Source organism: Staphylococcus sp. HMSC65H10 (assembly GCF_001839185.1).
GTDB lineage: Bacteria > Bacillota > Bacilli > Staphylococcales > Staphylococcaceae > Staphylococcus > Staphylococcus simulans.
In genome coordinates this window covers 1-57,671 of record NZ_KV840351.1, presented here as the reverse complement: position 1 = coordinate 57,671, position 57,671 = coordinate 1, and the positions used below count along the sequence as shown (strand labels likewise).

Below are 57,671 nucleotides of genomic sequence, written 5' to 3'. Positions count from 1 at the left end.
TGTGGTAAATAACCAAAATGAACGTTCACAAATTAAGAACCGTGAAGCGGCTATGAAAATGTTGAAATCTAAATTGTATCAATTGAAATTAGAAGAACAAGAAAAAGAAATGGCTGAAATCCGAGGCGAACAAAAAGACATCGGCTGGGGCAGTCAGATTCGTTCTTATGTTTTCCATCCATATTCAATGGTGAAAGATCACCGTACGAATGAAGAAACAGGTAACGTTAACGCAGTAATGGATGGAGAAATAGGACCATTCATTGAAGCGTACTTACGTACACAAATGGATAACCGTGACGCGTAATGTCACAGATCAAGACCAGAGTATAATATACTTTGGTCTTTTATTTTTTTATCAAACAAAAAACATTATTGATAAAAGTAAATTTAGATGTTAAATGCATGAGTTAATATTACTGTTATGTTACAAAGAATCCTATTAAAAAGGTTAATAAGCGTACTAGTGCCAATGATTTAGTTTAATTGACAGAAAGTTTCTTTGATTTAGAGATTAAACGATAGTATAACGTTTATATTACAACTCTATAACATTCCACCTAGAGCGGAAGGGTTGTGCTATATTGGATTTATCAATTAATGATTAAAAAATGACAGCAAAGGATGAAATAATAAATGAAGAAAGCTTTATTACTATCAGCATCATCATTAACTCTATTAACAGCATTGAATGGTGTTGCATCTGCAGAACAAACGCATGTAGTTAAAGAAGATGCTAAGTTAAGCGAAGTTGCAGCTTTGTTTGCCACTACTACTGATGAAATTAAATCACTTAATAAATTAAGCCAAGACGAAGTTAAAAAGGACACTGCTTTAGTATTACCTGACACAGACGTTGTAGAAGTTAAAGCAGGAGACACTTTAAAATCAATCGCAGCAGCACATAAAATCTCTTTAGATCAATTATACAAATTAAACCCAGGCGTGACACACATCATTTTACCTGGCGATATTTTAGCAGTTTCTGACAAAGGTGCAGCGCATTTAGAAGCGTTACATACTGGTAAAGCTGTACCACAAACAGAACAAAAATCTGGTCAAGCAACAGCAAACTATGATGCACCAGCACACACAACATCAGCTCCTGTAAACTACACTGCTGATGCAGCTTATAACACAAGCTACACTAGTTATGAAGCACCATCTTATAACTATTCACAATCATATAGTGCACCAACAACTTCTTATAGTGCACCTTCATATCAAACAAGTGCACCATCTTACTATTCAGGTGCAAACCTTTACACAGCAGGTCAATGTACTTCATACGCATTCGATCGTGCAGGCGGTAAAGTAGGTTCAACTTGGGGTAACGCAAATAACTGGGCAAACGCAGCGGCAGCAGCGGGACACACAGTAAACAATATTCCAGCAGCAGGTTCAATCATGCAATCTTCTGCAGGTGCTTACGGTCACGTAGCATATGTTGAAGGTGTTAACAGCGACGGTTCAGTTCGTGTATCTGAAATGAACTACGGCTATGGTCCAGGTGTCGTAACTTCACGTACGATTTCAGCTGGTCAAGCAAGCGGTTATAACTTCATTCACTAATTAAAAAATGATTCGCACTGTTCTCTATTAAGAGGATGGTGCTTTTTTTATTGGTTCAAGTGAAATGTAAAGGTTAAGTAAATCGGAAATAAATGCTTTAAATTACAGAAAGAAAAATGGTAAAGTTAAAGCAACTTCAGACATTGTGTGAAGGAAAACCACATACATTATTATAAAGTTCATAAATATAAACTCTTTATTCGTTATATTTCCGCTAGTAAAAGAAAAATGTTTTAATAAAATTGAAAGTAATCGCGATAAAGTGCTTGATATATATTCGTGTATGCGGGTATAATATTTGATTAAATAGATAAGGGGTGAGCTCAACGTGGGTGTACATCAATATTTTAAAAGATTATCTGATTTAGAAAAGCTGATACGCTTGCCTGGTAAATTCAAGTATTTTGAGCATAATGTAGCAGCACATTCATTTAAAGTAACGAAAATAGCGCAATACTTAGCCACAGTAGAAGAACATCATGGCAATGAAATTGATTGGAAAAGTTTATATGAAAAAGCTTTGAATCATGACTTTGCGGAAGTATTTACAGGGGATATTAAAACGCCTGTGAAATATGCCAGCCGTGATTTGAAGAAATTGTTCTCGCAAGTGGAAGAAGAGATGGTAGATAATTTTATTAGAGAAGAATTTCCGGAAGAATATCAAGATGTTTACAGAGAACGTCTGCAAGAAGGTAAAGATGATTCTTTAGAAGGTCAAATTTTGGCAGTAGCTGATAAAATCGACTTGTTATATGAAACATTTGGTGAAATTCAAAAGCGTAATCCAGACTCACTTTTCTTTGAAATTTATGAAATGTCTTTAGAAACTATTATGCAGTTTGATCACTTAGTGTCCGTTCAAGATTTTATCGAGAACGTCATCCCTGAAATGTTAACGGAAAACTTCATTCCACGTTCAGAGTTACGAGAATTAACAATGTCGATTTTAAATAAAAGAGACGGGTGACCGCTTATGCTTCTCATTTGGTATCTTTGTGCCTCGTTTTTCCCATGTATACTTGTCGTACTATTTAGTGTAGTAACGAAAAATAAATGGGTCGGCGCAATTGTGACATTAATGCTGATCGGCGGTTCTATATATAAAGGATTCTTTCATAGTGAATGGATTATTTTTATAGATGTTGTATCTCTGCTGGCTGGTTTTGTGATTGTAGATCAATTGCGTCTTCATAAACAGCATGAAGATGATCGTTGAATAGAAATGAAACAGGTGCTTGTCTAAAAAAGACAAGTGCTTTTTGTTTGGGGAAAAAGAGTAGTTTTACGAACAGATGTTTGTATCTTTTTGACAGAATCTGTTACAATATATAGTGATGTAAAAAGTTTGAAATAGAGTAATTGAGAGTATAGAAAGACTAAATAGAACGATGAAATGAGATTTTGAGAAGTTGCGAATTAACCAGCTTAATTGCAATCTCAACATGAAGTATATGGTTGGGACAGACGACAAGTGTCTCAACCTATTTATATTTTAAAACTCATATTTCTATAGAAGTGTCAATAAAGGAGGATACCGAATTTTATGGAACATCATCCATTTAAAATTGTTTCTGAGTTTACCCCGCAAGGTGACCAACCAGCCGCTATCGAAAAAATTTCAAAGGGTATTAAAGAAGGTAAACGTCACCAAACGTTACTCGGAGCAACAGGTACAGGTAAGACCTTTACGATGAGTAATGTCATTCAACAAGCGGGCAAACCGACATTAGTATTAGCCCATAACAAGACCTTAGCTGGTCAATTATATAATGAGTTCAAAGAATTTTTCCCAGAAAATAGAGTAGAGTACTTTGTCAGCTTCTATGATTATTATCAACCAGAAGCTTATGTGCCATCTACTGACACATTTATCGAAAAAGATGCGACAATCAATGATGAAATTGACCAATTACGTCACTCAGCAACAAGTTCACTCTTTGAGCGTGACGATGTCATTGTTGTTGCCAGTGTCAGCAGTATCTTCGGTTTAGGGGATCCTTCTGAATATAGCAGTTTAGTAGTTAACGTCCGTCAAGGAATGGAAATGGATCGCAGTCAATTTCTACGTGCATTAGTAGATATTCAATATTCAAGAAACGACATCGACTTTAAACGCGGGACATTCAGAGTTCGCGGTGATGTAGTAGAAGTCTTCCCGGCGTCTCGAGATGAAATGTGTATCCGTGTAGAATTCTTCGGTGATGAAATTGATCGTATCAGCGAAGTAAACTATTTAACAGGTGAAGTATTACGTGAAAGAGAACACTTCTCTATCTTCCCGGCATCCCACTTCGTAACTAGAGATGAAAAATTGGAATTAGCGATTCAACGTATCGAAAAAGAATTAGCAGATCGCTTAAAGTATTTAAGAGAGAATAATAAATTATTAGAAGCGCAGCGCTTAGAACAACGTACGAACTATGACCTTGAAATGATGAGAGAGATGGGCTTTTGTTCAGGAATTGAGAACTATTCAGTCCACTTGAGTTTAAGAGATTATGGTTCAACACCGTATACGTTATTAGATTATTTCGGTGATGACTGGTTAATTATGATTGATGAATCTCACGTTACATTACCACAAGTCAGAGGGATGTATAACGGAGATAAAGCACGTAAACAAGTTTTAGTTGACCATGGTTTCAGACTTCCGAGTGCTTTGGATAACCGTCCACTAACATTCGAAGAGTTTGAGAAAAAAGCACATCAATTAGTTTATGTGACTGCGACACCAGGGCCTTATGAGCTAGAACATTCAGATGAAGTTGTTGAGCAAATTATTCGACCAACGGGCTTATTAGACCCTAAAATAGATGTCCGTCCGACGAAGAATCAAATTGATGATTTATTAAGTGAAATTCAAGATAGAATTGATAAAAATGAACGTGTACTCATTACAACGTTAACGAAAAAGATGAGTGAAGATTTAACGACTTATATGAAAGAAGCGGGAATTAAAGTCAATTACCTGCATTCAGAAATAAAAACATTAGAACGAATTGAAATCATTCGTGACTTACGTATGGGTACGTATGATGCGGTTGTCGGTATTAACTTACTAAGAGAAGGTATTGATATCCCAGAAGTTTCTTTAGTTGTAATTTTAGATGCGGATAAAGAAGGTTTCTTACGTTCTAACCGTTCATTAATTCAAACCATCGGCCGTGCTGCGCGTAATGAGCATGGTGAAGTAATCATGTATGCGGATAAGATTACAGATTCTATGCAGTATGCGATTGATGAAACAGAACGTCGTCGTAAAATTCAACAAGCATACAACGAAGAACATGGTATTACACCGAAAACAATTCGTAAGAAAATCCATGACGTTATTAGTGCGACAGTGGAAACAGATGAAGAAAATGAAAAAGAACAAAAAGTCGTACCTAAGAAATTAACGAAAAAAGAACGTGAAAAAACAATTGAAAATATAGAAAAAGAAATGAAACAAGCAGCGAAAGACTTAGACTTTGAGCGAGCAACAGAGCTAAGAGACATGTTGTTTGAACTGAAAGCAGAAGGGTGAGGTGACATGTGTGAGTAAGAAAGATCCATCTATTGTGGTCAAAGGTGCACGTGAAAATAATTTAAAAAGTGTCAATGTGGAATTACCTAAAAATAAATTGATTGTGATGACTGGACTATCAGGTTCAGGTAAGTCATCTTTGGCTTTCGACACAATTTATGCAGAAGGTCAACGCCGTTATGTAGAATCATTAAGTGCTTACGCACGTCAATTCTTAGGACAAATGGATAAGCCGGATGTTGATACGATTGAAGGGTTATCTCCGGCAATTTCGATTGACCAAAAAACGACAAGTAAAAACCCGAGATCTACGGTTGCGACGGTAACCGAAATTTATGATTATATTCGTTTATTATATGCACGTGTCGGAAAAGCATTTTGTCCACATCATGGTATTGAAATTGAATCACAAACAGTACAACAAATGGCTGACCGTATTTTAGAGTTAGAAGAACGTACTAAAATTCAGTTAATGGCACCGATTGTGAATCACCGTAAAGGTTCACATGAAAAACTGCTTCAAGATATCAGTAAAAAAGGGTATGTACGTGTCAGAGTAGATGGTGACATTCATGATATCAATGATGTGCCAGAACTAGATAAGAATAAAAATCATACGATTGAAGTTGTTGTTGACCGTCTTGTGGTGAAAGAAGGTATTGAATCACGTCTGGCTGACTCTATTGAAACAGCGTTAGAACTGGCAGAAGGGAACTTAACAGTCGATGTGATTGGCGGAGAACCTTTAAAATTCTCTGAAAATCATGCTTGTCCGATTTGCGGATTCAGCATTGGTGAATTAGAACCGCGTATGTTCAGTTTCAACAGCCCATTCGGTGCATGTCCAACTTGTGATGGTTTAGGACAAAAATTAAAAGTAGACGTAGATTTGGTTATTCCAGATCCGAATGTATCGTTACGTGAAGGTGCGATTGTACCTTGGGAACCAAAAAGTTCTGACTTCTATCCGACATTATTAAAACGTGTCGCAGAAGTGTATAAAATTGATATGGACAGACCGTTTAAAAAATTAACCGACCGTCAAAAAGACATCATTTTATACGGTTCAAAAGGTAAAGAGATTACTTTTACTTTCGAACAACGTAATGGTGCATCACGCACAAGAACGATGGAGTTTGAAGGCGTTGTGCCGAACATTGAACGTCGTTATCATGAATCTCCATCAGAATATGTTCGTGAAATGATGCAGAAATATATGACGGAATTACCTTGTGAAACATGTCATGGTAAACGTTTAAGCCAAGAAGCATTATCTGTGTATGTTTCAAGTTTGAATATCGGAGAAGTTGTAGAGTATTCCATTAAAGAAGCGTTGCATTTCTTCGAAAATATCGATTTATCTGAACAAGACCGAAAGATTGCAGATTTAATCTTGAAAGAAATTATCTCAAGATTGTATTTCTTAAATAACGTTGGTTTAGATTATTTAACGTTAAATCGTTCATCAGGTACATTATCTGGTGGTGAAGCGCAACGTATTCGTTTAGCTACACAAATCGGTTCACGTTTAACGGGTGTATTATATGTGTTAGATGAGCCTTCTATTGGTTTACACCAAAGAGATAATGACCGTTTAATCAACACATTGAAAGAAATGCGTGATCTAGGTAATACGCTGATTGTGGTTGAACATGATGATGATACGATGAGAGAAGCGGATTATCTTGTAGACGTAGGTCCTGGTGCAGGCGATTACGGTGGTGAAATTGTCGCAGCAGGTACACCTAAACAAGTCATGCGTAATTCTAAATCATTAACAGGTCAGTATCTGAGCGGTAAGAAACGTATTGAAGTCCCAGAACATCGCAGACCTGTGACAGACCGTAAACTAAAAGTACGCGGTGCCAGCAGTAACAACTTGAAAGACGTAGATGTAGACTTCCCGCTTTCTACAATGACTGTTGTTACAGGTGTTTCTGGGTCAGGTAAAAGTTCATTAGTGAACGAAGTACTGTATAAAACATTGGCACAAAAATTAAACCGTTCGAAAATCAGACCAGGTAAAGTGGATAAAATTGAAGGTATTGATCAACTTGATAAAGTGATTGATATTGACCAATCCCCAATTGGACGTACACCACGTTCAAACCCAGCAACTTACACAGGCGTTTTTGATGATATTCGTGATGTTTTCGCATCAACAAACGAAGCGAAAATCAGAGGGTATCAAAAAGGACGTTTCAGCTTTAACGTTAAAGGTGGACGTTGTGAAGCATGTAAAGGTGACGGGATTATCAAAATTGAAATGCATTTCTTACCAGATGTGTATGTACCTTGTGAAGTATGTGGCGGTAAACGCTATAACCGTGAAACGTTAGAAGTGACTTATAAAGGTAAAAATATCTCTGAAGTATTAGAAATGACCGCTGAAGATGCGACACATTTCTTTGAAAATATCCCTAAAATCAAACGTAAGCTACAAACATTAGTCGATGTTGGTTTAGGTTACGTGAAGCTCGGCCAACCTGCGACGACATTGTCAGGCGGGGAAGCTCAGCGTGTGAAACTCGCATCAGAACTGCATAAACGTTCAACAGGCCGTTCTATCTATATCTTAGATGAACCGACAACAGGTCTGCATGTGGATGACATTCGTCGTTTATTAAAAGTATTGAACCGTATTGTAGATAACGGAGATACTGTTGTGATTATTGAACATAACTTGGATGTCATAAAAACAGCAGATTACTTGATTGATTTGGGTCCTGAAGGCGGCGATGGCGGAGGAACAATCGTTGCGACAGGTACACCTGAAGAAATCGCCGCATCTCCAGATTCTTATACAGGCAAATATTTGAAAACAGTATTAGAACGTGATGCAGCACAAACAAGTCAATAACCAGATTAAGACATTTCACTTAAAGCAGTGGAATGTCTTTTTTTATGACTTCAAAGAAAAAAGTTTGATTTTTGAACACATATAAGAAATGATAAGATGAATAGAGATAAAACCAATAACGTTTCTGCATTCTTTTTTGATATGATAGAGATGAGCATATAACGAAGAATGTTGATTGAGGTGAAAATATGTTAAGTGCTAGAGCTATAGTAAACAGATTCAAGTTAAATTTAGTAGCCGGAGAAGAAGGATTGGATCGCCCGATTCATAATACAGATATTTCACGTCCAGGTTTGGAAATGGCGGGGTACTTTTCGCATTATGCGTCTGACCGTATTCAATTATTAGGGACAACTGAATTATCATTTTATAATTTATTACCAGATAAAGAACGACAAGGCAGATTACGTAAGTTATGCCGTCCTGATACACCGGCAATTATCGTTACACGTGATATTGAGCCGCCAGAAGAATTAGTCAATGCGGCACAAGAGCTCAGTGTACCATTACTCACATCTAAAGATGCGACAACAAGTTTAATGAGCCGATTAACTACATATCTTGAACATGAACTTGCGAAAACAACATCTTTACATGGTGTATTAGTAGACGTATATGGTGTAGGTGTTTTAATTACTGGTGATTCTGGTATCGGTAAAAGTGAAACAGCGTTAGAGTTAGTAAAACGTGGACACCGTCTTGTTGCGGATGATAATGTGGAGATTCGTGAAATCACGAAAGATGAATTGATTGGTAAACCGCCGAAATTAATCGAACATTTATTAGAAATCAGAGGACTTGGGATTATTAACGTAATGACGTTATTTGGTGCAGGTTCGATTTTGACAGAGAAGAAAATCGGTTTGAATATCAATTTGGAAAACTGGGATAAAGATAAGCTATACGACCGTGTAGGTTTGAATGAAGAAACCTTACGTATTTTAGATACTGAAATCACAAAGAAAACAATTCCGGTAAGACCGGGTAGAAATGTGGCAGTTATTATTGAAGTTGCGGCGATGAATTATCGCTTGAACATTATGGGCATCAATACAGCTGAAGAATTTAACGAACGTTTAAATGCCGAAATACTTAGAAAAAATGAACATAAAGAGGAGTAAGCTAGATGTTGTTTAACTTAGGTTATATTGATCCGGTGGCCTTCAGCTTAGGCCCGATTGATGTGCGATGGTATGGGATTATTATTGCCTTCGGGATCTTATTAGGTTATTTTATTGCGCAGGCGACCGCAAAGAAAGTAGGCTATCATCAAGATGCATTGATTGATATTATCTTTTGGAGTGCTATTTTCGGCTTTGTGGCAGCACGGATTTATTTCGTGATTTTCCAATGGCCATACTACGCCGCAAATCCTTCAGAGATACCGATGATATGGCATGGCGGTATCGCCATTCATGGTGGTTTGATTGGTGGATTTATCACAGGCATTATTGTGTGTAAAATGAACAATCATAACCCTTGGCAAATTGGAGATATTGTCGCACCAAGTATTATCTTAGCGCAAGGTATTGGACGTTGGGGGAACTTTATGAACCATGAAGCACATGGGGGACCTGTGTCTCAAAGTTTCCTAGAGAACCTTCATATTCCAAGATTTATTATTGATAATATGTATATTGATGGCCAGTACTATCAACCGACTTTCTTATATGAATCAGTTTGGGATGTGCTTGGCTTTGCGTTATTACTATTTTTACGTAAGCACTTAAGAATTGGTGAAACATTCTTCTTATACTTGATTTGGTATTCAATCGGCAGATTCTTTGTCGAAGGTATGCGTACAGATAGTTTAATGTTGACAAGCAATATCAGAGTGGCACAGGTGATGTCTGTTATCTTGATTATTATCAGTGTCGTTATGATTATCTATCGTCGAATGAAGAAACAACCACCTAAATTTAAAGATGCCAGAAACTTGGCATGGCCGAAATAAGAGGAGATTAAATGAGACGTTATAAAAAAGTAGCGGGCAGTCAATCGCAGATTAATCCGCTTTGGAGAATGTATCATTTTATCACAGTGAAAAAAGCATTTAGACAAACGATTATGATTGAGATTGCACGGTATATTCCATCGTTGAAATTAAAACGATGGATTTACCGTGCTTGTTTAGGTATGCAGGTTGGAAAGCACACAGCTTTTGCCTATAAAGTGATGCCGGATATCTTATATCCGCATCTAATTCAAGTTGGAGATAATTGTGTGATAGGGTATAATACAACAATATTGACCCATGAATTTTTAGTTTCAGAGTTGAGAGTGGGAAAAGTTGAAATCGGTCATCATACATTAATCGGTGCCAATGTGACAATTTTACCTGGGGTTAAAATTGGTAGTCATGTCAAAATCGGTGCAGGTACGGTAGTTAATAAAGATGTACCAGATGGCGCTTTAGCTTTCGGCAATCCCATGCAGATCAGATTATAAGTGAGAGGAGGGGCAATACAATGACATCAGAACCATCTAAAAAAGTGATTCCAATGACGCAAGATGCATCATTTTTTAAACGACTGGCAGCGTCAAAACTAAAACATAGAGATTATCAAAAAGCCGCAGAGTACTATCATAAAGTCCTTGAATTGTCGCCTTCTGACTTTGAAGCGCTTCAAGATTATACAACCGCACTGACTGAAGTGGGCCAAGCTAAGCAAGTTGTTGGACGTTATTATGATTTCATTGCGAAAGGTGAACATGTAGAATCATCCTATTATCAACTCAGTCAAATATATACGAATTTACAAGATCCGAATAAAGCATTTTGTTTCGGGATGAATTATGTGCTGCTGTCAGAGGATGAAGACTATAGAAAAGAACTAGAAGAAACCTTTGAAGTTGTCTATAAGGATGTAGATGTACTTGAAAAAGAGAGCCAAGTATTCGCAGTTCAGATTATTTTTCAATATCTTTTCTCTCAAGGAAAGTTAGAAGAAGCGAAAAAGTTTATTCAACGCCAAGAAATGACAGTACGTACGCATGAAAGTGTACGCAATTTATTAGCAATGATACATCTGTATTTAGGAAACTATGATATCGCACGTAATATGTTGAAACAGCTTTTAAAAGAAAATCAGACGGATGTTTATGCATTATGTCATTATACGTTATTACTTTATAATACAAATGACAAAGCTTATCCGAACTATCTGCAATCATTGTCTAAAGTTGTACCAATGAATGATGAAGAAAGTTTCAAACTTGGTATTGTCCTCAGCTATCTACAAAAGTTCAGTGCTTCGCAAAAATTATTGTATCCTTTGTTTAAAAAAGGTAAATTCATTTCCATGCAAATGTTTCATGCGTTAAGCGTCAACTTTTATCACCTGGGAAATAAAGAACAAAGTAAGGTGTTTTGGGAAAAGCTTGAAGCAATGACAGATACACCTCCAGGACCGCCACCTTGGTTGATTTCTGAGAAAAATCTCTATTTCCATTCGCATATTGCGCCGCTATTGATTAGTGAAGACAGCCATGAACGTATTTATGGGATTTTCTTATTAGAACAGATGAATGGCAGAGAACTATTAATTACAGAAGAAATTTGGAATGTATTAGAAACGATGAATGAATACGAAAAACTATATCTGACATATTTGATAAAAGGATTGAAATTAGTCAAATTAGATTTCATTCATCGAGGCATGTTAACCTTGTATGAGAAAGAGGCTTTAAGAGAATATCAATCTTTATTTGTACATTGGATTGATCGAGCTGAAGGAATCATTGCGCAAGAATATGATTTGGAAAAAGTAGAAGGGTATGTGGCAGCGTGTGTATATCTCTTCTTTAAAACACGACCCGATGCTTATACGAAAAAAGCTATTACAGAATGGTTCGGTATATCTATGTACCGTTTGAATAAATCAATTGAAATTCTACTAGAAGTTTAAAAGTTGTGTATGTAAAATAGTACAATTCACAATTTGAGCATAAAAGTATATTTCAAGAAAGCTCTATCTTATAATGAGTGTGATTAAATACTAGGAGGCAAGAAGAATGACTAAACAACAACCTGATTATGATGTTGTAATTATCGGCGCAGGCCCAGCAGGTATGACTGCAGCCGTATATGCTTCTCGCGCGGACTTAAAAACTGTAATGATCGAACGTGGTGTGCCAGGCGGACAAATGGCAAACACTGAAGATGTTGAAAACTTCCCAGGATTCGAATCAATTTCTGGTCCTGACTTATCAACAAAAATGTTTGATCATGCGCAAAAATTCGGCGCTGTTTATCAGTACGGCGATATTAAAGCGATTGAAGATAAAGGCGATATTAAAGAAGTCTTTTATGGAGATAAATCTGTTACTGCATATGCGGTGATTATCGCAACAGGTGCAGAATACAAAAAAATCGGTGTGCCAGGTGAAGAAGAACTTGGCGGCCGCGGTGTAAGTTACTGTGCAGTATGTGACGGTGCATTCTTCAAAGGCAAAAACTTATACGTTATCGGCGGTGGAGACTCTGCAGTAGAAGAAGGTAACTTCTTAACTAAATTTGCGGACAGTGTTACTGTCGTTCACCGTAGAGATAAATTACGTGCACAAAAAATCTTACAAGATCGTGCATTCAAAAACGAAAAAATGCACTTTATCTGGAATCACACATTAGCATCTATTAATGAAAAAGACGGTAAAGTCGGCTCAGTTACTTTACAATCTACAGTAGATGGTAAAGAAGAAACATTAGACGCTGATGGTGTATTCGTTTATATCGGTATGAAACCTTTAACTGCACCGATTGTTGATTTAGGTATCACAAACGAAGCAGGTTACATCGTAACAAACGAAGAAATGGAAACAAAAGTTCCTGGTATCTTCGCAGCAGGCGATGTGCGTGAAAAAGGTTTACGACAAATCGTTACAGCTACTGGAGACGGTAGTATCGCAGCTCAAAATGCGCAAGGCTATATCGAAGAATTGAAAGATAAACTAGAAGCAGAAGAAGCATAATAAAAAACGAAGAAGGTTTGAGTAGTGCATGAAGCGGTTTAAACCATGCATCTATTCAAACCTTTTTACATATTCCATAGTAATCATGTTCAAGTTAGAATGTAATATGATACTATGATAAAGATAAGGATATTATGAGCGAATTAATTACAGGATGGTGTCGTTATGCAACATGAAGAAAATGAAGTCGTAAATAAGAGTGAATTATTAGTGGTTACTGGTATGTCGGGGGCTGGGAAGTCTGTAGTTTTACAGAGTTTAGAAGATTTAGGGTACTTTTGTGTAGACAATTTACCACCGATTTTACTGCCGAAATTTGTGGAGTTGATGGAGCAAGGCACACCATCTTTACAAAAAGTAGCAATTGCGATTGATTTACGCGGTCGCGAATTTTTCAAATCCTTAGTAAAAGAAGTAGATTTTTTACGCAGCAAGAATCGCATTATAGTAGACGTGATGTTTGTCGAGGCAAGTGAAGCAAAATTAATTTCAAGATATAAAGAAACACGCCGTGCACACCCATTAAGTGATAACGGTCAAAATTCATTGATTAATTCTATTAGAGAAGAACGTCAATCTTTATCTGAAATCCGTAGTTTTGCGAACTTTGTCATAGATACAACAGACTTAAATCCAAAAGAATTACGTGCAAAAATAAACAAATTGTTTAATAGAGATGATATCGAAACATTTAGTATTAGTGTAACGAGCTTTGGCTTCAAACATGGCATCCAACAAGATGCAGATTTAGTCTTTGATGTGAGATTCTTACCGAATCCGTTTTATGTAAAAGAGTTACGTCCTTTAACCGGTAATGATGACGCTGTATATCAATATGTCATGAAATGGCAAGAAACAGCCATCTTTTATGATAAGTTATTAGACTTATTGAAATTTATGATTCCGGGCTATAAAAAAGAAGGCAAGACACAATTAGTGATTGCGATTGGATGTACAGGCGGACAGCATCGTTCTGTTGCCTTAGCGAAACGATTAGCCGAAGACTTGAATGATAGTTACGACTATAATGTTTACGTTCATCATAGAGATGCACATATCGAAAGTGGCGAGAGAAATGAAAAAGCTTAAAATCGTATTAATCGGGGGCGGTACAGGTTTATCTGTATTGGCTCGTGGTTTAAAAGATTATCCTATCGATATTACCGCAATTGTGACGGTAGCAGACGATGGGGGAAGTACAGGTAAGATCAGAAGTGAAATGGACATTCCCGCTCCTGGGGACATCCGTAACGTTATTGCGGCCTTAAGTGATACAGAACCGACTTTAAAGGAGCTGTTTCAGTACCGCTTCAAAGAGAATCAAGTGGAAGGTCATTCAGTAGGAAACCTATTGATTGCGGCACTGACAAATATTATGGATGACTTTGGTCATGCGGTTAAAGAATTAAGTAAAATTTTAAATATCAAAGGACGCGTGATTCCTTCAACGAATTCTAGTATTCGTTTAAATGCGGAGATGGAAGATGGAGAAATCGTGTATGGTGAGTCTAATATACCGAAGCGTCAAAAAACAATTAAGCGTGTCTTTATAGAGCCTGCAGATGTGCAGCCGATGGAAGAAGCGGTAGAGGCATTAGAAGATGCGGACTTAATCGTATTAGGCCCTGGTTCATTGTATACGAGCGTAATTTCCAATTTATGTGTGCCAGGTATCGGTGAAGCGATTGTGGATAGTGCGGCACCTAAAGTTTATGTTTCAAACGTGATGACGCAACATGGCGAAACAGATCATTTTGATGTGATGGATCATATTCAAGCAATGCATAATCACATGAAAACAAATTTTATTGATTATGTGATTTGTTGTGAGAATCATCAGTACAGTAAAGACATTTTAGAAAATTACCATAAAGAACAGGCAGAACCTGTGACTTATCATAAAGAATCGATTGAAGCGGCAGGTATTGAACCGATTACTGCACAAGATTTAGTCCATGTTTCTTCGAAAAATCGTGTGCGCCATAATACAACACGCTTAGCACGCATGATTTATGAATTGGCACTTGATTTAACAAGCACAATCCAATTTAATCCGAAAAATAGAAAATTTTAAAGAAGGGAATGGCGCGGCATGAGCTTTGCATCAGACATGAAAAATGAATTGACAAGAATCGATGTCGATGATAAAAATGCGCGAGCGGAACTTAGCGCATTGATACGGATGAATGGTGCACTCAGTTTGTCGAATCAGCAATTTGTCATCAATGTACAAACTGAAAATGCGACAACAGCCAGACGTATATACTCTCTGATTAAGAAAGTATTCAATATTGAAGTTGAAATTCTTGTTCGAAAGAAAATGAAGCTGAAGAAGAACAACATTTATATCTGCAGAACGAAAATGAAGTCTCGTGAAATCTTACATGAACTTGGTATCTTAAAAGACGGTGTGTTTACACACGCTATTGATTTAGATTTGATTCGTGACGATGAAATGAGACGAAGTTATTTACGCGGTGCATTCTTAGCTGGCGGTTCTGTGAATAATCCAGAAACATCTTCTTATCATTTAGAGATATTTTCTTTATACGAAAGCCATTCAGAAGGCTTAACTGCTTTAATGAATGAATATGAATTGAATGCGAAACATTTAGAACGTAAAAAAGGAAATATCGTTTATTTGAAAGAAGCGGAGAAAATCTCTGATTTCTTGAGTTTAATCGGAGGTTATCAAGCGATGTTGAAATTTGAAGATGTGCGTATTGTCAGAGATATGCGTAATTCAGTAAATCGCTTAGTAAACTGTGAAACAGCTAATTTAAACAAAACAGTTAGTGCAGCGATGAAGCAAGTTGAAAGTATTCAGTTGATTGATCAAGAAATCGGCATTGAAAACTTACCAGACCGTTTAAGAGAAATTGCGAAATTGCGTGTGGAAAATCAAGATGTCTCTCTAAAAGAATTAGGAGAAATGGTTTCTACAGGCACAATTTCGAAATCAGGTGTTAATCATCGTTTACGTAAGTTGAATGAGTTAGCAGATAAGATTAGAAGCGGTGAACATATTGAAATGTGATAAAGAAAAGCAGTCACTCATTTGAAAATTGAAATGAGTGACTGCTTTTTTATCGTTATTGATCTACGACTGATTTTTTCGGAATTCCTAAAGCTATAATAAAGCCGATGAAATTCACGATTGATAATACAATGAACATCATTTTAAATGACTGCATATTGTTTAACAACTGCATAGACAATACAGGTGCAATCGCTGTACCGATAAATAACATAAAGGTATTGATAGATAAGAAGAAGCCTTTATCTTTAGTAGTCAGTAGACCGATTTGTGATATCACAGAAGGAATCACAAAAGAGATACCTGCGATAAAGATAACACTGAACAATGTGATGATAATGAGATTGTGTGTCACGCCCATCAGTATCAATGAGATACCTGCAGTGATTAATGAGATTAGAATAATACGTTTTACACCGATGAAATCACTTATGCGACCTGCAGATAACGCTAATAACATACCAATTAAACCAAATAGCTTCACTGATGATATTGTCGTTAAATCAGCGTTGATTGGGTCAGATGTCAAATATTCATTTAGCAGAGCATACATAGAAACAAATGACGTTAAGATAGTTAATGAAACAAAGAAACATAATACAATGCCTTTATTATCAAAAATATGTCTCATGTTTTTAAAGAACACTGAGAATTTTGTATCAGGCATATGATAAGGACTTTTCGGAATAGCTCGGTAAATCCAAACAATCAGCAATAAGTAAACAACAGTCAATACGAAGTAAACGATACGCCAACTCATATGTGCGGCGATAATATCACTTAAGTTTTGACCGATAACACCAGATAACATGAAGCTGGTACTAATAAAACTGATTGCGGTAACACGTTTATGAATAGGGAACACTTCTGTCACATATGTTAATGACACAGGTGAGAAGCTTGCGGTAGCTATCCCTTGTAAAACACGTACAATCAGTAATAGCGCAAAGTTATGAATAAAGCCGATCGCAAAAGTTGTAAGTGTGAGCATAGCCAAGCCGATTAATATGACCTTCTTCTTACCAAACTTGTCGGCAATGATTCCATAAAACATACAGCTGACTGAATAAGAAACTGAGAATACCACACCGATTAATGTTGTGGCACCTTCGCTTAAATGTAATTCTTTCCCCATAATCGGCATTAAAGGAATGGCAGAGTAAAGACTGCACATAACCGCAATACCTGAAATAAAGAATACAGTCGTAATTAAATTATAATTGAGCGACGGTTGTTTCAAATATATCCTCCCTTTCTATGATGAATTGTTTAATAAAGATTATATTGATGAACCTTAATATAAGTGTATCGCATATATGTTGTGGAAGTGTGAAGATTGAAACAATGCTTGTTTCAAATTAAAAATGCATGATTCATTTTAACACAAACAAATTATAATGAAATAGATAGAAATATTATTGAAATATTGTGACAATAAGCTTTGGTCAAATAAAAATACCTTTCTCGTAAAATGAGAAAGGCATTTCAATCAATATTAAGATGTTGCGGGTTGTTGTGTATGTTTCTTATTGCGCATAAAGTCTATCGCAATACCAATTGCAGTTAAGATAATAAATGGTAGTAACCAAGCCAATCCTAAATCAGATAATGGCAAGAATTGATAGACTGCATTTAGTGGTTTGATCAGTTTAAATGTGTTGAAGATTTCAAGTACTGAAATAATTAATGTTGAAATCGTCGGTAAAATATAAGCGATTTTTAATTTTGTCGGAATCGCAATTGCGACAAATGAAATCAGTACCAACACAATAGAAATCGGATAAATAAATGTCAGTAATGGAACTGCGATTTGTAAAATCATGTTGAGCCCTAAGATTGAAATCAAGAATCCGACTACTGAGAATGAAAGTACATAAGTCTTGTATGAAATTTGTGGGAACTTCTTCAATCCGAATGCAGAACTTGCGTTCACCAAGCCGATACAAGTTGTTAAACAAGCTAAAATCACTATCATACCGAATAAGATATTTCCGAATGATCCGAATAATCGTACTGAGTTATATGTTAGAATGCTTGCGCCATTATCAAAGCCTGGTTTGCTTGTCGTGATACCTAAGTATGCTAATGAGAAGTAAATCACTGTTAATAATAACGCTGAAATCAGACCTGATAAGATAACGTTTCTCACTATCTTTTTGCTGTCTGAAATACCTGCGAGTTTAAAGCTTTGTACGATAACGACTGAGAAGGCTAAAGCTGCTACTAAGTCCATTGTGTAGTAACCTTCTAAGATTCCTGAAATGAAAGGTGTTTCCGCATATTTATCATGTGGTTGTCCGACTTTTCCTTCAGGATTAATAATCGCTGCGATACATAAAGCACCAATAATCAATAATAGGGCAGGTGTTAAGATTTTCCCTAAGTTATCGACAATTTTTGTTGGGTATAAAGCGATTAACCCTACAACAATAAAGAATACAAGGGAGAAACCTACCAATGTCCATGTGTTGTGAATAGGCAGAATTGATTTTGCGCCGATTTCATAAGCCACGTTCGCAGCACGTGGAATCCCGTATAGTGCCCCGATAGATAAATAAATACAAACTGCAAAAATAAACCCGAATTTAGGATGGACGCGGTCCCCGATAAACTCCACGCCACCATCATAATAGGCAATGACAATAACTGTGATGTAAGGTAATAAAATACCTGTAATCGCAAAACCTGTCATACCTGTCCACATATTGCTTTGCGCGGTATATCCGAGCATAGGTGGAAAGATCAAGTTGCCTGCTCCGAAGAATAACGAGAAGAGCATTAAACCTGATATTAGAATTACTTTTTTCATAATAACCTCCTGGTGTTGAAAACTTCTCTCTATTTACAAAAATTTCTGACAATTTATGTAGATGAATTTCTTTCAAACAAATAAACTTTAACACATTTCTAAATATTAAAAAAGCATATATTCAGATATTTTAGATGAAATGAAAGAAATTAATTGGAATTATCGTGTTAAAGGGAAAAGAGTAACTAAAAAATTGTAGAATTGATAATTTATTGCATGATTAATAAATTGGAGTTGGAGTGTAAAACCTATATATTGAAGAAGTGAGCCTAGTTTATTATTAGTGTAATGGATTACTACTCTGCTTTTAAGATACTTCATTTCTTTTGAGGTTCATATTAGGAAGTTGAATTTAATTTCAAAAATGATGTAGTTCTTGCTGTAGTTCTTGCAAAATAAATGTGCTTGTACAAGCAACCAATGATATTGTTGAAAAGTTAATGTTGAATCTAAAAAACTAATCATAAGAACAGGCTTTTGTATTTCATGGATTTGATTAAACTTTATTATGAAAGAAGTGAGTTATATGGCTACTAAAAGTTTTATAACTGAATATAAATTTACAGCTAAGTCAGCACCTAATTTACTAAAAGCTATTGAACAACTTAAGTAATACTATTTGTTAATTGTTTCAAATTATATACATAAAAATAATTATTTGAATATTTTAACTTACGCCGCTATTAGCGGTGTTTTTTATTAAAAGTTATTTTGATTTTTTAACAACTGCCCGATGACTTAAATAGCAAAATAAAAGAAACGCTGATACATCAACGTTTCAAAGGTTTCAAGTTAATTAATATTAACTACATAACCCCCTCGAAGGGAGAATATGGGATGTTATTCGGTTTCTCTCATTATCGAAATGCCTTTACAACAAGGTTTTTAGTTATATCATTATCATTCGTTTATATCGAATAGCAAATCATTTTCCCTAATTTTTCCCTATTATAAATCATCCATAAATTCTATCAAATTTTCTTCTTCACGCTGGTATGTCTCTTCTAATAAGTGCAGGTATACCGATTGTGTGACCAATGTTGAAGAATGTCCTAGTCGTTTCGATATATATTGAATACTGTATCCATTATGGATTAACACAGAAGCGTGCGTATGTCGTAATGCATGTGTGGTAATACTTTTGATACCTAATTTCTTGCATGCACTATTTAAAGCTTTATTTACAGAAGCATTGGTAATAATAGAACCATTTACTGTAAATACATAACCGTTAATGTCTGATGGACTTTCTTTAATAAATTTTCTAACCTTGTTTAAAGTTTTCGTATCAATGCTAACAGTACGATCTGATGTCGTTGTTTTTGTACCCGGTAAATGCACCTTATTATTTCCTACATAAAAATCTTCGCGTTTCATATTAACTACTTCAGAAAATCTAGCACCTGTTACAACCTGCATAAGCAAAACCAATGATGAAACAGTGTCTTTTTGTTCAAGATGATGTTTCAACTTTTTGTATTCAGTATAGCTTATATATTTTAACTCTTCACTTTTACTTGGATTAGACCCGCTTAATTGTGCTTTGAATGTGGGATTACGCAATACCAAACCTTCGTGGATCGCTTGGTGGAAACAATTACGAATAGAGCTATTTAACTTTCTCACGCCATCTATATTGTGATTGCTGCCATAATGATTTATGAACTGCTGGTAATCTGTAGGTGTAATATTTTTTAATAAAGTATTTTTGAAAAATTTCCTTATATGTGTATGCATCGCTTCATAGCGCGTTAATGTTTTAGCGGACACATGCGGTTTCTTTGTTACTTCATACCATTGTTTAAAATAGTCTGCAAAGATCACATCATTATTGATATTGTATCCGCGCTTTAAGTTATATTCCATATCAGTAGCATGTACCTTTGCTTCTTGTTTCGTACGGAATCCGCCTTTCTGATACTTTTTATATTTACCATCATCATCTTTATATGAAATGATATAGCGCCATGTTTTGCCATTCTTTTGTTTTTCGAATGAAGCCATTTAATCACCTTGCTTAATATTTAAGTTCGTTTGAATCATTGAGCTTATCAATTAGTTTATTGTAATCCTCTATATGTTTATCAGCTACTTTTTCATCTATTGAAGAAATTTCTTTTTGATGTTCCACTTCTCTTTTCTGTAATTGTACTTTTCTAATAAAATAATCATTTATAAATTTATAAATATATTCTCTATCATCATCAGTTAACTTTAACTTTCTAAAGTATTTAGCGTTATATTTATCATTAAGATGAAAACCTATGTCGTTAACAGGAAAAGTAAACTTTTTTTCGGTAGTGATGTTTTTTTCTCTTATATTCATAACATTAGGTGCATTGGCTGATAAAAAAGCATCAATTAATGAATCATCTTCTTTAAAGTATTTTCCATTAGTTAAATTATTAACTTTATTTTTCATATCATGTATTTCTTCACTGTTTTTAGCCAAACCATAAATATATGATTCTAAAAATTTTTGTGAAGGATTACTTTTATTGTCATTTTCTACAGATGATATATAAGTGTATGAAAAATTTATTAACTTTGCTAGTTCTCTTACTGTAACATTTTTTTCTTCTCGCAACTCTTTTAAAAGACTACCTAAACTAAATGAACTCAATTTATTCCCTCCATTTTGATTAACTATACTAAATATTATAACTAGAGAACAAAACTATTTACAAGAACCAAGTAAGATGATATCATTTAAATGTATCCTAGTTAAACTAATATAAATAACTAGGATACAAAGAGGAGGTGTAAGAAATGTATTTAACGGTCAAAGAAGTGTCTGAATTATTACGTCTCAACGAACATCACACTTACAAATTAATTAGAGAAAACGAAATACCAAGTATTCGTTTAGGACGTAAGATTTTAGTACCAAAACAAGCGCTAATGAATATGCTGAAAGAAAAAGAGGAGGTGTAACCAATGCTACAAGAAAAAGACTACACAACAACACTACTTGAACATAAGACACTGTGGACGATGTACGATCTAATGGCGCATACGAATAAAAGCAGAAATACATTATTGAAGAAGTTGTTGCTGAACCCAAAGCACCAATCGAAAATTGCAGAATTCACGCATGCACCAGCACATAAAAATGACCATTGGTCTTTTGTCGCTAAGTATATGAAGCAATACATCGAAGAAAATCACAATCGAATATTTTAGAAAGCAGGTAAGTAACATGAAAAAACAAGTAATTATTACGAAGTCGGTGCTTAACTGGTACAACATCAAGGATACTGACCACAATTTACTACTCAACATCGCACCAGACGTTTTTAAAGAGCATTTTCCAGAAGTCAGCGAAAATATTTATATTGCGTGCATGGAGTTGGAAATCAACAGAATTTTAGAACTTAAAAATAAGAAAAAAGTAGGTAATTAGGAATGAACGAACAACAAATACAAGTGCTTGATGACATTTATAATACATTGATTGCAGTAAGTGACGATGTAGCAACTGAGTACAAACATAAGATTAAAGATGACGTGAATGAATGGTATGAAACTGTGAGCCGTGAGAAACATTTAGAATCAATTATTCAGTGGGCGGTACAGCAGATTGAAAATAATTTTGAAATTGTGGAGGAAAATTAAAGTGGATATTTCAGAAAATATAAAGAATATGAAACAAATAACGCTTAAATATGGTGAAAGCAAGTATGCGCTAGGTCGTGCTATTGCACATCAGGAAATGTTAGACGCATTAGCATTATATATGGTGACACAATTATCAGATGACAACGATGCGGAAGCATTCGAAAAATTTCAAATGATGATTAGGGACGAGCTGGAAATTGAAGAGAAAAACACAAAAATACACTTGGACGAACTCGATGTACTACTAAATGACAAAGGAGACAATGAATAATGAATTTGGATATTAGAAACTTATTTTATGAAATTGAAATTATCAAAAATAAATTTGAGAACTTAGCCCAAAAAAACGCGTGGTTCGGTGAAGATATTTTCAAATATGAAGATATGCCTAAAACAAAAGAACAATTATTACTTTATGCACATGGTTATAAAGAGGCAAATATTCATCATGAACAGATGTTAGATCTACTGTATTACTATTTATCTGACTTCGACAAAATTATTAGAAAGTTCCATGAAATAGAAAAAGCGCTATCTGACGAAAGTTTGACGACCGAATCAGATAACGCGTAAAAATGAATCACAAAAGAAAGGAGAAACCTCTCTATGTTTAATCTAAATTATGATGATGAACTTTATGTAATATTATATCAAAGTTTGACATCAAAAGGAACAGAAAACGTAAAAAATATTATGTGGTCTGACTGGTGCGAGTTTTTGACTCGTCCAGTTATCAGCCCTAATAAATATGCTAATGGTTTAGCGATTTATGGAGATGTTGACGAGGGTGTAGATGAGGAAACGGGTGAGATTTTGCAACATCGTAGAAAAGATAAAAATGTAATGTATCGACAAGTTTTTTCTTTGGACTATGACGACATCGACGATATGAACCGATTTCTAAATAACATTAAAGATAAGATGAAACATTTTGCATATTTTATATACAGCACATTCAGACATCGTGACATACATGATGAGAAAGATAAAAACTTACGTCCTAGGTTTCGTTTACTGATTCCTGTAGACGATATTTTAGAGCCTGACGAATATACAAAGTATGCTGGAGCATTATCAAGATATATTGGAGAAACGATTGATGAATCATGCTTTAAACCAATTCAATTATCCGCATTACCCGTTATAAGTAATAAAGACGCGCCATATCATTGGTATAACAATGATGCGCCTTTTATCACACGTGACCAATTAAATAATTGCCTTGCTAAGTTCCCTCTCAATGCAACTCAGAGCGAATCTCAGGATATTATAGTTAGATATAAGAGACGTGATAGCGCATATTGGCGTGATATTGCATTCGGAGTTAGTGAAGGTGAACGGAATCAAACCTTAGCTTCATTAATAGGTTATCTGTTGCGTAGATATGTAGATCAATATTTGGTCTATGGTCTGGTAAGTGCGTGGGCAATGACTTGTACACCGCCGATTGAACAAAAAGAAGTAAATAAAACATTCGAAAGTATTTTAAAAAGAGATAATAAAAATAAGAAGGGGGTTTCTGATTGAGTGAAGTAACTAAAGAAGATGTTTTCGAGTTAATCGAAAAAACTAGCTATATGACCAATAACGACGATTGGCGCAGTAAATTAAGACGAACAGCAACAACTAATGCATTAAAAAAGACAACAACTAACGCAGAGATTATTTTAGGCAACGATGAAAGTTTAAATAATTTAGTTCAATATGATGTATTTGAAAACGTTACTAAACTTAAACGCCTTCCTTACTGGCGTTCAAAAGACGATACAAATTACTATTGGGCTGACATTGATACAACGCATGTTATTTCTCATATAGACAGAGTTTATCATGTGCAGTTCAGCCGTGATGTTATGGATAGTGTTATAGAAAAAGAAGCCTATCAAAACAAATTCCACCCTATCAAGTCACTTATTGAAAGTAAACAATGGGACGGCGTAAAAAGAATAGAAACGCTCTTCATTGATTATTTAGGTGCAGAAGATACACATTATAACCGTGAAGTAGCTAAAAAATGGGTGATGGGAGCAATTGCCAGAATATACAAGCCCGGTATTAAATATGACACAATGGTTATTTTATACGGTAAACAAGGCGGGGGTAAATCAACACTGGCGAGCCGTATGGGTGGTCAATGGTATAACCAAAGTATTAATACATTCAAAGGTGATGAAGCCTACAAAAAGCTACAAGGTTCATGGATTTGTGAAATTGAAGAACTATCAGCCTTTCAAAAATCTACTATTGAAGATATTAAGAGTTTTATCAGTGCGGTTGTTGATATTTACAGAGCTTCTTATGGCAAACGTACTGAGAGACACCCACGTCAAAGTGTTTTTGTAGGTACAACGAACAATTATGAGTTTTTAAAAGATAAGACAGGTAATAGACGTTTCTTACCGGTTACTACTGATAAGGATAAATCGACTAAAAGCCCTTTTGATGATCTAACACCTGAGGTTGTTCAACAAATGTATGCAGAAGCTAAAGTATATTTTGATGAAAATCCTATCGATAAAGCATTGCTTTTAGACAAAGAAGCCTCAGAAACTGCTTTAGAAATGCAAGCAGAACATTCAGAGAAAGATACGCTTATCGGTGAAATAGAGGACTTCCTAGAGCAACCTCTACCATCTGATTATTGGTCGTTAAGTTTACATGATAAACAAATTTTATTCAATGGTGTAAATGGTACAAATTCAGATAATCACAGATTCTCTTTTTATAACGACGGTACTTTGTTCTCATTAGATGGTTCAAAGCCGGGTCAATATGTATGGCGTGATAAGGTTTGCAGTAAAGAAGTTTGGAAAGTGATGATGGGCAGAGATGACCAGCCTCAACCTCATCATTTACGTAAGATTGATGAAGCACTTAGAAATACACGCTATTGTGGGATAAGTAAAAAACAATCTCGATACGGCGAAGGGATAGGTAAACAATATGGATTCGATGTTGATATGTCTTCGTACTATTCTGAATTAATCAATATAAAGTCATAAGAGCAAGACAGTAAGACAGATATAAGACAGTTACAAGACACCTTCAATACTTTATGGGAGTAAGTGCCACGCTATAACTGTCTCGGTGTCTTATAAACTTTCCTCTAAACTTTAGAAAAATTGCTATATATTCTCAAAGTGTTCGTAGGAAATCATAAGACAGTAAGACAGTATAGCTCTATCCTTTGTGGCAGTAAGGTTTAAAGGTGTCTCATAGTTGTAACATGGCATAAGACAGTGAGACATTTAACAAGACAATGGAGGTTGAAAATGAACAAAAATAGATTAAAAAATAAAATCTTGGAATATATCAAGACTCATAAAGAAACATCATTTGTAGAAATAGAAAGGATATTTGAAGAAAACAACTTTGATTACAAAGGAGATATAGCATATTTAAGTGGAGAAAATACTAATGTTGTATTTTGGATTGGTTGGAATGATGAAGCGTTTAAGATAATTTCTGATTTAAAAAGAGAGGGTAATATAGAAATGACAATATGTCCACCAATATATTATATGATCGATGGTAAATGTTTAGAGTTACCAATTGTTAAATCAAAGAACATCAAAACAGAACATTGGTTACCGGTTGCTTTTACAGCCTTATAACACTTAAAACCTACCACAATTGGCGTCATTAAGCCTTTTGTGGTATAATTTAAGTAAATAATTAGAACCAGGTACTAAAATATAACGTGGACGATATAAGTAGAAAGCAGGTGAAAAAGTGCCGAAGTGGTTAGACAAGATACTTGGAATCAAACAATTAGAACAACAAGCAACAAAACAATATGAAATGTTGACCGGCAACTTTCGCGCATTAGGCAGTTTCAACGGGGACGCATGGAGCAATGAAATATATCGCAGTGCAGTTGATACCATCGCCCGACACATTGCCAAGTTATCCGGCAAGCATGTCGCAAATGGTATGCGTGATGATAACTATTCAAAAATCAATCGAATATTAAGCAATCGTCCGAATCCTTATATGAGCGGATATGACTTTTTATATAAAGTAGCTACTCATTACTATTTGTATAATAACGCTTTTATCTTAATCCAAAAGGACGCAAACGGTAATCTCAGCGGATTATATCCTTTATCAGCTTCAAGTGTTGAGTATGTGGTTGATGGTTCAGGTGAAATGTATTTGAAATTCCTATTTAACAGTGGTGATATTGTACATTTTCATCATTCAGAAATTGCGGTGCTGCGTCGTCACTTTAATTCAAATGAGTTATTAGGTGATACGAATGAAGCAATCATGAACACGTTAGATCTTGCATATACACAACAAGAAGGGCTGAGTAATACCATTAAAAACTCAGCACAAATCAGAGGCTTGTTGAAATACAATCAGACATTAGCACCTAAAAAGCTGAAAGAAGCCAAAGATGAGTTCATGAATAATTATATGACGATGGATAATAACGGTGGTGTGATTCCATTAGATGCAACTTTAGATTATGTCCCATTGAGTTTAAATGAGGCAGATATTGAAACACCGCAAATTCAAGCCGTCAAACAAAAGATATATGATTATCTAGGCATTAATGAAGCTATGGTGACTGGTAACTATAGTGAAGACCAATGGCAATCCTTTTATGAATCTATCATTGAACCATTCGCTATACAGTTATCCTCAGAATTGACAGATAAGATATTTACCGAACGTGAACAGGCATTCAGCAACCGTATTATTTTTGAAGCGTCACGTCTACAGTATGCAAGCACCAAATCAAAAGCTACTGTGATTAAGGAGTTGTTACCGTTAGGCGTACTCACGATTAATCAGGCTTTAGACTTGCTTAACCTACCACGTGTAGAGGACGGGGACGAACGTATTCAATCCCTGAACTATATAGAAAAACAATTAGCGAAACAATATCAAATCGGAGATAAGGAGGCGACACCTGATGAAAGAGATTAGAAGTGCAGAAATACAAGCAGAAACTCGAAACGATGAAATGGTGCTTGAAGGTACAGCAATCGTCTTTGATAAACCTGCACTGATTAATACACCGACAGGCTCATATACTGAAGTCATCAAACGTAATGCGCTGGACGGTTTAAAATTCAATGACACACGTTTATTAGTGTCACATGATCATAACCGTTTACCATTAGCCAAATCTCCTAAGACGATGAAAATATGGCGAGATGATGCAGGCATGCATTTCAGGGCAGTATTGGCAAATACCGAAGAAGCCCGTTCAGTCTATGAAGCTATCAAACGTGGAGATATGTCAGGCGTATCATTTGGTTTCACAGTATCAGACGGCAGTCGATACGATGTAGAAACACGCACACGTACAATTACAAAGATAGATAAAGTATTAGAGTTTTCTGTGGTAAATTTCCCTGCTTATTCAGAAACATCTGTTGAAGCCAGAAGTCAAATGCAGGAAGCAGAAACGAGACAACAGCAAATTAATAAAGCAAAAATCAATTTAAATAAATTATTTATGAAGGAGTTAAAATAATATGTTCAATACAGTACAAGAAGCATTTAACCATTATCGCAATGCATCGCTTGAAGATATTGAAACACGCGCTGGGGAAATCAGAGGCACAATCGAAAATGACCCTGAAGCAGATGTGACTAAGTTAAATATCGAGATTGAAGGATTAAACCAAGCGAAAGAAAATATCAAAGAAAAGGAGCAGGAACAAGTGGAACAACGTTCATATAATCCAATTACAGGACAACAATTTAAAACTCAAGATGTACCAAAAGAAAATATCTTTGGTTCAGATGAATATAGATCAGCATTTTTCAAAACAATGTTAGGACAAGAATTATCTAACGTGGAACAACGTACATTCAATCATGCAATGGATTTACAAAAAACTGAACATCGCGCAGATGAGTTTACATCTTCATCAAATGCGAGTGCGGTGATTCCTGAACAAACATTGAATGAAGTCATTCGTCGTGCTAGAACACAAGGTGGATTACTAGCTAATGTACGTTCATTCAATATGCCTACTAAAATCCGTATCCCAATTAGTACACCACAAGAACGTGCAGAATGGCATACAGAAGGCGCATATGTTGAAGCAGACAAAGCAGTTACAACAGCCGTGTCATTTGAAGCGAATGAGATTATTAAAATCTTCAGCATTTCAGTTAAAGCAAAAACAATGTCAATCTCAGCTTTCGAATCATATCTTGTTGAAGAATTGACTAACTGTGTTGTTGAAGCAATTGAATATGCACTTATCAATGGTACAGGTAAAAACCAAGGTCAAGGTATCTTAACAGGTATCACATGGGATAAGTCAAACAGCTTAACACTAACAGGCAAGTACACAGACTTCACACAAGCGCTAGGAATGCTTGCACGTGGTTATGCACAAAATGCTAAGTTCGCAATGAGTAATGCAACATTGTATAACCAAGTATACGGTGTGATGGATGCTAACCAAAGACCTATCTTTATCCAAGATGCACAACGTGAGAATGTCGGATATATCTTTGGTAAACCCGTTATCATTGATGACAATATCGAAGACGGTACAATTCTATTAGGTGACTTTAATTATATCGGTTATAACTTGCCACAAGGTATTATGCTTGAAAGCTCACGTGAGTCATCATTCCGTTCTGGTCTGATTGATTATCGTGCTATGGCAGTTGCAGATACACGTGTATTAGTTGATGAAGCATTTGTGAAGTTAACAGGTGAAACTGCATCAGTATCATCATAATAGATAAGTGGGGCATCAGTGATTAGCTGGTGTCCTTTATTCATAAAGGAGTGATCACAATGATTATATCTATTGAAGATGCGCGCAATACTTTAAGAGTGGATGGAGACTTTAACGATGAGATTATCATTCCATTAGTCGAGGCGATACCTAACTACTTGTACCTGACAACTGGGCGTGATTGGTTAGATGAACCAGTACAACCGTTAGCACAGACAACAGCTAAGTTCATATTACAACTATGGTTTGATCCACAGACACAAGATAGTGAACGATTGAAGCGTACGATTGATAGTTTGTTAGTATCCTTGACTGCATTAGGACGTGAATATAATGAGTAGGAGTATTCCTGTTTCATTTTATAAAAGCAGACAATGGATAAAGTGCAGAGAAAGCTACATGATTAAACAACATTATATATGTGAGCGTTGTGGTGGTTTAGCTTCTATCTGTCATCACAAAGTATATTTGAACCAAGAAAACTATCAGAATCCGCATATATCACTGAATCATGATAATTTAGAGGCATTATGTATTAATTGTCATAATCAAGAACATTTCAGCAATACAGCCATTGGTGATGGATTGCAATTTGATGAAAAAGGAAATATTATAAAAATAAATTAGAATATTAATAGGACGCCCCCCCTAACCTTGGTGTAAAAAGACACTAACCAAGAACGGCGCAGAAGTTTTCTTTTCCTCTACTTGGATTTTCAAAATTTAGGGGTGTCTAAAAATAAAGTTAGGAGTATTTAAAAATGAAATCAATTAATTTAGAAAAACTTAAAAAGTATATAGATGAAAATAATGTTAATAATAAACATATCGCTTATGATTTGTTAGAAGAGTTAACTTTTATGAAAGCTACAATGGAAGAATTAAAGCATACTGTACGTGAACATGGCGCAACATATATCTTTACACAAGGTGAACAGTCATACCTTAAAGAAAACCCCGCAATGAAGGCGTACAATACAACTGTGACTAAATACAACGCCACATATAAGCAGCTGCTGACGTTATTACCTGATAACGTAGAAGAATCCAATGAGTTTATGGATTTTGTAAACAATGCTTAATTATATTGAAGAATATTACCGTCAAATCAAAAGCGGGGATATTGTGGCATCTAAACGCATCACAAAACAATATGAAAAACTCATTGATGATATGTACAACCACCCTCAATATATTTATGATCATGCTAAAGCAGAACGTCCTATCAAGTTCATAGAGGCGTTTTGCAGGCATTCAAAGGGTGAACTGGCAGGTAAACCATTAATATTGGACTTGTTTCAAAAAGCCTATATTTCGGCACTATTCGGCTTTGTAGATAAAGAGACAGGTAAACGCCGTTATACTGAGTCATTCTTCTATGTAGCGCGTAAGAATGGTAAAACAACAATGCTTAGTGCAATAGCACTATACATGATGATAGCAGACGGAGAAAGCGGAGCAGAAGTTTATTCTGTGGCCTCTAAACGAGACCAAGCGAATATCTTATTTGACCAAGCACATGAGATGATTAAGCAAAGCCCTGATTTGAGCCGTAACATCAGAAAACGCAAGAGTGATTTATATTTCAGTCACAACTTCTCTAAAATGCAGTCACTGGGCAAGAACTCAAACTCATTAGATGGTTTGAATGCGCATTTGGTCGTGATTGATGAATTACATTCTATACAAGATAGAAACCTTTATGAAGTGATGAAACAATCACAATCTGCACGTACACAGCCATTACTTATCATGATTACCACAGCAGGTACTCATCGGGGAACTATCTTTGATGATTTATATGAGTATGCGTGTAATGTAGTAGATGGTAATTTTAAAGATGATAACTTTTTACCAATTATGTATGAATTGGATGAAAAGAAAGAATATAAAAATCCTGAATGTTGGCAAAAAGCTAATCCTTCACTAAATATATCGAAGCGTGTTGAAGATTTAGAGCGTAAAGTAGCACGTGCAGAGAACGACGCAAACAATCTTACAGGCATACTCACCAAAGATTTCAACGTACGTGAAACTAGCCATAATGCATGGTTGACCTTTGAACAGATTAACAATACAGCTACATTCGATATTAAAGATTTTGCTGATTGGTATGCAATAGGCGGAGCTGACCTTTCAATTACCACTGACCTTAGTTGTGCCACATTGTTATTTGTAGATCCAGAAACTGAAATGCGCTATGTCCATCAGATGTATTGGTTGCCTGAGGACAATCTGAGGAAACGTGTGGACAATGACAAGATACCTTATGACAAATGGCATGAACAAGGCTTATTGCGTCTGTGTCGTGGTAATACGATTAATTACAGCGACATTACAGAGTGGTTTGTTGAAATGATTGAGGATTATGAAATAACGCCACTGTGGATTTATTATGATAACTATTCAGCACGGTATTGGGTGGATGAGATGGAAGGACACGGCTTTAAAATGGTGCGTACTCCACAAGGTGCTAGAACCTTAAGTTTGCCTATGCAGAATTTAGGTGCTGATCTAAAGAAGCATAAAGTGAATTATAATAACCATCCTATATTAAAGTGGTGTTTGACCAATACAGGCATAGAGACCGATAGAAACGGTAACATTGTACCTGTTAAGAATCAATCACCTAAACGTCGTATTGATGGCACAGCGTCTTTATTAGATGCATATGTGGGTTTGTTTGATAACTATGAAAGTTTTTTAAGAGCGATGTAGGATATTGGTTAGTCAGAAAAGGACAAAAAAGTTTGATTGAGAGATTAAGGAGGTTAACAATGGCATATCATTTTAATAATCGAATTAAGATTTTCCAAAGAGTCAGCAGTGGACCAATGCCGAATCAATTTGAAGAAAAAACTATTGCAAAACCGTGGGCAGATATAAAAACGATTCGTGGCAATGAGTATCTGGGTTCTGGACTTACAGCATCAGAAATCCCCGTGAGGTTTATTATTAGATATAGAGAGGGGATAAATTCAAAGCAACGTATTAAGTGGAAAGATTTAGATTTCAATATTGAATCTGTGCAAAATGATAACGGCTTGAATAGGACGTTAACTATATATGCTAAAGCATATAAATAGTGTGCTGAGAGAGTGTCTGTGTTGCATTGAGGAAAGAAACGCCTCACAATTATTAGTGTAATTTAAAATGAGGAGGTAATTATGACTATAAATATAGACTATTGTAAGTATTTAAAAAATAAAGTGAAAAAAGTCGATTATATTATAGGTAAATTGTATAATATAATTATGGAACCTGAAGAACTAGAATATAGTAGATCAGATACTTTAAAATTATCAGAATTATACTCAACCATTGATGTCATTGAAGGTTTATGTATGACAGATGATCAATTTCATAGGTTTATAGAGGACTACGTTGTGCATGTAAGATTGTTTTACTATAATCTGGCTGATATTATTACTGGTAAAGAAAATAATATATCATGGATTACAGAAGAGTATAATATGTATTCGAAAGTGTATAACGAAACATATGAATTATTAGATAGTATTAAATGATTATAGGAACTTTTCAGAAGAAATGGGTTAAATAGTTATGTATTTTTTATGTTTAAACTCTACTATAAGTGGTAATGTATTTATTGTGTAGATATTGACCAAATCTACACTGCAAAACACACGCATTTGTTTGTAAATGCATCCCTATATTGACTCCCCCTTATTCTCTCGTGTGAATGGGGGGGCTTGTATATATGGTTAAAATATAGTATAGTGACTTTAGGGAATAGTAGCTTAGCGAACAGTGACGATTCATGTCCCGGGAAAATGTTTTTTCTATTCATTGTAAAATCCTTTATATTAAAGTGATTTAACCGCCTATATGGCGGTTTTTTTATGCTGAGAAAGCTATTTTTGAATTAAGAATCATAGATTATAAGAAAAAAATCATAAACTATAACCTTTTGCTATGTTGAAATAACAAAAAAACCACCTTTATTGGTGGTTGAATCAAAAATATAAAAAGCGTTGGTTAAATTAACATAGAAACTGTTAATCATACCCTTTGGGTATATATGTATATTAACATATTTAAGTGATATAGTGTAGGGAAAAGTAAAAGACAATATACATTTCCTTAATTTTTCCTTATTTTGAAAGAAAACCCTTTAATGATAAGATTCAAAAAACATGAATTACCCCCTCGAAGGGAATCGAACCCCTATTTCAAGAACCGGAATCTTACGTGTTATCCATTACACTACGAGGGGTAAATATTAACATGCAATTATTAGTGTACCTGTCTCGTGTAGAGTGGTCAATATGATGATATTATAAAGGTGTGAGTTTTATTTTTGACCATTTTTGACTTTTAGGTTAAAATAAGGATAATTCATAAAAGTACAAGGAGGAAATAGAATGAATTTAATTCCTACAGTAATTGAAACAACAAATCGCGGCGAACGTGCTTATGACATTTACTCAAGATTATTGAAAGACCGTATTATTATGTTAGGTTCAGCAATTGATGATAACGTAGCAAACTCAATCGTATCACAATTGTTATTCTTACAAGCACAAGATGCTGAGAAAGATATTTATCTATATATCAACTCTCCAGGTGGTAGTGTAACAGCTGGATTCGCAATTTATGATACTATCCAACACATTAAACCAGATGTACAAACAATCTGCATCGGTATGGCTGCTTCAATGGGTTCATTCTTGCTTGCAGCAGGTGCTAAAGGTAAACGTTTCGCATTACCTAACGCTGAAGTAATGATTCACCAACCACTAGGCGGTGCACAAGGTCAAGCGACTGAAATCGAAATCGCAGCAACACACATCTTAAAAACACGTGCTAAATTAAACAAAATTTTATCAGAACGTACAGGTCAATCAATTGAACAAATTGAAAAAGACACTGATCGTGATAACTTCTTAACTGCAGATGAAGCTAAAGAATACGGCTTGATCGACGAAGTTATGCAACCTGAAAAATAAGTTGTTATTAAATATAGAAATGAAAAGAGTTCCGGGGGTTTTCCGGAACTCTTATTTTTGTCTTTTATAATGTTTTATTAAGTTAATGACGGTCCACCCTAATATAATAATTCCAACTATTAGGTAAAACAGTGCAATATATAAAGAAGGGATAGCTCGCGTCATTGAAAAACTGCCGATACATATTAAAAGTAATCCAGCAATGATTACTAAAATACGTGTTACAAGACTGCTTTTATCCATTCATACACCTTCATTCACTATACTTGCTATATCTGTATAAACGCTCGAATTTTTTATGATTTCATTTAGTAATAAGCGCTCACAATACAAATATATTATATAGCTTTTTACTCATGAACTAAACTATCAAGTGCTGATTTCAAGTCAGGATATGCAAATTTGAAACCATAAGCATCTAGGCGGTTTGGAATCGCTTTTTGTGTATCTAAGATAATCGTTGCTCTCTGTCCTAAGACTAAGCGTAACAGTGCACTTGGTACCCATAATTCATGTGGTTTGTGCATTGCACGTGCTAAAGCATAACCGAATAAGTTTTGACGCTCAGCAATAGGTGTTGTCATATTGAAGACGCCTGAAGCATCATTTTGATTGATTAAGAAAAGAATCGCACGTGTTAAATCTGTAATGTGAATCCATGAATACCATTGGAAACCAGTGCCTAATTTACCACCGAGATAGAAGCGGTAAGGCAATTCCATAGTTGGTAAGGCACCACCTTCATCTGAAAGCACCATACCAAAACGACCGATAATGACACGCGTATCATGTTGTTCGAATTTACGCGCAAAACGTTCCCATTGATATGTAATATCAGATAGGAAATCATGCGGATCGCATTTTGATAATTCTGTGTAAGTACGGTGCACATCTGGTGTATAATAACCTACTGCACTTGCGTTGAATAAAATTCCAGGGAACTTACCTTTATGTTCAAACAATTCATAAAGTGATTGTGTGGCTTGAATACGACTTAACATCAAAGTTTGTTTATATTCATCTGTCCATCTTTTATTCAATGATGCACCTGCTAAGTTAATCACAATATCAATATGATCTGGGACTTTATCTTCCCAACCTTCTTTACTCCAGTTAACATAGGTGATCTTATCATCTAAGTTTTGACGATCTTGACGAGTTAAAATAGTAATATGTGAATCTGTACTGTGTATTGCATCTACTAAATGACTGCCAACTAAACCTGTACCGCCTGTAATAAGAAATTCTTTCATTTTTATATTCACCTCATTAATATTAAACAACGTTTTGGATACCGAAACCCAATAGATTATAGACATTCTAAACATTCATTATTTATTCAATGTTTAGTCATTAATATGTCAATTTAAACTATGTAATCTTGTTTAAATCACTTATAGCTAAGTTATAATAGAAGTACCTTCGAAATTAATTAAACATCTCTTAATTAAAAATAGTATACCCCATAATATACATGCGAAGGTGAAATTTTGACTCCCTTTAGTATTGGACCTATGCGAGCAACGTATAGGTCCTTTATCATGTCTTTTTACGGTTGTTGATGTAGTATATTATAACAATCTTATATCAATTAATCATCTTACTTGGTTTTTGACCAATTGCCTTCTGTTAACCCATTCAAATAAATATTGAAATTATAAAATGTTTCCTAAGCAAAATAATGTATACCCTAGTGGAAAATGTTATGATATATAAATGAATACAGCTCAGATATAATAGTGAAGATGTTGTAAAAAAGGGTATGAGTTAATATATCAAAATAAGTAACTCAAGTAACTTATAGAAAAAAGAAAAGGGATTGGAAAGAGGAGAGCACATGTCTAACAATAAAATGAGCAAACCCGCTAAGATACTAAGTGCTGTAATCGTATTTTTCTTATTATTCGGTTTAGCATTTGCGACTTTTGCTTTTGTAGATAATAACAAGAAGAGCAGCGAACGATACAGTCAACAACAGAAAAAAGAAGAGCAAGAGAAAAAAGATCGTGCTGAAAAGAAAAAACGAGAGGCAGAAAAACGCAAAAAAGAAAAAGAAGAAGAGGAACAACGTCAACAAGAAATTGCTGATCAACAAGCAGCAGAGCAAGCAAGACAAAATGAATTAGCTGCACAACGTGAACAACAAAGACAACAAGCTGAACAAGCCCGTCAAAATGCAGCAACACAAAAAGCGCAACAAAAAGAACAAAAACCACAAAAAGATAGTTCTGATGATAAAGAAGCACAACAAAAAGCTCAAGAACAAGCAGAGAAACAACGTGAGCAAGCTAAAGAGCAAGCACAGCAACAACGAGAACAACAAGCTGCTCAGCAAAAACAACAGCAACAACAAAAACAGCAACAGCAACAGCAAGAAAAACAACAACAAAGCAGTCAGCCCAGGCCAGGGCAAGAACAGCAGTCAAGGTCAGTAAATGAATCACAAAGCACTCAGCAAAGACAAGCACCACAACAAAATACACAATCAAGTCAGTCTTCAAGCTCGAACCAATCAAGTTCAAGTCAATCGAGCCAACAGAAGTCAGACGATTAATTCATAAAAAGGACCGCAATGCCAAAAGCACTGTGGTCCTTTCATTATGAGATAAAACTGATTAGCCAAGTGATAACGAGTGCGATAATCGCAACAACAGGTAAACAACCGCATCCGAATGGCGTGCAGCCGAAGGAATAATATTTTATTTTTCTATCCTGTTCGAAGCGGGAACGCTGGTGTTCACTTGGACTATGTTTAAAGTAATCATCATCTTTATAGCGAGGGTCATTGGGATCAATGACTTCAGGTTGGTCATTATTTGTCATGCAACTACCTCCTTCGTACATATCCATTATAAAGTAGGGAATACTGAAAATATAATGATAAGAAAAAGTGGTTTTCAGATGATTTCTTAAGTGGAAAAAGGGTATAATATATTTGTAAAGGTAGTGTTGTTCACAACAATATTACTTAAATAAAGTTGAAGTGAGTGTTTAAGCTTGCTTTTTATTCCAGATGATAGTATTATGACAATTGTAAGAGATGTTATTTTTTTGTCCCACCTGGGACTAAAAACGTCAAAGCATGGTTGCATGTTGACCCTTAAATAAAAAGAGGAGGAAATAGTAGTGGAAGACTTGCTTAAAGTCCAACAGAAATTGATTCCTGAGCTTGTCGAAAAAATGTATCGAAGATTTACAATACTCACTACTATCAAAATGCACCAGCCAGTCGGAAGAAGAAGTTTAAGTGAATATATGAATTTGACTGAACGTGTGTTGAGATCAGAAACGAATACGTTGAAAAAGCAAGAATTAATCAAGGTAAAACCGACAGGAATGGAATTAACTCCTGAAGGCGATGAATTGATTGAATCCTTAGAATCATACTTTGACATGTATTCAGACGGTTATCATCTAGCACAACTGTTAAAAGAACGCTATCAAATTAAAAACGTTTATGTTGTTCCTGGTGATACCGATATGGATAGTGCTGTAAAAAAAGAGATGGGCAGCCAGGCAGGTCAGTTATTAGAACGAACTTTTTACGAAGATGCTATCGTTTCTATCACAGGCGGTTCCACAATGGCCTCTGTGAGTGAATCAATGCATGTACTACCATTCAAAACATTCTATGTCCCCGCAAGAGGTGGCTTAGGTGAAAATGTGGTATATCAGGCGAATACGATTGCAGCAAGTATGGCACAGCAAACTGGCGGAGAATATACAACATTATATGTTCCTGACAATGTCAGTGAATCAACATATGAGTTGTTGCTTCAAGAGCCCTCAGTTCGTAATACATTAGAAATAATTAAACAATCAAATATAACCGTCCACGGCATTGGTGATGCGCTGAAAATGGCAAATAGACGTCATTCGTCTAAACAAGTGATTGAAAAGCTTCAACATCACAATGCAGTCGGAGAAGCATTTGGATATTATTTCGACAGCGAAGGTCATATCGTTCATAAAGTTAAAACGATAGGACTTCAAATGGAAGATTTAGTATCGAAGCAATATATCTTTGCTGTAGCTGGAGGTGCTTCAAAAGGAGATGCGATCAGAGCGTATCTATCCATTGCTCCTAAGAACACAATTCTAATTACAGATGAAGGCGCAGCAAGAAATATAGTTCAATCACAATCAATTTAGTTTAAAAAAGTGACTTCACTTTTTAACAATATCTTTTAAAGGAGGCCATAATAATGGCAGTTAAAGTAGCAATTAATGGTTTTGGTAGAATCGGTCGTTTAGCATTCAGAAGAATTCAAGATGTTGAAGGTATCGATGTAGTAGCAGTAAACGACTTAACAGATGATGAAATGTTAGCACACTTATTAAAATACGATACAATGCAAGGACGTTTCACTGAAGAAGTTGAAGTTGTAGATGGCGGATTCCGCGTGAATGGTAAAGAAGTTAAATCATTCGAAGAACCAGATGCAAGCAAATTACCTTGGAAAGATTTAGACATTGATGTCGTATTAGAATGTACTGGTTTCTACACTAGCGACGAAAAAGCACAAGCTCACATTGACGCAGGTGCTAAAAAAGTATTAATCTCTGCACCAGCAACTGGTGACGTTAAAACAATCGTTTATAACGTAAACCAAGATACTTTAGACAGCTCTGACGTAATCGTTTCAGGTGCTTCTTGTACTACAAACTCACTTGCTCCAGTAGCAAAAGTATTAAATGACAGCTTCGGTTTAGTAGAAGGTTTCATGACTACTATCCACGCTTACACTGGTGACCAAAATACTCAAGACGGTCCACACAGAAAAGGCGACAAACGTCGTGCACGTGCAGCAGCTGAAAACATCGTTCCTAACTCAACTGGTGCTGCTAAAGCAATCGGTAAAGTAATTCCTGAAATCGACGGAAAATTAGACGGTGGCGCTCAACGTGTTCCTGTAGCAACTGGTTCATTAACTGAATTAACAGTTGTATTAGACAAAGACGTAACAATCGAAGAAGTAAACGAAGCTATGAAAGCAGCTTCTAACGAATCATTCGGTTACAACGAAGACGAAATCGTATCTTCAGACGTAGTTGGTATGACATTCGGTTCATTATTCGATGCAACTCAAACTCGTGTTATGACTGTATCTGGTCGTCAATTAGTTAAAGTTGCAGCTTGGTATGACAACGAAATGTCTTACACTGCACAATTAGTACGTACTTTAGAATACCTTATCAAAGACGTAAAATAATCTATAAACAATAATATTAAGGTCTGAATTTAACAAGCGGTAATGTGTTGTTGAAATTCGATGACCAGCTTATGAGTAAGCGGGGAGGCACATACGCTTCTCCGCTTATTTTCATTAAGTACATGGTTATTAGAGTAGATATTTTCAGAAACATGAAAAATTTCATTTGATTCTGTATTTATATCTGCATTATTTCTGCCCATATGCTAACCTCAAATTACAGACATTTTATAAATTCGCGCTTTTATTCAAAGGAGGAAGTTTTGATGGCAAAAAAACATGTATCTGATTTAGATTTAAAAGGGAAAGTCGTATTAGAACGTGCAGACTTCAACGTACCATTAAAAGATGGAGAAATTACAAACGATAACCGTATCGTTCAAGCTTTACCAACAATTGAGTATATCCTTGATCAAGGTGGAAAATTAGTTTTATTCTCTCACTTAGGTAAAGTTAAAGAAGAAAGTGATAAAGAAAAATTAACATTAAAACCTGTAGCAGTTCGCTTAAGCGAAAAATTAGGCAAAGATGTTAAATTCGTACCGCAAACACGTGGTAAAGAACTAGAAGATGCAGTTGCTGCATTAAAAGAAGGCGAAGTACTTTTAGTTGAAAATACACGTTTCGAAGACTTAGACGGTAAAAAAGAATCTAAAAATGATCCAGAATTAGGTAAATACTGGGCATCTTTAGGTGATGTATTCGTTAACGATGCATTCGGTACAGCACACCGTTCACACGCTTCAAACGTAGGTATTGCATCTCACTTAGAAAGTGCAGCTGGCGACTTGATGGAAAAAGAAATCAAATTTATCGGTGGCGTTGTAAACAACCCTGATAAACCAGTTGTAGCAATCTTAGGTGGAGCGAAAGTTTCAGATAAAATCGGTGTAATCGAAAACTTATTAAATGTTGCTGATAAAGTCTTAATCGGTGGCGGTATGGCATATACTTTCCTTAAAGCACAAGGCTATGAAATCGGTAAATCTTTATTAGAAGCTGACAAAGTAGACTTTGCTAAAGATTTATTAGAACGTGCTGGAAACAAAATCGTTTTACCAGTTGATGGTAAAGTAGCTAAAGAATTCTCAAACGATGCACAAATCACAGTTGTAGATATCGATCAAATTCCTGAAGATCAAGAAGCATTAGATATCGGACCAAAAACTGTTGAATTATTCAAAAAAGAATTAGAAGGTGCGCATACAGTAGTATGGAACGGACCTATGGGTGTATTCGAATTCGAAAACTTCGCACAAGGTACTATCGGTGTTTGTGAAGCTATTGCTGAATTAAAAGATGCAACTACAATTATCGGTGGCGGTGACTCAGCTGCAGCAGCAATGATGCTTGGATTCGAAGATGACTTCACACACATTTCAACTGGCGGCGGTGCATCATTAGAATATCTAGAGGGTAAAGAATTACCTGGTATTGCATCAATTAGCGACAAATAAGTTGTAACTTATTAATAAACTTTCAAGGAGCGTTTTATAATGAGAAAACCAATTATTGCAGGTAACTGGAAAATGAACAAAACAGTACAAGAGGCAAAAGACTTTGTTAAAGCTTTACCTCAATTACCTGATACAAACGAAGTTGAAGCTGTTATCTGTGCACCAACAATTCAATTAGATGCATTAACTACAGCAGTTAAAAACGGTGAAGCTGAAGGATTAGCAATCGGTGCAGAAAACACTTATTTCGAAGATAACGGTGCTTTCACTGGTGAAACTTCTCCAGTAGCGTTAGCTGACTTAGGTGTGAAATACGTTATCATCGGTCACTCAGAACGTCGTGAATTATTCTTCGAAACTGATGAAGATGTTAACAAAAAAGCACATGCAGTATTCAACCACGGTATGACACCAATTATCTGCGTAGGTGAAACACTTGAACAACGTGAAGGCGGAAAAGCTGAAGAAGTTGTCGGCGAACAAGTTAAAAAAGCATTAGAAGGCTTATCAGACGATCAATTGAAACAAGTTGTCATTGCTTATGAACCAATCTGGGCAATCGGTACTGGTAAATCTTCAACTGCTAAAGATGCAAACGAAATGAGTGCATTTGTTCGTAAAACAGTTGCAGATCTTGCTAGCCAAGAAGTTGCAGATGCAGTACGTATTCAATATGGCGGTAGCGTAAAACCTAACAACATTGCTGAATATATGGCTGAATCTGATATCGACGGCGCATTAGTCGGCGGAGCTTCATTAAAAGTTGAAGACTATGTAAAATTATTAGAAGGTGCTAAATAATATGGCGAAACAACCTACAGCATTAATCATCCTTGATGGTTTTGCAAATAGAGAAGATGTACACGGAAACGCAGTTAAACAAGCGCATAAACCTAACTTTGACCGTTATTATGCAAAATATCCTACAACTCAAATCGAAGCAAGTGGTCTTGAAGTAGGTCTTCCTGCAGGTCAAATGGGTAACTCAGAAGTAGGTCACATGAACATTGGTGCTGGCCGAATTGTTTACCAAAGTTTAACTCGCATTAATAAATCAATTGAAGACGGCGACTTCTTTGAAAACGAAGTATTAAACGAAGCAATTGAACACGTTAAAGCAAACAATTCTGCATTGCATGTATTTGGTTTACTATCTGACGGTGGTGTACACAGTCACTACACACATCTATTTGCAATCTTAAAATTAGCTAAACAACAAGGGCTTGATAAAGTCTATGTACATGGTTTCTTAGACGGCCGTGATGTAGACCAAAAATCAGCATTAAAATATGTGAAAGAAACTGAAGAACAATTCAAAGAAATCGGTATTGGTCAATTTGCATCAATTTCTGGTCGTTATTATGCAATGGACCGTGACAAACGTTGGGAACGTGAAGAAAAAGCGTATAATGCAATTCGTGACATTAATACACCTGAGTATGCAACAGCAGAAGAAGGTATCGAAGCAAACTATGCGAATGATTTAACTGACGAATTCGTTGTACCATTCTCAATCAAAGAACAAAATGAAGGCGTTCAAGATGGAGACTCAGTAGTATTCTTCAACTTCCGTCCTGACAGAGCGGGCCAACTTTCTGAAATCTTCACAAACAAAGATTTCAAAGGCTTTGAAGTGAACCAACCTAAAGATTTATTCTTTGCGACTTTCACAAAATACAACGATCAAGTTGATGGTCGTGTTGTATTTGAAAAAGTAGATTTAAAACAAACAATCGGTGAAGTTGCTGAAGCAAACAACTTAACACAATTAAGAATTGCCGAAACTGAAAAATATCCTCATGTTACTTACTTCATGAGTGGTGGACGCAATGAAGAATTTGAAGGAGAACGTCGTATTTTAATCGACTCTCCAAAAGTTGCAACGTATGACTTAAAACCTGAAATGAGCGCGTATGAAGTAAAAGATGCTTTATTAGGCGAGTTAGATAAAGGTGACTTAGACTTAATCATCTTAAACTTTGCGAACCCAGATATGGTTGGGCACAGTGGTATGTTAGAGCCTACTGTAAAAGCAATTGAAGCAGTAGATGAATGTCTTGGTGAAGTCGTAGACAAAATCTTAGAAATGGGTGGCCATGCAATTATTACAGCTGACCATGGTAACTCAGACCAAGTATTAACAGACGATGATCAACCAATGACAACACACACAACTAACCCAGTTCCAGTTATCGTTACTAAAGAAGGCGTGACATTACGTGAAACTGGTAAATTAGGAGATTTAGCTCCAACGTTACTTGATTTACTTGATGTTAAACAACCTGAAGAAATGACTGGTGAGTCATTAATTAAACATTAATTGTTCACAATCAATATCGTTTAATTAATTCATTTTTTAAGCAAGACAAGTTATAATATATATGAAAGCAATTATGAAAAGGAGATTATCAACATGCCAATTATTACAGATGTTTATGCTCGCGAAGTCCTAGATTCTCGCGGTAATCCAACAGTTGAAGTAGAAGTATTAACTGAAAGCGGTGCATTCGGTCGTGCATTAGTACCATCAGGTGCATCTACAGGTGAATACGAAGCCGTAGAATTACGTGACGGTGACAAAAAACGTTACGGTGGTAAAGGTGTTACTAAAGCAGTTGAAAACGTAAACGAAATTATTGCTCCTGAAATCGTTGAAGGAGAATTCTCAGCATTAGATCAAGTTTCAATTGATAAAATGATGATTCAATTAGACGGAACAGAAAACAAAGGTAAATTAGGTGCTAACGCTATCCTTGGTGTTTCTATTGCTGTTGCACGTGCTGCAGCTGACTTCTTAGGTCAACCACTTTATAAATATTTAGGTGGATTCAATGGTAAACAATTACCAGTTCCAATGATGAACATCGTTAACGGTGGTTCTCACTCAGATGCGCCAATCGCATTCCAAGAATTCATGATTTTACCTGTTGGAGCTGACACATTCAAAGAAGCATTACGCTGGGGTGCTGAAATCTTCCACAACTTAGCTAAACTTCTTAAAGGTCGTGACTTAGAAACTGCAGTAGGTGATGAAGGTGGTTTCGCACCTAAATTCCACGGTACTGAAGATGCTGTAGACACAATCTTAGAAGCAATCAAAACTTCTGGTCTTGAACCAGGTAAAGATGTATTCTTAGGATTTGACTGTGCTGCTTCTGAATTCTACGAAGACGGCGTATACGACTACACTAAATTCGAAGGTGAAGGCGGCGCTAAACGTACTTCAGCTGAACAAGTTGACTACTTAGAAGAATTAGTTAACAAATACCCAATCATCACTATCGAAGATGGTATGGACGAAAACGACTGGGATGGTTGGAAACAACTTACAGATCGTTTAGGTAAAAAAGTTCAATTAGTAGGTGACGACTTATTCGTTACTAACACTAAAAAATTATCTGAAGGTATCGAAAAAGGTATTGGTAACTCAATCTTAATCAAAGTTAACCAAATCGGTACTTTAACTGAAACATTTGACGCTATCCAAATGGCTCAAAAAGCTAACTACACAGCAGTTATCTCTCACCGTTCAGGTGAAACTGAAGATACTACAATTGCTGACATCGCAGTTGCTACAAACGCTGGTCAAATCAAAACAGGTTCATTATCAAGAACTGACCGTATCGCTAAATACAACCAATTATTACGTATTGAAGACGAATTATACGAAACAGCTGAATTTGACGGCATCCATTCTTTCTACAACTTAGACAAATAAGATAGACTTTACTGATATTGAGTTCACGCAAAATTTAATTCAGTAACTTTACTACAGAAACTGTTAAGGTCTCATCAACCTTAGCAGTTTCTTTTTTGCTTTCTAATGCAGACACTCCCGCTCATGTTCAAGAACTGATATAATGAAAAACAATGGAAGTATTCTAAAGGCATGAAGGAGTTTGAAAAAATCATGGATACTGAAAACAATAAAGTAATGCGTGCAAAAAAATCGGGTAGATTTATAGCATATGCTTCACTCTTTTTAGCAATGATGTACGGCACATACATTTTTGTAGTGTTGGATAAAAGTGTTATTACAGACTTATTGACTTCTCATCAGATTGATGCAACGAAAAACGCAGTCGGAAATTTCTTAAATAGTTATCGCTTAACAGGAATTATGTATTTATTGGCTTATTTATGTGGACTGATCGCAATTTGGAATCAACACCCTTATTTATGGTGGTTCTTATTTGCGGTTTATATTTCACAAACATTCTTTACAGCAGTAAACGCAGGCCCAATCTTACAAAGTATCGTCCATGTGAAATCATTCTATATGACATTACCATTATGGATTACACTAGCAGGATCGTTGATTTTGGCGCTGTATATGTTAATTATTTCTATCAAACGAAAAAGTACTTTCAATCGATAGAATCCTCAGTGTGTTATGAATTAAATTTGATAAATAGACACCTAACGTGTTATAATTGCTAGGTATATTATGAATGGAGGAGTAAAGCATGCACATTTTGTTGACAGTTTTATTAGTTATAGACTGTATCGCATTAATCACAGTTGTGTTACTCCAAGAAAGCAAAAGCAATGGACTTTCAGGAGCCATCAGCGGGGGCGCTGAACAGCTCTTTGGTGGAAAACAGAAACAACGCGGCGTGGATTTATTCTTAAACCGTGTCACAATTGTCTTATCTATTGTGTTTTTCGTTTTAATGCTCGCAATTACTTATCTCAATATGTAAATGTAAGGTCCGACAATGTTAAAGTCGGGCTTTTTTCATTATAATGGTAATTGTGTATTGTATATTTAGAAAGAGATGAAGGGATTGAACGACATGCAGATTAAATTGCCTAAACCGTTCTTCTTTGAAGAAGGTAATAGAGCAGTGTTATTATTACATGGATTTACAGGGAATTCATCAGACGTGCGCCAATTAGGCCGTTTCTTACAAAAGAAAGGTTATACTTCTTATGCGCCGCAATATGAGGGACATGCAGCGCCGCCGGAAGAGATTTTACAATCTAGTCCGCATGTTTGGTTTAAAGATGCGTTAGATGGCTATGATTTCTTAAAATCTAAAGGCTATGATGAAATTGCGGTAGCCGGCTTATCCTTAGGTGGAGATTTTGCTTTGAAATTAAGCTTAAATAGAGATGTAGAGGGTATTGTAACCATGTGTGCGCCTATGTTTATTAAGACAGAAGGCTCAATGTACGAAGGTGTCTTAGAGTATGCACGCAACTTTAAGAAATACCAAGGAAAAGATCAAGAGACGATTGATCGAGAAATGGAAGCTTTCCAACCTACAGGTACATTAAAAGAATTACAACAAACAATTCAAAATGTCAGAGATCATGTAGACGAAGTCATGGATCCATTATTAGTCATTCAAGCTGAAAAAGATGCCATGATTAATGCTGATTCAGCAAATGTGATTTATGAAGAAGCATCTTCTGACGAAAAAGATATTAAATGGTATGCCGATTCAGGGCATGTAATTACCATTGATAAAGAAAAAGAACAAGTCTTTGAAGATATTTATGAGTTTTTAGAAGGACTTGATTGGTCTGAATAAGACGAATAAAAAATTATAAATAAGAAAGAAAGGAGGGGGCATCATGGATTTAAAACAATCTGTCACAGAAATTATAAAACAACCTGATTATGAACCCATGTCAGTTTCAGATTTCCAAGACCGTTTAGGTTTAGATAATGCCGACTCATTTAGAGATTTAATAAAGGTGTTAGTTGAACTGGAACAATCAGGTTTAGTTGAACGAACAAAAACAGACCGCTACAAAAGAAAGGGTAATCAAAAAAATATGAAAGATAACTTAGTAAAAGGAACGTTAAGCCAAAACAAAAAAGGGTTTGCCTTCCTTAGACCTGAAGACGAAGATATGGAAGATATCTTTATTCCACCGACAAAAATCAACCGTGCGATGGATGGCGATACTGTTATTGTAGAAGTACAGCCCTCACGCGGAGATTTCAAAGGTAAAGTCGAAGGTGAAGTCAAATCTATTGAAAAACACTCAATCACACAAGTGGTAGGAACTTATACAGAAGGCCGTCACTTTGGATTTGTGATTCCTGATGACAAACGTATTATGCAGGATATCTTTATCCCTAAAGGTCAAAGTTTAGGTGCTGTTGAAGGCCATAAAGTGTTAGTTCAAATTTCTAAATATGCTGAAGGAAATGATAATCCTGAAGGTCATGTGTCTGCGATTTTAGGACATAAAAATGATCCAGGTGTAGATATTCTTTCTATCATTTACCAACACGGTATTGAAATTGAATTCCTTGATGAAGTCTTAAAAGAAGCAGAAGCTGTACCAGAATATATAGAACCGTCAGAATTAGAAGGACGTAAAGATTTACGTGATGAATTGACGATTACAATTGATGGTGCAGATGCGAAGGACTTAGATGATGCGATTGCGCTTAAGAAATTGAAGAATGGTAATACGCAATTGACAGTCAGCATTGCGGATGTCAGCCACTATGTAAAAGAAGATTCAGCATTAGATAAAGAAGCGTATGATCGTGGAACAAGTGTTTACTTAGTAGACCGCGTTATTCCAATGATTCCACACCGTTTGAGTAATGGTATTTGTTCATTGAATCCTAATGTTGACCGTTTAACATTAAGCTGTCGTATGGAAATTAATTCAGATGGTAAAGTTGTTAAACATGAAATCTTTGATAGTGTCATTCAATCTGATCATCGTATGACGTATGATGAAGTCAACCAAATCATCACTGATCATGATGAAAATGTGCGTGCACAATACCCAGATGTGACACCGATGTTAGACTTAGCAAAAGAATTAAGTGAAACATTAATTCAAATGCGTAAACGTCGTGGTGAAATCGACTTCGATATTGATGAAGCGCAAGTGATTGTCAATGAAGAAGGAATTCCAGTAGATGTGAAGATGCGTGAACGTGGTGAAGGTGAACGTTTAATTGAATCATTTATGTTAGCAGCGAACGAAACGGTTGCTGAACACTTCAATAAAATGGAAGTACCATTTATCTATCGTGTCCACGAACAACCTAAATCAGATCGCTTAACGCAATTCTTCGAGTTTATTACGAACTTCGGTATTCTAGTAAGAGGCACAGGAGAAGATGTATCCCCAAGTACGCTTCAAGAAATTCATGAGAAAGTAAAAGGTCTGCCAGAACAAACGGTTGTATCTACAATGATGTTACGCTCAATGCAACAGGCACGTTATGAAGATGTGAACTTAGGTCACTTCGGCTTATCTGCAGATTATTATACGCACTTCACATCGCCAATTCGTCGTTATCCTGACTTAGTAGTACATCGTTTAATCCGCAAGTACTTGATTGAAGATTCAATGAGCGGCAAAGAACTTCGCAAATGGGAAGACAAATTGCCGGAAATTGCGGAACATACGTCTAATCGTGAACGTCGTGCTATCGAAGCAGAACGTGATACAGATGAACTTAAGAAAGCAGAGTTCATGCTTCAACATATTGGTGAAGAATTCGAAGGTATTGTCAGCTCAGTCGCGAACTTTGGTATGTTCGTAGAATTACCGAATACTGTTGAAGGTATGGTTCATGTATCAAGTATGACAGACGATTATTACCAATTCGCTGAAGGTCAAATGGCTATGATTGGTGAACGTACAGGTAATGTTTTCCGTATCGGTGATACAGTGAAGATTAAAGTCGTCAACGTAGATGTTGACCAACGTATGATTGATTTCCAAATCGTAGGTATGCCTGAACCAAGACGTAGAAAATCAAATGAACGTCCTGCACGTGGCACAACGATTCAAACGAAAACACGTGGTAAAAGCTTAGGCGGCGACAAGAAAAAAGGGAAGAAGAAACAGCGTAAAGGTAAAAACCAACGTAATCGTGATAAACAAAAGGACACGAACCACAAACCGTTTTACAAAAGTAAAAAGGTAAAACAAAAAGCGCGTAAAAAGAAAAAATAAGAGAAATTGAGTGGGATGGCCGCTCCTCTCTTTTTATAAAATTTTCAACAAGAGGTGAACACGATGTCGAAGAAGAAGAAAAAGTCTCCTGGTACTTTAGCGGAGAATCGTAAAGCCAGACATGACTATAATGTAGAAGATACGATTGAAGCGGGCATTGTGTTAAAAGGTACAGAGATTAAATCGATTCGTCGTGGCAGCGCAAACTTAAAAGATAGTTTCGCTCAAGTAAAAAATGGTGAAATTTACGTTCATAATATGCATATTGCGCCATACGAAGAAGCCAATCGATTTAATCATGATCCAGTGCGACCAAGAAAATTACTCTTACACAAAAGAGAAATTGAAAAATTAGGCACACGTACAAGAGAAATCGGTTATTCGATTATCCCATTAAAACTGTATCTGAAACATGGTGTATGTAAAATGTTGATTGGCGTCGCAAGAGGTAAGAAGAAATATGACAAACGTCAAGATCTTAAAGATAAAGCAATTAAACGCGACATGCAGCGTGCGATGAAAGATCGTTATTAAGGGAAAGCAGGTTAAACCTGCTTCCCGCATTCTTAGTTTATTTGAAAATCATTTATAAACAATTATATTGATTACTAAATGCATATTTGATATGATAAAGAGTGCTATTGGATTCTAGTGAATAGAATCTATTTAATATTATTTCGGGGGCGTTTTGGATTCGACAGGGGTCCCCAGAGCTTATTAAGCGTGTCGGAGGGTTGTCTCCGTCATCAACACACACAGTTTATAATAACTGGCAAAACAAACAATAATTTAGCAGTAGCTGCCTAATCGCACTCTGCATCACCTAACAGCATCGCCTATGTGCTGTTAACGTGATTCAACTTTAGTAGGATACGCTAGGCACTGCTGTTCGAAGTCTGTCTAGAAGAGATTAATCGAACTAGCATGATGTTGGTTGTCTATTTCCTACCATCATGTGAAATTTGAATAATAGACTACACACGTAGAAAGATTTGTATCAGGATCCTTGGACGCGGGTTCAAATCCCGCCGCCTCCATACATAGAGCCTTTAACCATTGCGGTTAGAGGCTTTTATTTTTTGTTGCTACAGAAAAAGGAACGGTGAAAAATTCACCGTTCCTAAATTGTTTTAGAACATAGACATTTATTTTAATTCGATTTTTGCTGTTTCTGTTCCCCAAAAACCAGACTGTACTTGCAATACTAAATTATCTTTTTCGGCAATACTAGGTGCTACATCAAATACAAGTTTTGCATTTTTTGTACTTTCGGGATTGATTTTGTCACCAATAAAACCTAAATCATCAGGCGATACAGCTTGGTTTGCAGTGATTGTTGCAGAACCATCAGCTTCAAATGTTTTTTTATCGCTTAAAAGTTTAAAGAACGAATCGGTAATGTCTACAGCTTTATCTCCGTTATTTTTAACTGTAATATCTAATACTATGAATTTGCCTTTTGCATTATTTGTCATTACATCTCCAACTTGATCTACAATGGCTTTATTAGTTACATTGAACTCCATTTTTCCGACTTTAACAACTTCGTTCATTTTATTCGATGATTTTGTTTCTGGTTTTTTATCATCTTTTTTTGCCTCTTGTTTATCTGATTTTTGTTCTGTTTTAGTCTTGCTTGTGTTATTGTCAGTCGGTGTCTTATTAGTCATCATATTAACCACACTTATTGCAACTAACACAGTAATCAAGATTTTTACCCATAACTTCCAGTTTTTCTTAAACTTCCACATTAGGAATAATCCTACTGGGAATACAAATAATAGCATTAAAATTGTGAACCAAGTTGACTGATACCACTTTTCTTTTTCTTTCATGTTGATTCCTCCTGATGTTGTTTGTTTTAATAATTAAGCGTAAGAAAACTCAGTTATCAATCTTAGATTTTATGAATCAAGTAAAGTTAAATACAATTTCCGCTTATTTATCAATGTAAATAAGTAGTTAGTATCTAAATTGCTGTCTTCATATAGAATCGAAGAGATAATAGATAACTAAATAGTGCAATACAGTTACCTTAATTATTTTATAACATTTAAATTATATCACTTTAATCTTTGTTTTTAACAAAACGGGCTAAATAATTTAAAAAAATTGAGGTGACTGTCAAAAAAGTGTCATGAAAATATCACTAAAATATTTTAATATTAATCTTTGTGAACTGAATTAAATGACTTGTTCATGTATAAGTCCTTAAGATTTATGATGGTGCAGAAATATTATAGAATGTATGAATATGAATGAGAAAGGTGATATGAGTATGTATATAAATCCAAAAGACTTAGAAACAGGAAATATGTATAAAATGTTGATAGGTACAGTGACACCTAGACCAATCGCTTTTGTCACTTCACAAGATGAAAAAGGTAATGTAAATGCAGCGCCCTTTGCATTCTTTAATGTAGTGTGTCCTGAACCACCAATGTTAATGATATCTGTAGGTAAAGATAATGGAGCGCTAAAAGATACAAGTGCAAACATTCTAAGTACTAAAGAATTTGTGGTGCATATTGTAGATGAAGATATCGTTAAAGATGTGGTGAAAACAGGCGATAATTATGGGGCTGATGTGAACGAACTAGACATGACTGATCTTACAACAACAGATTCTAAAGTTGTGAATGTTCCTAGTGTGAAAGAAGCCAAAGTTCGATATGAATGTGAATTAGTTCATCATTTAGAATTAGGAGATGAACAAAAAGGAACAGACATGCTTGTAGGACAAGTAAAATCAATTTACATTGATGATGAAATTTATGATGTAGATAAAGCTTATGTGGATGTTGAAAAATTAAATCCAATTACACGTGTGGTAGGTAATCATTATGTAAGAATTGGTGAGCCTGTAGAAGATTTATTAGATAAATAAAAGCTACTATTTGTATAAAAAAGGTCTAACATTGATGGATGAATTTTATCAATGTTAGACCTTTCTTTTTTAACTTAAGCGTCTAGCAATGTGATCAAAGAGTCTTGCTGGTAAAATGGCATGTAAGAAAACAAGAGGTTTTGCGCCCATACCGATTAAATAACGTGCTTTAGGTTTCTTTTTTGAAGCGGCCTTTAAAATAGTATCGGCAATAATTTTAGGGTTTGAAAGTAAATTAGAATTATATTGTTTGTGCATACCTTCTGCTGCTTTAAAAGCCGCTTTTTCATATGCACCGCCTTTAGCTGATGCTGCTAATTGATCTGCTGCGATATGACCCCAATCAGTTTTGATGCCACCAGGTTCAATAATAGAAACTTCAATACCAAATGGCTCAACTTCCATTCTTAAAGCATCACTGAAAGCTTCTAAAGCGTATTTAGTGGCATGATACCATGCGCCAAAGTATGAAGTGAAACGGCCACCCATCGAGGATATATTAATGATTTTCCCAGAATGTTGTTTACGCATATAGGGCAACACTAATTGAGTGAGTCGTGCTAAACCAAAAAGATTTACTTCAAATTGTTTTCTTGCTTCTGAAATTTCTACATCTTCTATAGCTCCGTACGAACCATAACCCGCATTATTAATGAGAATATCGATACGATTTTGTTCTGAAATTACTTGTTCAACAGTTTTTTGTATGGATGATTCATCTGTAATATCCATTTTTATTGCATGTATATTTTTTAAAGCGTTCAGTTTTTCTATTCTTCTACCAACGCCATAAACAATGTATCCTTTATCAGCTAAAAGTTGTGCTGTTTGAAAACCAATTCCACTTGTTGCACCTGTAATTAATACGACTTGTTTGGTCATATCATCACTCCTTTTCTATTTAGTGAATTAATCATACCTGATTAATGAGAATTATGGAATTAAATTGCATTCTAATCAATTTTACTTGATTTATTATAGTTTTATAGGTTTCGTTTTCCATCATCTTAATGACAAATATTTGTGATTTTAATGATTATATTGTCTGAATAATTGTGGTATCTAAATTATTTTGAAGAAATGAGGCAAAAGGGTATACAAACCTAAATAATGGGTGTAGTATAGTACTTAAGTAATTGTTCGTGAAATTGATTTGCAGTTTTAATTCGTATGAATTTACTCCCATTGATTTTTATAAACAAGTTACAAATATTCGTGCAAAAGCACATACGGAGGATTTTTATATGAATAGTGGTACAGTTAAATGGTTTAACGCAGAAAAAGGTTTTGGATTTATCGAAAGAGAAGATGGTAACGACGTATTCGTACATTTCTCAGCTATCCAAGGCGAAGGTTACAAATCATTAGAAGAAGGCCAAAAAGTTGACTTCGACATCGTTGAAGGCGACCGTGGCGAACAAGCTGCAAACGTTGTAAAAATGTCATAATTTTTACCTAAACTGATTAAAACAGCACAACAATCTGAAAAGGTTGTTGTGCTGTTTTTTTATTTACCTTCTTATTTATTGTTTGTAGTGATCGAATTTACCAGCTTCGATGTCTGCTTCTCTTCGTTCTATTTCATCATAAACTGCTTGTTGTTCAGCTTCATCACCATCATAGTATCCTTGTTCAATCGCATGTTTGGTTTGAATTTCAGCTGAAGATAATCCACCGTTATATTTTTTTCGTAAAGCATCGATATATTCTTCTTCTGTTTGCGCTGCATTGATTTCCGCATTTACATCTTCTGTTGGCTCCTCAGCTTGTGACTGTGCATTTTGATCGTAGACAGATTGTTCAGCACCACTTTCTACACGAAGTGAGCTTTCATATGCGGCACTTGCAGGACCTTCTGTCACGTTGCCTTGTGGAATTACGCCATTCGCAACGGCACTATTATAAGCTTTGATCTTATCAATTTCTGCATAATTACCATAAATTACATTTTCTAAAGTTGCTCTGTCGGTGATATTGCTTAAATCAACTTGTTGGCTTTGTTGGTTTTGTTGATTCTGTTGATTTTGTTTTTCTGCAGATGATTCATCTTTATTTTGCTGTTCAGTGTTTGCTTGTTGTTCGTCTTGCGTATTATTTTCTTTTTGTTGATTTTTGTCTGTTTGTTTTTTCTTTTCATTTTCTTCATTTTTAGATTGTGATTTGTCTTTCTTTTCAGTAGCTGCTTTGTCTTCGGTATCTTCTTTTGGTTTTTCATCATTTTGCCCGCATGCTGAAACGATTAATATACTCATGGCTAAGAGTGCAAATAACTTTTTCATTGAATCAACAACCTTTCTCTCTGTATGTGTATTACTTAACTATAGCCATCTTTCAGATGGTATGAAACCCTTTTCAAAATAAAAAAGACCTGTAAAAACAGGTCTAGTGAAGATTAGGTTATAAATAAATATTACCTTTTGCATATTGATAAAATCGTTTTTTGCTTGGGATGAAGAGTGCTAATACTGTGACAACACCTAATTTACCGCAAATCATCACAATAATAATGATGATTTTAGTTAATGTACCATATTCAGAAGTGAAGTTCATACTTAAGCCGACTGTACCAAAAGCAGATACGACTTCGAAGATGACTTTCATAAAAGGTGTTGTTTCATTTAATAGACTAACAATAAATGTGACGGTTAATACAAAGATAAAGCTGACTGTTGTGACTGCAATGGCTTTCGCAATTGTTTTAGGCTTGATTGTTCTGCTGAAGATAGTGGTATGGTCTTCATTACGTAAAGTACTATAAACAAACATAATCATAACAATGAAAGTTGTGACTTTAATCCCACCAGCAGCACTAAACGGAGCACCACCGATAAACATAAGTACCATCATCATTAATGCGGTAGGGGTATGAATTAATTCTAAGTCAACAGATTGGAAACCTGCTGTTCTTGTTGTGACGGATTGAAAGAATGAAGTCCCAAGCTTACCCCACATACTGAAAGGTTTTAAAGTATTGTTGAACTCTAATAAAAAGTAAAGCGCCATGCCGCCAAAAATTAAGACTAATGTTGTTGAAAGCACAACTTTGGTATGTAGCTTTAGTTTATTTAATCTTCTAGTTTTTACTAAATCTGACATGACTACTGGTCCCAGTCCGCCCATAATAATTAAAATGGGGATGACAAGCGTAACAACTGGATCATCATTAAATCCAATCATATTCTTAGAAAATAATGCAAATCCTGCATTATTAAAGGCTGAAACAGAAGTAAAGATGCTGATAAATAATCCTTTGCCGAAGCCATATCTAGGTACGAAAGATAAGGCAAGTAATAACATGCCTATAAATTCTGTAGACAAGCTATAGAGTGTTAGTTGTCGAATTAAACGAACCATTCCGCCTGGCTCATCAACATTCCAAGTGACCATGATTAATTTGCGTTCATGCATAGAAATTCTGCGATTCGCTATGATTAAAGTGAGTGTTGTAATGGTCACAATCCCTAAACCACCGATTTGAATTAAAAACATAATAATAAGGTCACCAAGCCAGTTGAATTGCGAAGTAATATCCACAGTTGATAGACCAGTGACTGTAAATGCGCTTGATGCGACAAAGAATGCATCGATAAAAGATGTATATTGTTTACCAGTCCATGGCAAATATAATAACAGTGCACCTAGTAATGTCGTGCTCAGAAATAGTAATAAATAAACAGTTAAGGGTTTCTTTAGGAAAGCCACATAAACACCTTCTTTAACAGGGTAGATTTTGGTGTATATTTCAAATACAACTGTTATTATACATCCATTTCTTGTAATTGCATCTGACAATTATCAAAAAATAAAAATTAATTTTTTGTAAAGATTTTAAAGGTTGATTGCAATCTTCAACTTTAGCCAGATAGGGTATCAATATTGTATAATTAAAATGAATAATTTTAAGCAAAAGGAGAAAAATATGAAGAAAATACTTACACCGCTTATTATTATCGGCATTGTTATTGTCATCATTGGAGTTACAATGATTGGCCCATATAATAAACTTGTCGGTATGGACGAAGATACGAATACAGCACTTTCAAACATCGATAACCAATTACAACGTCGTGTAGACTTAATTCCTAACCTTGTGAACACTGTTAAAGGTTACGCTAAGCATGAAGAAGATGTATTTAAACAAGTTTCTGATGCACGTAGTAAACTTGCAGGTGCATCAACACCAAAAGAGAAAGCGGAAGCTAATGGCGAAGTCAATTCTGCATTAAGCAGATTATTAGCTATCAGTGAAAATTATCCTGATTTAAAAGCAGATAAACAATTTACAGGATTACGTGACGAGCTTGCAGGTACAGAAAATAGAATTGCAGTAGCACGAAATGATTACAATACATCTGTTAACAAATATAACCAAGCGATTCGCCATTTCCCAACAACCATTGTAGCTAAGCTATTCGGATTTGATAAGAAAGAATACTTTAAAGCCGAAAGTGGTGCAGACAAAGCACCTAAAGTTGATTTCGGCACTGACTCATCTCAATGATCAGAAAAAGTGCCAGCGTCTTAGCTGTCTTATGGGTTGGGATATTACTCGTCGCACAAAGTATGTTTGCGGCATCAGATAAATTTCCGGAATTAGAACAACCTGTTTTTGTACAAGACCACGCAGATTTGATTACGAGCCAAGATAAAGATGAGATGGCTAAAAAAGGCCAAAAACTTCAAGACGGTACAGATTCAGACATTTTGGTGATGACCATGAAATCAATCGGACAAACACCAAAAGAAGATTATGCTTATCAAGCAGGCCGACATTATAAAGTCGGTGATCAAAAGCATAGTCGAGGCGTTGTAATTTTAGTCAATTTAGATAACGGCAATGAATATCAAAATCGTGGTATTCAAGTTGCGGTTGGCCGAGGGTTAGAAGGTGTCTTAAATGATGCTAAAGTCGGCGCATTGATTGATGATAACTTCATGCCTTATGCTGAAAAAGCAGGACAGACTGATAATAAAGAAAAACAAAAAGCATATTACAGTCAAGGCATCACACAACTTTATAATGCAATTTGGAAAGAAATAGCCAAAGCTTATGGCTATGATGGTGAAAAATTTACTGAAGATACACCTAAAGCGCAAAACCAATCAGAAGGTGATGGGCCATTCAGCTTATTTGGCATTATTTTTATTATTATCATTATCATCATTATTATCTCCATTAAAAATGGTGGCGGCGGACCTCCAAGAGGAGGCGGTCGCAGAAGAGATAATACAGGTACTTGGTGGGTCGGCACTGGAGGTTTTGGTGGCGGTTCATCAAGTGGCGGTGGTTTCAGCGGCGGCAGCTTCGGCGGAGGCGGCGGCTTCGGCGGCGGAGGTGCTGGACGCGGATTCTAACAACCGAATTGTATTTATCAGAAGCAGAGCATTTCGTGCTCTGCTTTTTTATGAGGTTTAATTGTTTAAAATGTAATGTTCATTCTGAACTCATAACTATTTAAAGATTCGCACGAAATTATGAATTTTATGTAAAAAATGTGTATAAAATATATCAATTTAAATAAGAATATCTTGTATTTCTTGTGTGTTTAGGCTAACTTTATAATTAAGATGTATAAATGATTGCATATAGAGAACAAAGTCATCTTAAAGTTTTCGAACATTGCGTTACAAAAGAGAAAAGGTTTGGATATAAATACAGTTGTTTGTTAAATAAGATTTTTTTATTAACTGTATTTTATTCCGATGCTTATGTTATACTGTTGAAAAAGCCTATTTAACTGATAAGAATGATTTCCTCTTTGGTGGAAATTTATCGTTGTTAATGTTTTTTCATTCAGAAATATCTTTAAGTGGGGTTGTTACATGAGTTTTTATAAGTTTATTATTACTTTTATGGAAGATGATACGCCATTCGGACAATTAGCCGATTGCATTGTAAGAGATCATAATTTTCCTAAAGAAGAAACAGATATAGATAATATATATGATTATGTACATGAGAATTATTTTGAACATCATCTTTTAGAATCAGCTAACAGAGCCATCAGTGTATATAAAAGTAACTAAAAGAAAAGCAAGTGCATCTCAAAATTGTGGCTCTCTGTCAAATAGGACTGGTGAGCTAAAA

At 35.5% G+C, this 57,671-nt stretch carries 60 protein-coding genes, 1 tRNA gene and 1 other RNA gene (1 of these 62 running past the window's edge); 51 read left to right on the top strand and 11 right to left on the bottom strand.

Features of this window, described 5'->3' with window-relative positions; translation table 11 throughout:
* The 14 genes from prfB to whiA all read left to right on the top strand — a co-directional run.
* Positions 1-307 (top strand): peptide chain release factor 2 gene (gene prfB, locus HMPREF3270_RS07275; protein WP_096754524.1) (it extends 810 nt beyond the left edge of the window). Within the gene, positions 1-307 belong to an annotated coding region that runs on past the window's edge; the region does not span the whole gene.
* A 329-nt stretch (positions 308-636) separates the two neighbouring features.
* A complete protein-coding gene (locus HMPREF3270_RS07270) occupies positions 637-1,572 on the top strand; it encodes a COG3942 and LysM peptidoglycan-binding domain-containing protein (RefSeq protein WP_002481546.1) in 936 nt (311 codons plus the stop codon).
* 328 nt (positions 1,573-1,900) lie between these two features.
* Positions 1,901-2,542, top strand: coding sequence for a YfbR-like 5'-deoxynucleotidase (locus HMPREF3270_RS07265; RefSeq protein WP_002481547.1), 642 nt, complete (start codon positions 1,901-1,903; stop codon positions 2,540-2,542).
* Positions 2,543-2,548: 6 nt separating this feature from the next.
* Complete coding sequence (locus tag HMPREF3270_RS07260; protein ID WP_023015372.1) at positions 2,549-2,791, top strand: CsbA family protein; 243 nt, start codon at positions 2,549-2,551, stop codon at positions 2,789-2,791.
* A gap of 327 nt (positions 2,792-3,118) precedes the next feature.
* Positions 3,119-5,101 (top strand): excinuclease ABC subunit UvrB, encoded by a 1,983-nt coding sequence (uvrB, locus tag HMPREF3270_RS07255; protein ID WP_002481549.1) that lies wholly within the window; start codon positions 3,119-3,121, stop codon positions 5,099-5,101.
* A 10-nt stretch (positions 5,102-5,111) separates the two neighbouring features.
* Positions 5,112-7,961, top strand: coding sequence for an excinuclease ABC subunit UvrA (gene uvrA, locus HMPREF3270_RS07250; protein ID WP_070847908.1), 2,850 nt, complete (start codon positions 5,112-5,114; stop codon positions 7,959-7,961).
* A 188-nt stretch (positions 7,962-8,149) separates the two neighbouring features.
* Entirely contained in the window at positions 8,150-9,082 is a 933-nt protein-coding gene (gene hprK / locus HMPREF3270_RS07245; protein WP_002481551.1) for an HPr(Ser) kinase/phosphatase, read from the top strand.
* 5 nt (positions 9,083-9,087) lie between these two features.
* Positions 9,088-9,915 (top strand): prolipoprotein diacylglyceryl transferase, encoded by an 828-nt coding sequence (lgt, locus tag HMPREF3270_RS07240; protein ID WP_023015369.1) that lies wholly within the window; start codon positions 9,088-9,090, stop codon positions 9,913-9,915.
* Between the two features lie 11 nt (positions 9,916-9,926).
* Entirely contained in the window at positions 9,927-10,409 is a 483-nt protein-coding gene (locus HMPREF3270_RS07235) for an acyltransferase (RefSeq protein ID WP_057510215.1), read from the top strand.
* A 20-nt stretch (positions 10,410-10,429) separates the two neighbouring features.
* Positions 10,430-11,869 carry a tetratricopeptide repeat protein gene (locus HMPREF3270_RS07230; RefSeq protein ID WP_070847903.1) on the top strand — a complete coding sequence of 480 codons (1,440 nt, stop codon included), beginning with the start codon at positions 10,430-10,432 and terminating at the stop codon, positions 11,867-11,869.
* 106 nt (positions 11,870-11,975) lie between these two features.
* On the top strand, positions 11,976-12,932 hold the full coding sequence (gene trxB / locus HMPREF3270_RS07225; RefSeq protein WP_023015366.1) for a thioredoxin-disulfide reductase: 957 nt from the start codon (positions 11,976-11,978) through the stop codon (positions 12,930-12,932).
* A gap of 165 nt (positions 12,933-13,097) precedes the next feature.
* A complete protein-coding gene (gene rapZ, locus HMPREF3270_RS07220; protein WP_002481556.1) occupies positions 13,098-14,021 on the top strand; it encodes an RNase adapter RapZ in 924 nt (307 codons plus the stop codon).
* Complete coding sequence (gene yvcK, locus HMPREF3270_RS07215; protein WP_002481557.1) at positions 14,008-15,006, top strand: gluconeogenesis factor YvcK family protein; 999 nt, start codon at positions 14,008-14,010, stop codon at positions 15,004-15,006. Before rapZ ends, yvcK begins: the two co-directional genes overlap by 14 nt.
* 18 nt (positions 15,007-15,024) lie before the next feature.
* On the top strand, positions 15,025-15,969 hold the full coding sequence (whiA, locus tag HMPREF3270_RS07210) for a DNA-binding protein WhiA (RefSeq protein WP_002481558.1): 945 nt from the start codon (positions 15,025-15,027) through the stop codon (positions 15,967-15,969).
* Positions 15,970-16,024: 55 nt separating this feature from the next.
* Here the strand turns inward: whiA and HMPREF3270_RS07205 are convergent, their stop codons facing one another.
* The 4 genes from HMPREF3270_RS07205 to HMPREF3270_RS07190 all read right to left on the bottom strand — a co-directional run bounded on the left by HMPREF3270_RS07205 (position 16,025) and on the right by HMPREF3270_RS07190 (position 21,401).
* Entirely contained in the window at positions 16,025-17,209 is a 1,185-nt protein-coding gene (locus HMPREF3270_RS07205; protein WP_002481559.1) for an MFS transporter, read from the bottom strand.
* A gap of 255 nt (positions 17,210-17,464) precedes the next feature.
* The gene (gene brnQ / locus HMPREF3270_RS07200; protein WP_002481560.1) at positions 17,465-18,778 is read right to left on the bottom strand and encodes a branched-chain amino acid transport system II carrier protein; all 1,314 of its coding nucleotides are present in this window, start codon (positions 18,776-18,778) and stop codon (positions 17,465-17,467) included.
* A gap of 948 nt (positions 18,779-19,726) precedes the next feature.
* Positions 19,727-20,782 (bottom strand): site-specific integrase, encoded by a 1,056-nt coding sequence (locus tag HMPREF3270_RS07195; protein WP_070468913.1) that lies wholly within the window; start codon positions 20,780-20,782, stop codon positions 19,727-19,729.
* A gap of 13 nt (positions 20,783-20,795) precedes the next feature.
* Entirely contained in the window at positions 20,796-21,401 is a 606-nt protein-coding gene (locus HMPREF3270_RS07190) for a helix-turn-helix domain-containing protein (RefSeq protein ID WP_060804139.1), read from the bottom strand.
* 146 nt (positions 21,402-21,547) lie between these two features.
* On the opposite strand from HMPREF3270_RS07190, the gene HMPREF3270_RS07185 reads away from it, so the two are divergent.
* The 18 genes from HMPREF3270_RS07185 (at position 21,548) to HMPREF3270_RS07100 (ending at position 32,639) form a co-directional block, all read left to right on the top strand.
* Complete coding sequence (locus HMPREF3270_RS07185) at positions 21,548-21,712, top strand: helix-turn-helix domain-containing protein (RefSeq protein ID WP_060804140.1); 165 nt, start codon at positions 21,548-21,550, stop codon at positions 21,710-21,712.
* A gap of 3 nt (positions 21,713-21,715) precedes the next feature.
* Positions 21,716-21,961: a DUF771 domain-containing protein gene (locus HMPREF3270_RS07180; RefSeq protein ID WP_060804141.1), complete on the top strand. Its 246-nt coding sequence runs from the start codon at positions 21,716-21,718 to the stop codon at positions 21,959-21,961.
* Between the two features lie 16 nt (positions 21,962-21,977).
* Positions 21,978-22,181 carry a hypothetical protein gene (locus HMPREF3270_RS07175; RefSeq protein WP_060804142.1) on the top strand — a complete coding sequence of 68 codons (204 nt, stop codon included), beginning with the start codon at positions 21,978-21,980 and terminating at the stop codon, positions 22,179-22,181.
* Positions 22,182-22,183: 2 nt separating this feature from the next.
* Positions 22,184-22,393: a type II toxin-antitoxin system antitoxin TscA gene (gene tscA, locus HMPREF3270_RS07170; protein ID WP_070847900.1), complete on the top strand. Its 210-nt coding sequence runs from the start codon at positions 22,184-22,186 to the stop codon at positions 22,391-22,393.
* 1 nt (position 22,394) lies between these two features.
* Entirely contained in the window at positions 22,395-22,667 is a 273-nt protein-coding gene (locus tag HMPREF3270_RS07165; RefSeq protein WP_060804144.1) for a hypothetical protein, read from the top strand.
* Positions 22,667-22,969 carry a type II toxin-antitoxin system toxin TscT gene (tscT, locus tag HMPREF3270_RS07160; protein WP_060804145.1) on the top strand — a complete coding sequence of 101 codons (303 nt, stop codon included), beginning with the start codon at positions 22,667-22,669 and terminating at the stop codon, positions 22,967-22,969. The genes HMPREF3270_RS07165 and tscT overlap by 1 nt, the downstream gene beginning before the upstream one ends.
* A 33-nt stretch (positions 22,970-23,002) precedes the next feature.
* Positions 23,003-23,923 carry a primase alpha helix C-terminal domain-containing protein gene (locus tag HMPREF3270_RS07155; protein WP_070847897.1) on the top strand — a complete coding sequence of 307 codons (921 nt, stop codon included), beginning with the start codon at positions 23,003-23,005 and terminating at the stop codon, positions 23,921-23,923.
* Positions 23,920-25,398, top strand: a complete 1,479-nt coding sequence (locus HMPREF3270_RS07150) for a virulence-associated E family protein (protein WP_060804147.1) — start codon at positions 23,920-23,922, stop codon at positions 25,396-25,398. Before HMPREF3270_RS07155 ends, HMPREF3270_RS07150 begins: the two co-directional genes overlap by 4 nt.
* A 270-nt stretch (positions 25,399-25,668) precedes the next feature.
* Entirely contained in the window at positions 25,669-26,010 is a 342-nt protein-coding gene (locus HMPREF3270_RS07145; RefSeq protein ID WP_060804148.1) for a hypothetical protein, read from the top strand.
* Positions 26,011-26,128: 118 nt separating this feature from the next.
* Complete coding sequence (locus HMPREF3270_RS07140; protein ID WP_070847895.1) at positions 26,129-27,331, top strand: phage portal protein; 1,203 nt, start codon at positions 26,129-26,131, stop codon at positions 27,329-27,331.
* Positions 27,318-27,884, top strand: a complete 567-nt coding sequence (locus HMPREF3270_RS07135; protein ID WP_070847892.1) for an HK97 family phage prohead protease — start codon at positions 27,318-27,320, stop codon at positions 27,882-27,884. Before HMPREF3270_RS07140 ends, HMPREF3270_RS07135 begins: the two co-directional genes overlap by 14 nt.
* Before the next feature lies 1 nt (position 27,885).
* Positions 27,886-29,112 carry a phage major capsid protein gene (locus tag HMPREF3270_RS07130; RefSeq protein ID WP_070847888.1) on the top strand — a complete coding sequence of 409 codons (1,227 nt, stop codon included), beginning with the start codon at positions 27,886-27,888 and terminating at the stop codon, positions 29,110-29,112.
* 59 nt (positions 29,113-29,171) lie between these two features.
* Positions 29,172-29,453 carry a head-tail connector protein gene (locus tag HMPREF3270_RS07125; protein ID WP_070847885.1) on the top strand — a complete coding sequence of 94 codons (282 nt, stop codon included), beginning with the start codon at positions 29,172-29,174 and terminating at the stop codon, positions 29,451-29,453.
* A 58-nt stretch (positions 29,454-29,511) separates the two neighbouring features.
* Complete coding sequence (locus HMPREF3270_RS07120) at positions 29,512-29,739, top strand: HNH endonuclease (protein ID WP_256324360.1); 228 nt, start codon at positions 29,512-29,514, stop codon at positions 29,737-29,739.
* 134 nt (positions 29,740-29,873) lie between these two features.
* Entirely contained in the window at positions 29,874-30,194 is a 321-nt protein-coding gene (locus HMPREF3270_RS07115; protein WP_060804154.1) for a hypothetical protein, read from the top strand.
* Positions 30,187-31,830, top strand: a complete 1,644-nt coding sequence (locus HMPREF3270_RS07110) for a terminase large subunit (protein WP_070847879.1) — start codon at positions 30,187-30,189, stop codon at positions 31,828-31,830. Before HMPREF3270_RS07115 ends, HMPREF3270_RS07110 begins: the two co-directional genes overlap by 8 nt.
* A 59-nt stretch (positions 31,831-31,889) precedes the next feature.
* On the top strand, positions 31,890-32,198 hold the full coding sequence (locus tag HMPREF3270_RS07105) for a phage head closure protein (RefSeq protein ID WP_070847876.1): 309 nt from the start codon (positions 31,890-31,892) through the stop codon (positions 32,196-32,198).
* A gap of 81 nt (positions 32,199-32,279) precedes the next feature.
* On the top strand, positions 32,280-32,639 hold the full coding sequence (locus HMPREF3270_RS07100; RefSeq protein WP_061054834.1) for a hypothetical protein: 360 nt from the start codon (positions 32,280-32,282) through the stop codon (positions 32,637-32,639).
* A 638-nt stretch (positions 32,640-33,277) separates the two neighbouring features.
* Here the strand turns inward: HMPREF3270_RS07100 and HMPREF3270_RS07095 are convergent.
* Positions 33,278-33,349 (bottom strand) — tRNA-Arg (locus HMPREF3270_RS07095).
* 148 nt (positions 33,350-33,497) lie between these two features.
* On the opposite strand from HMPREF3270_RS07095, the gene clpP reads away from it, so the two are divergent.
* Entirely contained in the window at positions 33,498-34,082 is a 585-nt protein-coding gene (clpP, locus tag HMPREF3270_RS07090; RefSeq protein WP_002481561.1) for an ATP-dependent Clp endopeptidase proteolytic subunit ClpP, read from the top strand.
* A gap of 350 nt (positions 34,083-34,432) precedes the next feature.
* Here the strand turns inward: clpP and HMPREF3270_RS07085 are convergent, their stop codons facing one another.
* The gene (locus HMPREF3270_RS07085; protein WP_070847873.1) at positions 34,433-35,335 is read right to left on the bottom strand and encodes a TIGR01777 family oxidoreductase; all 903 of its coding nucleotides are present in this window, start codon (positions 35,333-35,335) and stop codon (positions 34,433-34,435) included.
* A gap of 584 nt (positions 35,336-35,919) precedes the next feature.
* Between HMPREF3270_RS07085 and HMPREF3270_RS07080 the strand changes: the two genes are divergently transcribed.
* On the top strand, positions 35,920-36,636 hold the full coding sequence (locus tag HMPREF3270_RS07080; RefSeq protein WP_070847870.1) for a DUF4887 domain-containing protein: 717 nt from the start codon (positions 35,920-35,922) through the stop codon (positions 36,634-36,636).
* Positions 36,637-36,680: 44 nt separating this feature from the next.
* On the opposite strand, the gene HMPREF3270_RS07075 is transcribed toward HMPREF3270_RS07080, so the two are convergent.
* Positions 36,681-36,905: a hypothetical protein gene (locus HMPREF3270_RS07075; protein ID WP_002481564.1), complete on the bottom strand. Its 225-nt coding sequence runs from the start codon at positions 36,903-36,905 to the stop codon at positions 36,681-36,683.
* Between the two features lie 303 nt (positions 36,906-37,208).
* Here HMPREF3270_RS07075 and HMPREF3270_RS07070 point away from each other — a divergent pair, with 303 nt between their 5' ends.
* The 12 genes from HMPREF3270_RS07070 (at position 37,209) to ssrA (ending at position 49,736) form a co-directional block, all read left to right on the top strand.
* Entirely contained in the window at positions 37,209-38,234 is a 1,026-nt protein-coding gene (locus tag HMPREF3270_RS07070) for a sugar-binding transcriptional regulator (protein ID WP_002481565.1), read from the top strand.
* A 53-nt stretch (positions 38,235-38,287) separates the two neighbouring features.
* A complete protein-coding gene (gap, locus tag HMPREF3270_RS07065; protein ID WP_002481566.1) occupies positions 38,288-39,295 on the top strand; it encodes a type I glyceraldehyde-3-phosphate dehydrogenase in 1,008 nt (335 codons plus the stop codon).
* 266 nt (positions 39,296-39,561) lie between these two features.
* Positions 39,562-40,752, top strand: a complete 1,191-nt coding sequence (gene pgk / locus HMPREF3270_RS14205; protein ID WP_002481567.1) for a phosphoglycerate kinase — start codon at positions 39,562-39,564, stop codon at positions 40,750-40,752.
* A 39-nt stretch (positions 40,753-40,791) separates the two neighbouring features.
* Positions 40,792-41,553 (top strand): triose-phosphate isomerase, encoded by a 762-nt coding sequence (gene tpiA, locus HMPREF3270_RS14200; RefSeq protein ID WP_002481568.1) that lies wholly within the window; start codon positions 40,792-40,794, stop codon positions 41,551-41,553.
* A 1-nt stretch (position 41,554) separates the two neighbouring features.
* Positions 41,555-43,072: a 2,3-bisphosphoglycerate-independent phosphoglycerate mutase gene (gpmI, locus tag HMPREF3270_RS07050; protein ID WP_002481569.1), complete on the top strand. Its 1,518-nt coding sequence runs from the start codon at positions 41,555-41,557 to the stop codon at positions 43,070-43,072.
* Positions 43,073-43,165: 93 nt separating this feature from the next.
* Positions 43,166-44,470, top strand: a complete 1,305-nt coding sequence (gene eno / locus HMPREF3270_RS07045) for a surface-displayed alpha-enolase (RefSeq protein ID WP_002481570.1) — start codon at positions 43,166-43,168, stop codon at positions 44,468-44,470.
* A gap of 192 nt (positions 44,471-44,662) precedes the next feature.
* Positions 44,663-45,130: a hypothetical protein gene (locus HMPREF3270_RS07040; protein ID WP_002481571.1), complete on the top strand. Its 468-nt coding sequence runs from the start codon at positions 44,663-44,665 to the stop codon at positions 45,128-45,130.
* An 88-nt stretch (positions 45,131-45,218) separates the two neighbouring features.
* Entirely contained in the window at positions 45,219-45,455 is a 237-nt protein-coding gene (secG, locus tag HMPREF3270_RS07035) for a preprotein translocase subunit SecG (protein ID WP_002481572.1), read from the top strand.
* A gap of 93 nt (positions 45,456-45,548) precedes the next feature.
* Entirely contained in the window at positions 45,549-46,289 is a 741-nt protein-coding gene (locus HMPREF3270_RS07030) for an alpha/beta hydrolase (protein ID WP_070847867.1), read from the top strand.
* A gap of 43 nt (positions 46,290-46,332) precedes the next feature.
* Positions 46,333-48,696 carry a ribonuclease R gene (gene rnr / locus HMPREF3270_RS07025; protein ID WP_070847864.1) on the top strand — a complete coding sequence of 788 codons (2,364 nt, stop codon included), beginning with the start codon at positions 46,333-46,335 and terminating at the stop codon, positions 48,694-48,696.
* A gap of 63 nt (positions 48,697-48,759) precedes the next feature.
* On the top strand, positions 48,760-49,230 hold the full coding sequence (gene smpB, locus HMPREF3270_RS07020) for an SsrA-binding protein SmpB (RefSeq protein WP_002481575.1): 471 nt from the start codon (positions 48,760-48,762) through the stop codon (positions 49,228-49,230).
* Positions 49,231-49,375: 145 nt separating this feature from the next.
* Positions 49,376-49,736, top strand: a transfer-messenger RNA (tmRNA) gene (gene ssrA / locus HMPREF3270_RS07015).
* Between the two features lie 105 nt (positions 49,737-49,841).
* On the opposite strand, the gene HMPREF3270_RS07010 is transcribed toward ssrA, so the two are convergent.
* Positions 49,842-50,531 carry a DUF4352 domain-containing protein gene (locus tag HMPREF3270_RS07010; RefSeq protein ID WP_083326789.1) on the bottom strand — a complete coding sequence of 230 codons (690 nt, stop codon included), beginning with the start codon at positions 50,529-50,531 and terminating at the stop codon, positions 49,842-49,844.
* 419 nt (positions 50,532-50,950) lie between these two features.
* On the opposite strand from HMPREF3270_RS07010, the gene HMPREF3270_RS07005 reads away from it, so the two are divergent.
* Positions 50,951-51,583, top strand: coding sequence for a flavin reductase family protein (locus HMPREF3270_RS07005; protein WP_256324359.1), 633 nt, complete (start codon positions 50,951-50,953; stop codon positions 51,581-51,583).
* Positions 51,584-51,652: 69 nt separating this feature from the next.
* Here HMPREF3270_RS07005 and HMPREF3270_RS07000 read toward each other — a convergent pair whose 3' ends face one another.
* Positions 51,653-52,465 carry an oxidoreductase gene (locus HMPREF3270_RS07000; RefSeq protein ID WP_002481578.1) on the bottom strand — a complete coding sequence of 271 codons (813 nt, stop codon included), beginning with the start codon at positions 52,463-52,465 and terminating at the stop codon, positions 51,653-51,655.
* Between the two features lie 362 nt (positions 52,466-52,827).
* Between HMPREF3270_RS07000 and HMPREF3270_RS06995 the strand changes: the two genes are divergently transcribed.
* Positions 52,828-53,031, top strand: coding sequence for a cold-shock protein (locus tag HMPREF3270_RS06995; protein ID WP_002481579.1), 204 nt, complete (start codon positions 52,828-52,830; stop codon positions 53,029-53,031).
* A gap of 75 nt (positions 53,032-53,106) precedes the next feature.
* Here HMPREF3270_RS06995 and HMPREF3270_RS06990 read toward each other — a convergent pair whose 3' ends face one another.
* Together HMPREF3270_RS06990 and HMPREF3270_RS06985 are read right to left on the bottom strand one after the other, a co-directional pair.
* Entirely contained in the window at positions 53,107-53,862 is a 756-nt protein-coding gene (locus tag HMPREF3270_RS06990; RefSeq protein ID WP_070847858.1) for a hypothetical protein, read from the bottom strand.
* Positions 53,863-53,980: 118 nt separating this feature from the next.
* Positions 53,981-55,285, bottom strand: coding sequence for a TrkH family potassium uptake protein (locus tag HMPREF3270_RS06985; protein WP_002481582.1), 1,305 nt, complete (start codon positions 55,283-55,285; stop codon positions 53,981-53,983).
* Positions 55,286-55,502: 217 nt separating this feature from the next.
* On the opposite strand from HMPREF3270_RS06985, the gene HMPREF3270_RS06980 reads away from it, so the two are divergent.
* The 3 genes from HMPREF3270_RS06980 (at position 55,503) to HMPREF3270_RS06970 (ending at position 57,610) form a co-directional block, all read left to right on the top strand.
* The gene (locus tag HMPREF3270_RS06980) at positions 55,503-56,084 is read left to right on the top strand and encodes a LemA family protein (protein ID WP_002481583.1); all 582 of its coding nucleotides are present in this window, start codon (positions 55,503-55,505) and stop codon (positions 56,082-56,084) included.
* Complete coding sequence (locus HMPREF3270_RS06975) at positions 56,081-56,938, top strand: TPM domain-containing protein (RefSeq protein ID WP_070847855.1); 858 nt, start codon at positions 56,081-56,083, stop codon at positions 56,936-56,938. Before HMPREF3270_RS06980 ends, HMPREF3270_RS06975 begins: the two co-directional genes overlap by 4 nt.
* A gap of 468 nt (positions 56,939-57,406) precedes the next feature.
* Complete coding sequence (locus HMPREF3270_RS06970) at positions 57,407-57,610, top strand: sterile alpha motif-like domain-containing protein (protein ID WP_023015356.1); 204 nt, start codon at positions 57,407-57,409, stop codon at positions 57,608-57,610.
* Positions 57,611-57,671 lie beyond the last annotated feature (61 nt).

Excerpts from the sequence above, each read along its gene's own strand:
- HMPREF3270_RS07270 (WP_002481546.1), top strand. The coding sequence starts at position 637 with ATGAAGAAAGCTTTATTACTATCAGCATCATCATTAACTCTATTAACA.
- HMPREF3270_RS07260 (WP_023015372.1), top strand. The coding sequence starts at position 2,549 with ATGCTTCTCATTTGGTATCTTTGTGCCTCGTTTTTCCCATGTATACTT.
- uvrB (WP_002481549.1), top strand. The coding sequence starts at position 3,119 with ATGGAACATCATCCATTTAAAATTGTTTCTGAGTTTACCCCGCAAGGT.
- hprK (WP_002481551.1), top strand. The coding sequence starts at position 8,150 with ATGTTAAGTGCTAGAGCTATAGTAAACAGATTCAAGTTAAATTTAGTA.
- lgt (WP_023015369.1), top strand. The coding sequence starts at position 9,088 with ATGTTGTTTAACTTAGGTTATATTGATCCGGTGGCCTTCAGCTTAGGC.
- HMPREF3270_RS07235 (WP_057510215.1), top strand. The coding sequence starts at position 9,927 with ATGAGACGTTATAAAAAAGTAGCGGGCAGTCAATCGCAGATTAATCCG.
- HMPREF3270_RS07230 (WP_070847903.1), top strand. The coding sequence starts at position 10,430 with ATGACATCAGAACCATCTAAAAAAGTGATTCCAATGACGCAAGATGCA.
- trxB (WP_023015366.1), top strand. The coding sequence starts at position 11,976 with ATGACTAAACAACAACCTGATTATGATGTTGTAATTATCGGCGCAGGC.
- rapZ (WP_002481556.1), top strand. The coding sequence starts at position 13,098 with ATGCAACATGAAGAAAATGAAGTCGTAAATAAGAGTGAATTATTAGTG.
- yvcK (WP_002481557.1), top strand. The coding sequence starts at position 14,008 with ATGAAAAAGCTTAAAATCGTATTAATCGGGGGCGGTACAGGTTTATCT.
- whiA (WP_002481558.1), top strand. The coding sequence starts at position 15,025 with ATGAGCTTTGCATCAGACATGAAAAATGAATTGACAAGAATCGATGTC.
- brnQ (WP_002481560.1), bottom strand. The coding sequence starts at position 18,778 with ATGAAAAAAGTAATTCTAATATCAGGTTTAATGCTCTTCTCGTTATTC.
- HMPREF3270_RS07195 (WP_070468913.1), bottom strand. The coding sequence starts at position 20,782 with ATGGCTTCATTCGAAAAACAAAAGAATGGCAAAACATGGCGCTATATC.
- HMPREF3270_RS07185 (WP_060804140.1), top strand. The coding sequence starts at position 21,548 with ATGTATTTAACGGTCAAAGAAGTGTCTGAATTATTACGTCTCAACGAA.
- HMPREF3270_RS07180 (WP_060804141.1), top strand. The coding sequence starts at position 21,716 with ATGCTACAAGAAAAAGACTACACAACAACACTACTTGAACATAAGACA.
- HMPREF3270_RS07175 (WP_060804142.1), top strand. The coding sequence starts at position 21,978 with ATGAAAAAACAAGTAATTATTACGAAGTCGGTGCTTAACTGGTACAAC.
- tscA (WP_070847900.1), top strand. The coding sequence starts at position 22,184 with ATGAACGAACAACAAATACAAGTGCTTGATGACATTTATAATACATTG.
- tscT (WP_060804145.1), top strand. The coding sequence starts at position 22,667 with ATGAATTTGGATATTAGAAACTTATTTTATGAAATTGAAATTATCAAA.
- HMPREF3270_RS07155 (WP_070847897.1), top strand. The coding sequence starts at position 23,003 with ATGTTTAATCTAAATTATGATGATGAACTTTATGTAATATTATATCAA.
- HMPREF3270_RS07145 (WP_060804148.1), top strand. The coding sequence starts at position 25,669 with ATGAACAAAAATAGATTAAAAAATAAAATCTTGGAATATATCAAGACT.
- HMPREF3270_RS07135 (WP_070847892.1), top strand. The coding sequence starts at position 27,318 with ATGAAAGAGATTAGAAGTGCAGAAATACAAGCAGAAACTCGAAACGAT.
- HMPREF3270_RS07130 (WP_070847888.1), top strand. The coding sequence starts at position 27,886 with ATGTTCAATACAGTACAAGAAGCATTTAACCATTATCGCAATGCATCG.
- HMPREF3270_RS07125 (WP_070847885.1), top strand. The coding sequence starts at position 29,172 with ATGATTATATCTATTGAAGATGCGCGCAATACTTTAAGAGTGGATGGA.
- HMPREF3270_RS07120 (WP_256324360.1), top strand. The coding sequence starts at position 29,512 with ATGATTAAACAACATTATATATGTGAGCGTTGTGGTGGTTTAGCTTCT.
- HMPREF3270_RS07115 (WP_060804154.1), top strand. The coding sequence starts at position 29,874 with ATGAAATCAATTAATTTAGAAAAACTTAAAAAGTATATAGATGAAAAT.
- HMPREF3270_RS07110 (WP_070847879.1), top strand. The coding sequence starts at position 30,187 with ATGCTTAATTATATTGAAGAATATTACCGTCAAATCAAAAGCGGGGAT.
- HMPREF3270_RS07105 (WP_070847876.1), top strand. The coding sequence starts at position 31,890 with ATGGCATATCATTTTAATAATCGAATTAAGATTTTCCAAAGAGTCAGC.
- HMPREF3270_RS07100 (WP_061054834.1), top strand. The coding sequence starts at position 32,280 with ATGACTATAAATATAGACTATTGTAAGTATTTAAAAAATAAAGTGAAA.
- clpP (WP_002481561.1), top strand. The coding sequence starts at position 33,498 with ATGAATTTAATTCCTACAGTAATTGAAACAACAAATCGCGGCGAACGT.
- HMPREF3270_RS07085 (WP_070847873.1), bottom strand. The coding sequence starts at position 35,335 with ATGAAAGAATTTCTTATTACAGGCGGTACAGGTTTAGTTGGCAGTCAT.
- HMPREF3270_RS07080 (WP_070847870.1), top strand. The coding sequence starts at position 35,920 with ATGTCTAACAATAAAATGAGCAAACCCGCTAAGATACTAAGTGCTGTA.
- HMPREF3270_RS07075 (WP_002481564.1), bottom strand. The coding sequence starts at position 36,905 with ATGACAAATAATGACCAACCTGAAGTCATTGATCCCAATGACCCTCGC.
- gap (WP_002481566.1), top strand. The coding sequence starts at position 38,288 with ATGGCAGTTAAAGTAGCAATTAATGGTTTTGGTAGAATCGGTCGTTTA.
- pgk (WP_002481567.1), top strand. The coding sequence starts at position 39,562 with ATGGCAAAAAAACATGTATCTGATTTAGATTTAAAAGGGAAAGTCGTA.
- tpiA (WP_002481568.1), top strand. The coding sequence starts at position 40,792 with ATGAGAAAACCAATTATTGCAGGTAACTGGAAAATGAACAAAACAGTA.
- gpmI (WP_002481569.1), top strand. The coding sequence starts at position 41,555 with ATGGCGAAACAACCTACAGCATTAATCATCCTTGATGGTTTTGCAAAT.
- eno (WP_002481570.1), top strand. The coding sequence starts at position 43,166 with ATGCCAATTATTACAGATGTTTATGCTCGCGAAGTCCTAGATTCTCGC.
- HMPREF3270_RS07040 (WP_002481571.1), top strand. The coding sequence starts at position 44,663 with ATGGATACTGAAAACAATAAAGTAATGCGTGCAAAAAAATCGGGTAGA.
- secG (WP_002481572.1), top strand. The coding sequence starts at position 45,219 with ATGCACATTTTGTTGACAGTTTTATTAGTTATAGACTGTATCGCATTA.
- HMPREF3270_RS07030 (WP_070847867.1), top strand. The coding sequence starts at position 45,549 with ATGCAGATTAAATTGCCTAAACCGTTCTTCTTTGAAGAAGGTAATAGA.
- rnr (WP_070847864.1), top strand. The coding sequence starts at position 46,333 with ATGGATTTAAAACAATCTGTCACAGAAATTATAAAACAACCTGATTAT.
- smpB (WP_002481575.1), top strand. The coding sequence starts at position 48,760 with ATGTCGAAGAAGAAGAAAAAGTCTCCTGGTACTTTAGCGGAGAATCGT.
- HMPREF3270_RS07010 (WP_083326789.1), bottom strand. The coding sequence starts at position 50,531 with ATGAAAGAAAAAGAAAAGTGGTATCAGTCAACTTGGTTCACAATTTTA.
- HMPREF3270_RS07005 (WP_256324359.1), top strand. The coding sequence starts at position 50,951 with ATGAATGAGAAAGGTGATATGAGTATGTATATAAATCCAAAAGACTTA.
- HMPREF3270_RS07000 (WP_002481578.1), bottom strand. The coding sequence starts at position 52,465 with ATGACCAAACAAGTCGTATTAATTACAGGTGCAACAAGTGGAATTGGT.
- HMPREF3270_RS06995 (WP_002481579.1), top strand. The coding sequence starts at position 52,828 with ATGAATAGTGGTACAGTTAAATGGTTTAACGCAGAAAAAGGTTTTGGA.
- HMPREF3270_RS06990 (WP_070847858.1), bottom strand. The coding sequence starts at position 53,862 with ATGAAAAAGTTATTTGCACTCTTAGCCATGAGTATATTAATCGTTTCA.
- HMPREF3270_RS06980 (WP_002481583.1), top strand. The coding sequence starts at position 55,503 with ATGAAGAAAATACTTACACCGCTTATTATTATCGGCATTGTTATTGTC.
- HMPREF3270_RS06975 (WP_070847855.1), top strand. The coding sequence starts at position 56,081 with ATGATCAGAAAAAGTGCCAGCGTCTTAGCTGTCTTATGGGTTGGGATA.
- HMPREF3270_RS06970 (WP_023015356.1), top strand. The coding sequence starts at position 57,407 with ATGAGTTTTTATAAGTTTATTATTACTTTTATGGAAGATGATACGCCA.